The organism is Psychrobacter proteolyticus (assembly GCF_003350005.1).
GTDB lineage: Bacteria > Pseudomonadota > Gammaproteobacteria > Pseudomonadales > Moraxellaceae > Psychrobacter > Psychrobacter proteolyticus.
This window is the reverse complement of record NZ_QLKS01000002.1, coordinates 115,344-173,014: the sequence shown is the minus strand read 5'-3', so window position 1 is coordinate 173,014 and position 57,671 is coordinate 115,344. Positions and strand designations below refer to the sequence as shown.

Annotated in this window: 41 protein-coding genes and 1 tRNA gene (2 of these 42 cut by a window edge); 15 read left to right on the top strand and 27 right to left on the bottom strand. The window is 43.1% G+C overall.

Translation table 11 applies throughout. From position 1 onward, the window contains the following. Together DXK30_RS05265 and DXK30_RS05260 are read right to left on the bottom strand one after the other, a co-directional pair. Window positions 1-1,807, bottom strand: partial view of a translocation/assembly module TamB domain-containing protein gene (locus DXK30_RS05265; protein ID WP_114700812.1) — the 5' end (the start) only. It extends 3,188 nt beyond the left edge of the window; 1,807 of the gene's 4,995 nt are visible here — the first part of the coding sequence; the start codon lies at window positions 1,805-1,807; its stop codon lies beyond the left edge, outside the window. A gap of 102 nt (window positions 1,808-1,909) precedes the next feature. Next, window positions 1,910-5,449 (bottom strand): autotransporter assembly complex protein TamA, encoded by a 3,540-nt coding sequence (locus DXK30_RS05260; RefSeq protein ID WP_114700811.1) that lies wholly within the window; start codon window positions 5,447-5,449, stop codon window positions 1,910-1,912. 452 nt (window positions 5,450-5,901) lie between these two features. Between DXK30_RS05260 and DXK30_RS05255 the strand changes: the two genes are divergently transcribed. From DXK30_RS05255 to DXK30_RS05225, 7 genes are all read left to right on the top strand, one after another. Beyond that, window positions 5,902-7,233 carry an MFS transporter gene (locus DXK30_RS05255; protein ID WP_057759165.1) on the top strand — a complete coding sequence of 444 codons (1,332 nt, stop codon included), beginning with the start codon at window positions 5,902-5,904 and terminating at the stop codon, window positions 7,231-7,233. A 252-nt stretch (window positions 7,234-7,485) separates the two neighbouring features. Further along, entirely contained in the window at window positions 7,486-8,124 is a 639-nt protein-coding gene (gene coq7, locus DXK30_RS05250) for a 2-polyprenyl-3-methyl-6-methoxy-1,4-benzoquinone monooxygenase (RefSeq protein WP_201508130.1), read from the top strand. A 236-nt stretch (window positions 8,125-8,360) separates the two neighbouring features. Next, window positions 8,361-9,485: a tetratricopeptide repeat protein gene (locus tag DXK30_RS05245; protein WP_114700809.1), complete on the top strand. Its 1,125-nt coding sequence runs from the start codon at window positions 8,361-8,363 to the stop codon at window positions 9,483-9,485. A gap of 302 nt (window positions 9,486-9,787) precedes the next feature. Next, entirely contained in the window at window positions 9,788-12,265 is a 2,478-nt protein-coding gene (locus DXK30_RS05240) for an esterase/lipase family protein (protein WP_227670765.1), read from the top strand. Window positions 12,266-12,716: 451 nt separating this feature from the next. Next, window positions 12,717-14,213: a cytochrome ubiquinol oxidase subunit I gene (locus DXK30_RS05235; protein WP_114700808.1), complete on the top strand. Its 1,497-nt coding sequence runs from the start codon at window positions 12,717-12,719 to the stop codon at window positions 14,211-14,213. Beyond that, window positions 14,213-15,229, top strand: a complete 1,017-nt coding sequence (gene cydB / locus DXK30_RS05230) for a cytochrome d ubiquinol oxidase subunit II (RefSeq protein WP_114700807.1) — start codon at window positions 14,213-14,215, stop codon at window positions 15,227-15,229. Before DXK30_RS05235 ends, cydB begins: the two co-directional genes overlap by 1 nt. 95 nt (window positions 15,230-15,324) lie before the next feature. Then, the gene (locus DXK30_RS05225) at window positions 15,325-15,441 is read left to right on the top strand and encodes a DUF2474 domain-containing protein (protein WP_114700806.1); all 117 of its coding nucleotides are present in this window, start codon (window positions 15,325-15,327) and stop codon (window positions 15,439-15,441) included. Between the two features lie 178 nt (window positions 15,442-15,619). On the opposite strand, the gene murU is transcribed toward DXK30_RS05225, so the two are convergent. Next, the gene (gene murU / locus DXK30_RS05220) at window positions 15,620-16,357 is read right to left on the bottom strand and encodes an N-acetylmuramate alpha-1-phosphate uridylyltransferase MurU (RefSeq protein ID WP_114700805.1); all 738 of its coding nucleotides are present in this window, start codon (window positions 16,355-16,357) and stop codon (window positions 15,620-15,622) included. 46 nt (window positions 16,358-16,403) lie between these two features. Continuing rightward, window positions 16,404-17,507 carry an aminoglycoside phosphotransferase family protein gene (locus DXK30_RS05215; protein WP_227670766.1) on the bottom strand — a complete coding sequence of 368 codons (1,104 nt, stop codon included), beginning with the start codon at window positions 17,505-17,507 and terminating at the stop codon, window positions 16,404-16,406. 381 nt (window positions 17,508-17,888) lie between these two features. Here DXK30_RS05215 and lptD point away from each other — a divergent pair, with 381 nt between their 5' ends. Together lptD and DXK30_RS05205 are read left to right on the top strand one after the other, a co-directional pair. Further along, window positions 17,889-20,987 carry an LPS-assembly protein LptD gene (lptD, locus tag DXK30_RS05210; protein WP_114700803.1) on the top strand — a complete coding sequence of 1,033 codons (3,099 nt, stop codon included), beginning with the start codon at window positions 17,889-17,891 and terminating at the stop codon, window positions 20,985-20,987. A gap of 156 nt (window positions 20,988-21,143) precedes the next feature. Continuing rightward, on the top strand, window positions 21,144-22,535 hold the full coding sequence (locus tag DXK30_RS05205) for a peptidylprolyl isomerase (protein ID WP_114700802.1): 1,392 nt from the start codon (window positions 21,144-21,146) through the stop codon (window positions 22,533-22,535). 477 nt (window positions 22,536-23,012) lie between these two features. On the opposite strand, the gene DXK30_RS05200 is transcribed toward DXK30_RS05205, so the two are convergent. After that, window positions 23,013-24,143 carry an endonuclease/exonuclease/phosphatase family protein gene (locus tag DXK30_RS05200; protein WP_114700801.1) on the bottom strand — a complete coding sequence of 377 codons (1,131 nt, stop codon included), beginning with the start codon at window positions 24,141-24,143 and terminating at the stop codon, window positions 23,013-23,015. A gap of 439 nt (window positions 24,144-24,582) precedes the next feature. On the opposite strand from DXK30_RS05200, the gene asd reads away from it, so the two are divergent. Then, entirely contained in the window at window positions 24,583-25,716 is a 1,134-nt protein-coding gene (gene asd, locus DXK30_RS05195; RefSeq protein WP_114700800.1) for an aspartate-semialdehyde dehydrogenase, read from the top strand. 64 nt (window positions 25,717-25,780) lie between these two features. On the opposite strand, the gene DXK30_RS05190 is transcribed toward asd, so the two are convergent. Then, window positions 25,781-26,431 carry an SOUL family heme-binding protein gene (locus DXK30_RS05190; RefSeq protein ID WP_114700799.1) on the bottom strand — a complete coding sequence of 217 codons (651 nt, stop codon included), beginning with the start codon at window positions 26,429-26,431 and terminating at the stop codon, window positions 25,781-25,783. A gap of 360 nt (window positions 26,432-26,791) precedes the next feature. Between DXK30_RS05190 and tgt the strand changes: the two genes are divergently transcribed. Beyond that, window positions 26,792-27,943 (top strand): tRNA guanosine(34) transglycosylase Tgt, encoded by a 1,152-nt coding sequence (gene tgt / locus DXK30_RS05185; protein WP_114700798.1) that lies wholly within the window; start codon window positions 26,792-26,794, stop codon window positions 27,941-27,943. Between the two features lie 126 nt (window positions 27,944-28,069). Here tgt and DXK30_RS05180 read toward each other — a convergent pair whose 3' ends face one another. The 12 genes from DXK30_RS05180 to rimO form a co-directional block, all read right to left on the bottom strand. Further along, entirely contained in the window at window positions 28,070-29,422 is a 1,353-nt protein-coding gene (locus DXK30_RS05180) for a sodium-dependent transporter (protein WP_114700797.1), read from the bottom strand. A gap of 301 nt (window positions 29,423-29,723) precedes the next feature. Continuing rightward, a complete protein-coding gene (gene lpxA / locus DXK30_RS05175) occupies window positions 29,724-30,503 on the bottom strand; it encodes an acyl-ACP--UDP-N-acetylglucosamine O-acyltransferase (RefSeq protein WP_114700796.1) in 780 nt (259 codons plus the stop codon). A gap of 174 nt (window positions 30,504-30,677) precedes the next feature. Beyond that, on the bottom strand, window positions 30,678-31,214 hold the full coding sequence (fabZ, locus tag DXK30_RS05170) for a 3-hydroxyacyl-ACP dehydratase FabZ (RefSeq protein WP_057759133.1): 537 nt from the start codon (window positions 31,212-31,214) through the stop codon (window positions 30,678-30,680). A gap of 52 nt (window positions 31,215-31,266) precedes the next feature. Beyond that, window positions 31,267-32,283: a UDP-3-O-(3-hydroxymyristoyl)glucosamine N-acyltransferase gene (gene lpxD, locus DXK30_RS05165; RefSeq protein ID WP_114700795.1), complete on the bottom strand. Its 1,017-nt coding sequence runs from the start codon at window positions 32,281-32,283 to the stop codon at window positions 31,267-31,269. 146 nt (window positions 32,284-32,429) lie between these two features. Beyond that, window positions 32,430-34,844, bottom strand: a complete 2,415-nt coding sequence (gene bamA, locus DXK30_RS05160) for an outer membrane protein assembly factor BamA (protein WP_114700794.1) — start codon at window positions 34,842-34,844, stop codon at window positions 32,430-32,432. A 262-nt stretch (window positions 34,845-35,106) separates the two neighbouring features. Further along, on the bottom strand, window positions 35,107-36,483 hold the full coding sequence (gene rseP / locus DXK30_RS05155) for an RIP metalloprotease RseP (RefSeq protein ID WP_114700793.1): 1,377 nt from the start codon (window positions 36,481-36,483) through the stop codon (window positions 35,107-35,109). A gap of 96 nt (window positions 36,484-36,579) precedes the next feature. Then, a complete protein-coding gene (gene ispC / locus DXK30_RS05150; RefSeq protein ID WP_114700792.1) occupies window positions 36,580-37,788 on the bottom strand; it encodes a 1-deoxy-D-xylulose-5-phosphate reductoisomerase in 1,209 nt (402 codons plus the stop codon). Window positions 37,789-37,954: 166 nt separating this feature from the next. Beyond that, a complete protein-coding gene (locus DXK30_RS05145; protein ID WP_114700791.1) occupies window positions 37,955-38,764 on the bottom strand; it encodes a phosphatidate cytidylyltransferase in 810 nt (269 codons plus the stop codon). 181 nt (window positions 38,765-38,945) lie between these two features. Next, complete coding sequence (uppS, locus tag DXK30_RS05140; protein WP_114700790.1) at window positions 38,946-39,704, bottom strand: polyprenyl diphosphate synthase; 759 nt, start codon at window positions 39,702-39,704, stop codon at window positions 38,946-38,948. Window positions 39,705-40,093: 389 nt separating this feature from the next. Beyond that, window positions 40,094-40,648, bottom strand: a complete 555-nt coding sequence (gene frr / locus DXK30_RS05135; protein WP_057759123.1) for a ribosome recycling factor — start codon at window positions 40,646-40,648, stop codon at window positions 40,094-40,096. A 112-nt stretch (window positions 40,649-40,760) separates the two neighbouring features. Beyond that, window positions 40,761-41,486 carry a UMP kinase gene (gene pyrH, locus DXK30_RS05130; RefSeq protein WP_057759121.1) on the bottom strand — a complete coding sequence of 242 codons (726 nt, stop codon included), beginning with the start codon at window positions 41,484-41,486 and terminating at the stop codon, window positions 40,761-40,763. Window positions 41,487-41,658: 172 nt separating this feature from the next. Beyond that, window positions 41,659-43,245 (bottom strand): 30S ribosomal protein S12 methylthiotransferase RimO, encoded by a 1,587-nt coding sequence (gene rimO, locus DXK30_RS05125; RefSeq protein WP_114700789.1) that lies wholly within the window; start codon window positions 43,243-43,245, stop codon window positions 41,659-41,661. Window positions 43,246-43,381: 136 nt separating this feature from the next. On the opposite strand from rimO, the gene DXK30_RS05120 reads away from it, so the two are divergent. The 3 genes from DXK30_RS05120 to DXK30_RS05110 all read left to right on the top strand — a co-directional run bounded on the left by DXK30_RS05120 (window position 43,382) and on the right by DXK30_RS05110 (window position 46,911). Continuing rightward, window positions 43,382-44,746, top strand: a complete 1,365-nt coding sequence (locus DXK30_RS05120) for a two-component system sensor histidine kinase NtrB (RefSeq protein WP_114700788.1) — start codon at window positions 43,382-43,384, stop codon at window positions 44,744-44,746. A 90-nt stretch (window positions 44,747-44,836) separates the two neighbouring features. After that, window positions 44,837-46,618 (top strand): sigma 54-interacting transcriptional regulator, encoded by a 1,782-nt coding sequence (locus DXK30_RS05115; protein ID WP_114700787.1) that lies wholly within the window; start codon window positions 44,837-44,839, stop codon window positions 46,616-46,618. Window positions 46,619-46,826: 208 nt separating this feature from the next. Then, window positions 46,827-46,911 (top strand) — tRNA-Leu (locus DXK30_RS05110). 213 nt (window positions 46,912-47,124) lie between these two features. Here DXK30_RS05110 and DXK30_RS05105 read toward each other — a convergent pair. The 3 genes from DXK30_RS05105 to DXK30_RS05095 all read right to left on the bottom strand — a co-directional run bounded on the left by DXK30_RS05105 (window position 47,125) and on the right by DXK30_RS05095 (window position 49,349). Further along, window positions 47,125-47,418, bottom strand: coding sequence for a ribbon-helix-helix domain-containing protein (locus tag DXK30_RS05105; RefSeq protein ID WP_240314079.1), 294 nt, complete (start codon window positions 47,416-47,418; stop codon window positions 47,125-47,127). 163 nt (window positions 47,419-47,581) lie between these two features. Further along, on the bottom strand, window positions 47,582-48,142 hold the full coding sequence (locus DXK30_RS05100) for a DJ-1/PfpI family protein (RefSeq protein ID WP_275895609.1): 561 nt from the start codon (window positions 48,140-48,142) through the stop codon (window positions 47,582-47,584). A 166-nt stretch (window positions 48,143-48,308) separates the two neighbouring features. Next, window positions 48,309-49,349 carry a serine/threonine protein kinase gene (locus DXK30_RS05095; protein WP_114700785.1) on the bottom strand — a complete coding sequence of 347 codons (1,041 nt, stop codon included), beginning with the start codon at window positions 49,347-49,349 and terminating at the stop codon, window positions 48,309-48,311. Between the two features lie 216 nt (window positions 49,350-49,565). Between DXK30_RS05095 and DXK30_RS05090 the strand changes: the two genes are divergently transcribed. Then, complete coding sequence (locus DXK30_RS05090) at window positions 49,566-50,513, top strand: ATP-binding protein (protein WP_114701109.1); 948 nt, start codon at window positions 49,566-49,568, stop codon at window positions 50,511-50,513. 40 nt (window positions 50,514-50,553) lie between these two features. On the opposite strand, the gene DXK30_RS05085 is transcribed toward DXK30_RS05090, so the two are convergent. The 6 genes from DXK30_RS05085 to gyrA all read right to left on the bottom strand — a co-directional run. Beyond that, a complete protein-coding gene (locus DXK30_RS05085; protein ID WP_114700784.1) occupies window positions 50,554-51,690 on the bottom strand; it encodes a ribonuclease Z in 1,137 nt (378 codons plus the stop codon). A 102-nt stretch (window positions 51,691-51,792) separates the two neighbouring features. Then, window positions 51,793-52,104 (bottom strand): hypothetical protein, encoded by a 312-nt coding sequence (locus DXK30_RS05080; protein WP_114700783.1) that lies wholly within the window; start codon window positions 52,102-52,104, stop codon window positions 51,793-51,795. A gap of 94 nt (window positions 52,105-52,198) precedes the next feature. Then, window positions 52,199-52,867, bottom strand: coding sequence for a glutathione S-transferase (locus DXK30_RS05075; RefSeq protein WP_057759100.1), 669 nt, complete (start codon window positions 52,865-52,867; stop codon window positions 52,199-52,201). A 217-nt stretch (window positions 52,868-53,084) separates the two neighbouring features. Continuing rightward, window positions 53,085-54,155, bottom strand: a complete 1,071-nt coding sequence (rarD, locus tag DXK30_RS05070; protein WP_057759099.1) for an EamA family transporter RarD — start codon at window positions 54,153-54,155, stop codon at window positions 53,085-53,087. A 240-nt stretch (window positions 54,156-54,395) separates the two neighbouring features. After that, the gene (gene rarD, locus DXK30_RS05065) at window positions 54,396-55,466 is read right to left on the bottom strand and encodes an EamA family transporter RarD (RefSeq protein ID WP_114700782.1); all 1,071 of its coding nucleotides are present in this window, start codon (window positions 55,464-55,466) and stop codon (window positions 54,396-54,398) included. A 177-nt stretch (window positions 55,467-55,643) separates the two neighbouring features. Continuing rightward, window positions 55,644-57,671, bottom strand: partial view of a DNA gyrase subunit A gene (gyrA, locus tag DXK30_RS05060; RefSeq protein ID WP_114700781.1) — the 3' portion only. It continues 765 nt past the right edge of the window; the window shows 2,028 of its 2,793 coding nt (coding positions 766-2,793); its start codon lies beyond the right edge, outside the window; its stop codon occupies window positions 55,644-55,646.

Sequence of the window (57,671 nt, the reverse complement as noted above, 5' to 3'; positions counted from 1 at the left end):
CGGTATCGTTTACAGTAATCACGTGACGTTGACCGCTGACACCATTTTTGGTGATGTTTAGCAATCGACCACGCGCACTTATACTACCTGTTAGGCGCTCAAGCGGTAAATCGCTACGATATTTCTTAGGGAGTAAACCTTTGGTACTAGCGTCAATCTGCCATGTCAGTGGACGCTGTTTGTTCGCTAACTGAATCTGCCCTGTGCCGGATAAATCTCCTACGATGCCGTTATAATTAAGACGATTGATATCTATGACATCACCAGCCTTACGTATACGTAGATCGTAGTTGCCCTTGGGTGCAGCATTTAGCTCATTGATAACGGCATTGGCATCGACTGATAGGGTCGAACCTCGAACGATGACGTCCGCCTGCCCACTAGGACTGTCGATATTGCCAATATTGGGTACGTTACGGCGGGTTAAATTTTTCCAGTTAGCATCAATATACCAAGGCGCGACTTGCTTGGACTTGGCAGAAGTTTTACCACGAACCATATTGGCATTGATGTGCTCACCATCGCGCTGACGCAAATCTGCATCAATCTGCGTATTACCAGTAGGATTCTGCTGCTGATAACGCAATGACAGCCTACCGTTAAGGGTTTGCGGCGCATAAGCTTTGAAGTCGGTATACTCAACCGGAATAGCTTGGCGAATATTAAAGTTGCTACCCGTCGCACGCACTGTAGCCTCAAAGCTGTCTTTCCAATCTAAAATACCTTGTAATGCCAAACGGCCCGCTGGCACGTCAGCATCTAGGCGATCTATACGTAGCTGACTGTTGGCAATAACGGCACGGCCTTGGTAATGACCTGATGGAATGTCTTTGGCCGTCAATTCAGTATTGATACGCAGCCGTATCTCAGAGATGACACCAGAAGCTGTGGCTGTACCGCTTTGTAGACGAATGTTTTGGCTATCAGCGTAAGGGATAAGAATATCATCCCACTGTAGTTTTGCATCAAACGGTGCACCCGCATCTAACCCTTGTACTACAAAGTCGCCTTTCACATCGCTATCGTTATAACGACTGCGTACTTTACCGACAGTACGTTTGAGCGATCCCGTTGCAGAGATATTCAATGGGTCGATATAGGCTTTTTCAAGGGCGCTGACTTCCGCAATTGCACTCAAATCTAGTGGATAGTCGCCCTGTAGGTCGATCTCTCCTTGTAAGGCACTGACTTTTACGATATCAGCGTACTGCAGGTCACCACGACCAACGGTTACCGTACTACCTACCCACGTCAGGTCACGTGCCGTAATGTCTTGAATAATGATAGGGTCTTTGGTTACTTGCTTATAGGTGATTTTCTTAATTTTTGCTTGGTCAAAACGCAAGTTTACTGGCAAGTTTAAAGTTTTATAATCGAACGGTTCACCAGTAGGTGGTTTTTTATTGATAATTTCTATGGTCTGGATGTCTGCATCGCTTAAATGTACTTCTTTTGCAAATACTGCACGCCAACCTATTTTGACGTAGGCCTTATCTACCAATATCTCAAGATCTTCAGTCGCTTCAATATCGATATCAGTGACCCAAATACCATCGCGCAAGTTACCGCGTCCGTATTTGAAATCAATACCGGTTTCAACACTGATTTTTTCTAATATAAACTTCGTACCAGCGTCCGTCCCTGCCGCATAAAAGAATATGGCAAACATGATCGCCAGTACGATAAGCACCAATACCAGTAGTTTGAGCAGAAATGACAACGGATACCAACGCCTAACGGCACGGGCATCACGCTGTGCTGGATCTTCATCTGGAGCATTATTAGGCGGGGTATTTTCTGTCAGCATGACACTCAACTACGTTAAAAAATGAAGACCAGCAATCGGTACGATAAGTAATAATTAGAACATTTGGAGCTACTAAACATTTGGAATTACTACATTGAGCGATTATAACGGTGAACCAATAAAGAAGTGTAGTCGTACTGGAATGCTTTCCTCGGTCACACCAGCAGCCACATCGACACGTACCATTCCTACAGGCGATGCCCAGCGGATACCGACACCGACGCCGACTTTTGTCTCAGTGTCAAAATCTTTGTCGTAGGCATTACCGACATCAGTAAAGAATGCGCCACGGAAACCTGGTTTAAATTCATAGTTATACTCAGCACTACCGACCGCTAGCACCTGCCCGCCCGTTAGATAGCCTTTATCTAATGGTGACAAGCTCTCATAGTCATAACCGCGGATACTCTGATCGCCCCCTGCAAAGAAGCGCAATTTATAAGGTACGTCATAAAAATCATCCGCCCAGATATAACCGGCATTGGCACTACCTAACACTTGATGCTTTTTGTCTTCACCAAAGCTATAGATACCACTAATACCTGCACGAACGATTGCCAGGTCCGTATCACTCAAAGCTTTATCCGCACCTGCTTCGATCGAGTAATATTGACGCATACCGCGAGTTGGATTGGTTACACTATCTGTATCGGTTTTATTCATACCATAGCCAAACAGCAGTGCTTGCTGCTTTGGGCTTGAAGAAGTAAAGCGAATAGGAAGGTCATCTAGCTTCGCGCCGTCAACCCCTGTCTCAAGCTCATCTAAACGGTAGCGCACAGAGTAGCTACGGTTCCAGCCAGTGTCACTACGGATATTACGTGCCAAGGCAGCCTTTAGTGTTCTGGTCGACAGATCAAAATTGCCTTTTCCTTGGTCAATCACTTCTTCCTCATAAGTTAGGCGTGCGTCTAGCTTATCATTGAGCGGATGTTTCCACGGGCGGCTGGCATACACAGCCACGTTTTTGCTGATTCTCGACACTTCTGTCTCCACACCTGCTTGATAGCCTTGACGGTTGAGCAAATTATAGTCTATTTTTGCGGTTGCACGAACACCAGTATCTGTTCCATAACCCAGACCAACTTGAGCATCACGTGGTTTATCTGCGTATACAAAAACGTACAGCGGTACTTTCTTGCTCTCCGCAACGTCTTGAGGCGTTTTACGTCCTGCTAATGTTGGAGGTACAAAGTTCTCATCATTAATCAAAATCTTTTCATCAGGGAATATTTTTTGAGCAACATTACTGATTGAGTCACTGATTTTTCCCAGTAGACTATCAGCTTCCTGATCTTTTTCGTCTAATACCCGATCATTTGGCAAGCGGCTTAGGCGTTCTGCTTTTTGTCTAATAGCTTGCAGCTTATCCAAGGTTGCTTCATCAGCCTCAAACTCAATGGCAGCGATATCCGCTTCATTGACCGTTTCACCACTGTTAGCAATCAGAGTATTACTGCTTTCTCCACCACTATCGCTAATCGTATCTACTCTGACAGCAAACCCGTTAGAAGCACCTAGTCCCGCATCACTATTCAAATCGGTAATGCCGTCATTGTTGATATCATCATCTAATGCCCCGTTACTATCGGTAGGGGCATTATCGAACGCTAAGGTACTGGCTTCGCTACTATCGTTGGGCGGTAATATCGACTCGACGTTGACCGTATTAAAATAACGAGTTGCTGACAAATCATTGCTAAATTTTGTGACTGCTGGACGATAAAATGGATCGCCCGGCGTAAAGCCATAGAGCTGCTGTAATAGTGAAAGCTCTACTGGTAACTTGTCAGGATCTTGGGTCAGCGTGTTAGTTTCTTTGTCATACGTAAAGAACACCACATCATCAAATTCGTAACGATCACCCGTGTTATAAACCAACGAGACATCTGCCTTGTTATCCGGCAAGATGATATCGACAGATTTGTTCAGCCAATACTGGTCAAAATAGCCGTAGGTATTGCTCAAAGACTCTAAAGCCGCCTTACTACTCTTGTAGACACGGTGATTAAAAATATCGCCTTCTTGTGGCGGCAAATCTGTCTCAAGCGTTGCAAACTCTTCCTGCTCACTGCCCTCACCGCGAATCTCAATTATACGGCTATCTACCAATACAGGCTCGCCTAGCTCTTCAATCACAACATTGACTGTGTCACGATCAGGTTGGGTCAAACGCAGCTCAACCTCATAGTAACCAACCGCTTTAGCAGCATTCTGTGCCGTCTCACGCAAACGTGGCAATGCCGCAGTAAAGTCTATAACCGACTGAACGGAAGTATCATCAAGTGCTGCTTTGATATTTTTCATCGGCTGAATATCATTATCAGCCTCAATCAGCTGAGCCTTACCATCGGGAGCATTTTCAGCCGATACTTGCTCTAGATAAATAGCGGTTTCTACATTTGGTAGGGCCGCCACACCACCATTAAACAAGCGATTATAGAGGCGCGTAACGATATTACCTCTATTTCGCGCGCGTGGCCGTGGTCTATTGGCTTGTTCAATACTTTGATCGACGGCCTGAGTGTCATTCTGATAATCAGGTAGATAGTCATTAGGATTGATAATATCTGTTGTCGTACCTTCTACATTGGCAGGCCCATTCGTACCAGCTATCACCTCATCACTACTATCATCAGTCGTCAGGCCATTTTCATTCTTAACAGTAGCTTCACTGCTAACGACATCTTCATTGCTAACAGCGCCACTCACCTCAATCGGACGTGACATCCCTTCAGCTGTGCTCGCCTGTTCTTCCGTTGTTTCATTTCTACCCAACGTATCAAGATTGTTCGGAGCTGGCAAGTTTGTCGCATCTAGCTCTACATCGAGACCAATTGGCGATGTTGTATCATCTAACGTAGCGATTGGCGCATCAAAATCACTGTCGTTATTACTAATATTGATACTGTCAATATCTTGAGCTTTCTGCGCATCCATCGCAGCTAGCTCACGATCGATCTGCTCAGGCGTCATCATTTGATAACCCTGCTGCTGGATCGCAGTTGCTTGTTGCAACAGATCATCATTAGCATAGTTTGACTGAGCATTATTTGGATTATATGAATTGCTTGGACTATCAGTGAAAGTCTCTAGATCTTGAGAGTTATTGTTTTGAGAAGATAAGTTTTGAGCATTGGGATTTTGCTTCGTCGAGTTTTTAGATCCTAACTTTGTCGAGTTAGGTTTTTTAATTCCTAAGCTTTGTTCGCTATATTCGTCCAATACTGACTGATCAATGATGCCTTGTTCTACTGCTTTTTTTAGACGTAGCGCATCTAGAGCCATATCTAGCTGAGTATCGCCATCGGACAATGTAGCTGACTGCTTGATAGCCGCTTGATCATTAGCAGCTTGACTATTGTTATTCTGCTTACTAAGCGTTCGATTACTATCAGTTTGGTCAGCAGCAGATGAGTTGGTGATAGCGGTATTATTTACACTATTGGTAGTGTCTGCCATTGCCGCAGGTGCCATACCGAACAAACTGGTCGCAAGCGCAGTGCACAGTGCCGAACGTCTGAAATTTTTACGCGGCGCTACTGGGTAAGTACTCAAATTATTACTATCATTTTGGATTATGGCTGTGTCACGCTGCATCATTAGACCCTTGCATGCTCGAGTTGAAGGCTGCTTTATCATCTTTACGTCCTATCAGCTCACGCGGCACAATCTTATCAACGATAACAATCGTCAAGTCTGACCGGTGAATAAACTTATAGCAGTTATCTGGAATTAATGGTTTACTACTTTAATTTTATGACTGGTTATCTATAGTGTCGGCTTTAGCACTGTGTGTCTACTAGCTTATAGACAGTGTTGATGGGTAGTAGCAGCCTTTGTTTTCACTACTATTTATACCCTAAAACGCAATCACATAAAATTTATAAATCATAACTTAGTTAAATATCGAATCATAGCATTGACTGCATGTATTTTCACCGAAGCCTTGCTATTATACGGCTTAATATTGATAAAACCTATGCTATATCTTGATATAGTTTTTAATAAAATTGACGATTATTATCATAAAAAAATTGTCGTTCAGCGCCGATATTTTCTCTATCAGTCGCGATTTATCTGTAGGAATGTCCATGTCCAACCAGTTTCAGTTATTCAAGCGTCGTCGTTTTAGCGCTATGTTCTTCACCCAGTTTTTGGGCGCATTCAATGACAATATTTTTAAGCAGGCGCTCATACTGGTGCTGACTTATACTGCCGCCAGTAAATTAGGCGTAGAGGTCAGCATCCTTAATAACTTGGCCGCCATGTTATTCATCCTGCCCTACTTTTTGTTTTCTGCTTTGGCAGGACAGATTGCTGATAAGTATGAAAAATCAAAGCTTACGCAGTTTATTAAACTCCTTGAGCTGGTCATTATGGCGGTTGCTGCGGTAGGCTTTGTCTTTGAATGGTATGCACTGCTGTTTGTCGCGTTGTTTTTGATGGGTACACATTCGACCTTCTTTGGACCGATTAAATACGCTTATCTGCCGCAAGCAATGAAAGAAGATGAGCTGGTCGGCGCCAATGGCCTTTTTCAGATGGGTACTTCGCTGGCTATTTTGGTCGGTATGATTGTCGCTGGTATTTTGACTCAACTATCACAATCCCTGTATTGGATTAGTGCCACGGTGTTGGTTGTTGCTGTTTTAGGATATTTAGCTGCACGCTATATTCCTACTATGCCAGCGATGCAGCCTGACTTGAAGATTAACTGGAATATTATTACGACCAGCTTAGCCACGGTTCGTTACTTATACTCTCTGCCTTTTTTGTTCTTTATCATTCTTGGCAACAGCTGGTTTTGGTTTTATGGGGCTACGTTTTTGACCCAAGTGCCAGAGTTCAGCAAGGTGATTTTGCTTGGTGATGAGTCAGTCGTTATTTTCTTACTCACATTGTTTTCTGTTGGTGTGTCAATCGGTTCAGTGCTTTGTAAAACATTGACCAAAAACAAAGTCAGCTTGCGTCTATTACCATTCGGTATTGCTGGATTAAGTATCTTTGCTATTGATTTGTATTTTTCACTTTCAGGTTTAGATATAAATGTGAATAATGACACATTACTTGGCATCGGTGATTTGTTTAACATAAGTGGTAGCTGGCGGGTATTCGCGGATTTATTCTTATTAGGGTTCAGCGGTGGTTTGTATATCGTACCGCTATATGCTTCTATGCAAGCCTACGCACCTAAGAGTCATCGAGCACGTATTGTCGGCGCGAATAACATCTTTAACGCGATATTTATGGTTACCTCAGCAATCTTTGCGATTGTTATCTTAAACGTTTTAGGGTTTACGCTACCACAGCTATTCTTGGTGACAGGACTATTGAATATCGTGTTTGGTGCATTTTTATACATCAAACTCAATAAACATATTAAGCATGCCGTTATCCAAACTAACGATGGTATAGCACCGTAAATATGGTTAACGCCGTAAATAAGTTTGACTCCATAAATACAGTCTAATGTTGCGCTGATGGTTTCTTAGTTATGATAGCTATAGTAGTTTGCCCACTATCTATAGATTATTTATGGGCTACCTAGACAGTAATATTCGAGCCGATAATTTGGATTGTTTGCTATAGTAATACGCATCATGCCGTTGCTTTTGGACGGTAACATACTTTATTTTATTGACAGTTTTTAACACCATCAGGAGTGAGTTATGACCCTGCGTCCTTTATCTAAAATTGACCAGTTGTTACTTGGGGTCGATAAGGCATTACGAGCTGTCGTGCCCCATTCCAATCCAAGCACGCGTCCGTTGCCCGTCAGTAGCGATGAGATTCCTGAACTGACCATCACAGAGGCGCGGCACGTCTCAGGTCTTATGCGTATCAATCATACAGGTGAAGTATGTGCGCAGGGTCTATACCATGGCCAAGCGTTTGCCGCAAAAGATAGTGGTGTCAAACAAGCCATGCAACAATCGGCCGAAGAAGAAGTCGATCATTTGGTCTGGTGCGAGACTCGCTTAAGCGAACTTGGTAGCCATGCTAGCGTATTTACGCCGCTTTGGTACGGTATGTCTTTTGGACTCGGTGCAGTCGCAGGTGCGATCTCAAATGAGTTTAGTCTAGGGTTTGTAGCGGAGACAGAAGCGCAGGTCAGCGAGCATCTACAAGATCATATCAAGCAGCTACCTGAACATGATCAGCGCTCAAAAGAAATACTGGCACAAATGGATAAAGAGGAGCTGCATCATCGTGAGCTAGCACTTGCAAGTGGCGGCGCTGCTTTATCTCCGCCAGTACGTCGAATCATGCGATGGATGGCAAATCGTATGAAAGATACCGCTTATCACTTATAGCTTATGGTTACAGGTACTGTGGTTAGTTGCTGTTGTCAATTTTCTTACTAATTAATGGCTGCACAGATTTACGTAGGTTTGCTTAATTCTAGCGATTAACAATCCTACCACAGATAGCGTAAAGCTTAATTTGCTACGGTATTAAAAATTTGTACGATTTTGCAGCAATGCGCTATTTATATTACCGTCCAATCAATGAATAACAACCAGATAAATTAAACAAGGTAACGATTTTTATGAAAGCGATCCTCTCTAGTAGCCACTCTATTAAGTCACCAAAGTTTGCGACATTGACCGCCATGGCTGCAACCTGTGCCATGCTGTTATCTGCACCTGTGAACGCTGCAGAAACTGATGCCGCTGCAACAGCTGTACCTAGTGCGATGGACTCAAGCAAACGTGTGATTCGTCTTGCTCGTCCAAATGCAACTATCAGTCCTGCTCAAGCCAACACTGCTCAAACAAGCTTGCCAGCAACACCTGCGAGCAACAGCCAGCCGACTAATGCGCAAACAACTAACATGCAACTAAGCGGCACTCTGCAAAACAATGCATCTGTTAGTACTGCTCAGCCTCAAACACCGCAAATGATGTCGCCTGCTGCTGCACCTGTCATGAACGGCACTACTCGCGTTTACGAGCCTGGTCCAATGACAGCTACCGGTATCGACTTGCGTAGCGGACAACTTCCGAATATTCCTACACCGCAAGTACAGCTCTCAGACATGAGCTTTGTCAAAACTGTACTGATTCCGCAACAAAAAGGGCTAGGTACCGATAAACTTGATGTTAGCTTACTAGACGATTTCATCGCGGACGTATCCCCTAACGCGCGTCACTATCCACCAAACTTTCCTAACCGCTCGCAGCGTCATTACACGCGTGAAAAAATCAAAGTATTAGCGGATTGGATCGAACCTTATGCTAAGTCGCCAAATGCTTCTTATGATGTGTTGCTTCGTGCTGCTAAGCTGAACGGTATGGGTCGTAACCTAGACTTGGGTTCAGACTACACGGTACGTGGTGGTCAGTATGTCGATCGCGCTATCAAGCTGCAGCCTGATAGTGGTGAGGCTAACTTCTTATACGGTATGATGCTATCAGAAGGTGGCGGCTTCAAAGAAGGTCAAAAGTATCTAGACCGAGCTGTCGCTTTAGGGTACACCGAAGCAGAACAAAGCTTAGCACAGTCAGATCTACTTAGTGACCGCCGCGCTAATGCGTTAGAACGCCTACGTCGTCTTGAAGGGCAATACCCTAACAACACTGTTATTCCTCAACAAATCAAGCTCGTTGAAGAAGGTAAGTTCTATATTTGGGATATCCCTGCCCCTGACATCAGTGTAAAACCAGGTGCCTAGAAACGCTATACTTGTTGAGACTAGCTGCTATTGAAGATTTGATTCATAAGATATTTGTTTCATAAGACCTTCACTAGGTCAAATCTCTAATAAATAATCTAAGCTTTAAATACCAAGCGCTTTTGTTTTATCTCTATAAGACAAAAGCGCTTTTTTTCGATTATCAGAAACCCATTCGTTTTAAAACACATCTTTGTAGAACTGCAAATGAATAGTCTAACGCCAAAAGTTGCGCTACACTCATTATCAATTGCTACTTTCATTATTAATACTCTCATAACCACCGTTTATTGGACTGACTTATGACTTTCGCTGGCTTTAGCAAACAGACAGTAATGCATATGAATAAAAAAACCCTGCCCATTACGTCATTTATGCTTTTGGCGGCAACAGTATTGCTACCAGCGTGTAGTACGGTGACGGTAGATAAACAAGCCTCGGCCAAGACCATCTCAGCGCAGCGTGGCAATATCGTCACTGACAATGCGCTAAGTAGCGATACAGCATCTGCTTTGTTATCAGCAGGACTGAATGAGCAAGCCTGTATGCAGCAATTTGACTTATGCTTGACTCAGCTCTCTGACAGTATGCTTAACAGGAACTATCGCCCTGCTTTGGCTATTTTTGCAGAACTGCACTATGCAAAAGCGCGTCAACTATCTGATTCAAAAAACTGTCGTAATGCACTGGCACGCCCGCCACTTGATCCGTATTACGCCAATGCGCCTTTAAGTGATGATGACGCCAAAACGCAGCAAAAAGAAACCGACCTGTGTTTAACCGATTATCAAGCAAGGTTGTTTGATGCCGTCAAATACAGCTACACCTATCTGTTTTATGACAGTTTGACCCATGACTTTGAAGGTGCAGAGCAAAATAGCAATAGCCATCGTGCGCAAAACCGTATTCCGAATGACAATGACATCCAAACCCAGGACATTTATAACGCTGCCAGTAACGACGTTATTACTCAAATCTATCAATCGACTGAAAATGCCAATAAATTGATGGGTGATACGACAGTAGAATATCTGCCAATAACCTCTACCAAGCGTGACAACACGGATGAAGCAGCGATTGCCAATCGACCACCGCTAAAGGGCAAAGCAACAGACCAAGTTAAAGTCATGAAAGTTACCGTAGATGACTACAATCTTGATATTTACTTGCCAAACGAAAACAACTATCTGCAAAACGCTCATAAACAGACTTCCGCTTTGGCAGACTTATCATCCACTTATGAGCTGCGACTCTCAGGTCTCAATTCCGTGAGCAAACGCCCCGGTTTAGGCATCAGCTTGGTGGCGTCATTGGATGATCGCTACACCACCACGATCCGTCAGTTACTGGTCGCCTCCTTATCTGGTCGACTAACAAATGAGAATAAAAACACGGACGACAGCGAGCCAAGCTCACGTATTTTTCCCACTGGACACCTGTTATTAACGGGTCTGATTAAGCCAGATGGCAATAGCGTATTAGATGCGCTTAGCAGTCGTAAGCTTGATATTCATTTATATAACCCGTACCAAACCGAATCCGTTAATATTCTCAATGATGACTACCCACTGGCAGCCAACTTTTCGGCGGGATATGGCTTATGGTTATCAGAGAACCAGTTAGATGGTGTGGGTTATTTAAACTTGATTACGCGCCAGCCAGATGCTCAGCTACCCAAACTCTTTATGCTCGAGCCTTATGATCCTGATAAACGCGTGTTGATTATGTTGCACGGGCTAGCCTCTAGTCCGGCCACATGGGTCAATCTGACCAACGATATTCTTAATGATGACAAGCTGCGTGATAGTTACCAAGTTTGGCAGATATTCTATCCAACCAACCTGCCTATTTTAGAAAATCGCTACCAGATTCAGCAGTTAATCAACAGCACCTACCAGCAGACCGATCCCAATGGACAGAATCGTGCCAGTCGAAATAGTGTGATTATCAGTCATAGTATGGGTGCCATTATCGCTCGCATGATGCTGTCTGATGAAAATTTAGTCGATGATTTAGATAAGCTCAATGATAAAGACATACTCTCTAGTAATGAAAAGCAGCAAATCCGTAACGCGCTCAAAACGTCTTTTGGCGAAGATGAGTTAAAGGAACGATTTGAGCTACAGGCCCTGCCACAAGTAGACACTGCTGTTTTCCTATCTGCACCTTTTCGTGGTACAGATTATGCAGATCGTTGGTTTACCCGTGCGCTACGCCGCATCGTTTACTTACCTGTAGGTCTGGTCAAAACATTCACTGATAACTTGGCGACCATCGCCACACAAGGCGACTTGGCACAAAACCCACTGGGCGCGTTATATTTGCAAAATGGCGCTAGCCAGTTAAGTGATAAGTCGTCTTTTATAGAGTTAACCAAAGACATCACTATTAATGAGCGAATCACTTACCATTCGATCATTGCCAATAACGATGCCGATATCACTAAAGGACTGGCACAAACGCAACCAAACGGTGCCAAGATTGATTTGTCTCAAGCGGTAGAAGACAACTCTGGAAATGAAACGGCGAGCGTTGATGTGAGTAATAATACTGAGACATCACAGCTACCACCCGAGCCGCTTGTTGCCGCTGTGACAGTCAATGATGATATCAGTCAGGCACTGACCGAGCGTTTGTCAGATGGTATTGTTCCTTATAATAGTGCCCATCTCGATGGCGCCGCGTCTGAAACAATTATTAATGGCGGTCATAGTATTCAGACCAATCCGCAGACCATTTTGACATTGCGAAGAATTTTGCATAAGCAGCTACAAGAATGATGTAGATTTTTGTTATTTCACGAGGTTTTTGACGTATCAATCGTAACCTTTAAACATCAGTCATAGCTTTCAGATATGCAGTATGTTCACGCATACTGCTTTGTTTTTAATAATATTAATTTTATTTTTCAATGTTTGAATTATGTTATTTTGGTGACTCTGAGGTCTGTAACAGACAGACTAGGTTGCTTGCGTGTGTATCTAGGTGAGCGCATAATATATCTATAGCACATGACAGTAATATGTAAATTTATAAGGACATAAATTATTCAATTCAGCTAAACAGTGAATCGCAAACTTAGCCACAATTTATGTCTAATGGTGCTAAGCCCACGTCACTGAGCTATTGCCCGTAATGCTTGCCACTTTGATCGATGGATAGTTACGGACAGTTACTTGAGCGTTGTATGGAAGTCAGCGCTATTCAGCTAACAGATGAGAGTAACCGTTTATGTTCGCTACATTTATGATTGACCAGCTCGATGCGCTGATGCTTGCGCGTATCCAATTCGCTTTTGTTATCTCGTTCCATATCGTCTTTCCTGCCTTCTCTATCGGACTTGCCAGCTGGCTTGCGGTGCTTGAATTCCGCTGGTTGAGAACTGGTGAACCTATCTATGCTGAAGTCTACAAGCATTGGGTCAAAATATTTGCTGTTGTCTTTGGTTTAGGCGTGGTATCGGGCGTGGTAATGTCCTACCAGTTCGGTACTAACTGGGCCGTCTTCTCTGATAAGGCTGGTAACGTTCTAGGCCCATTACTTGCCTATGAAGTATTGACAGCGTTCTTCTTAGAAGCGTCCTTCTTGGGTATTATGCTATTTGGTTGGGGCCGCGTGAGCAAACGCATGCATTTTGCTGCAACCGCCATCGTTGCTATCGGTACATTGATTTCAGGTTTTTGGATATTAGCCGCTAACAGCTTCATGCAGACCCCTCAGGGTTTTATGATGGGTGCAGATGGCCTGCTCTATCCAACCAACTGGCTTGAAATTATTTTCAACCCCTCATTCCCTTACCGTTACGCTCATATGATGACAGCAGCCTTTCTGACGACTGCTTTTGTCGTCGGTGGTATCGGCGCATATTATATTCAATCCAAAAAGCATGTCGAGCACCGCGCGCATGGTCGTGTGATGCTAGGTATGGCGATGATTATGGCCATCTTTGTTGCGCCGGCGCAAGTGTTGATTGGTGATGAGCATGGTCTCAACACCCTTGAGCATCAACCTGCTAAAGTAGCTGCGATGGAAGGACTCTGGGAGGATGAGCGCGGTGCCGCATTGCGCTTATTTGCGATTCCTGATCAAGAAAACCAAACCAATAAGTACGAAGTAAAAATTCCTTATGTGACAGGTTTAATCTTAACCCATTCGTTAGATGGTGAAGTTAAAGGGCTCAAAAACTGGGCACCTGAAGATCAACCACCCGTCATTATCGTGTTTTGGGCGTTTCGTATTATGGTTGGTATCGGCATGCTTATGGTGCTGGTCGGCCTATTCAGTCTATACAAATACTTCAAAAAACAGCAGTTCAATACTGAAAGTGTGTGGTTCCACCGTGCTTGGATGATGATGACACCGCTTGGCTTTATCGCCTTATTATCGGGTTGGTTCGTAACTGAGACAGGACGCCAGCCTTATACTGTTTATGGTGTCATTCGTACCGCTGAAAGCATGTCTCCTCTCGCAGCACAGCAGGTAGCCACCACGTTGGTTGGCTTTATCGTACTGTACATATTTGTCTTTGGTGCAGGCAGTTTTTATATTTTGCGCTTGATTGCTCAAGGACCTAAGACTTATACAGATCCGGCAGAAGATAACTTTTACGAGCATTCAGTAACAGAGAGTCAAGGCCGCGCGTTAAGTGGTGATAGTAATCCTGATATAAGTACTGAAGAAGGTTTAGATGAGCCTGCAAATGATATCGATGATGGAGGATTACGCTAATGTTTAACTTCGGTGATGTATTAGATTTACCTCTCATTTGGGGCGGTTTGATTGCTTTGTCTGTCTTTGTCTATGTACTGCTTGATGGCTTTGATTTAGGCTGCGGTATTTTGTTCCCGTTTGCAGGCTCAGATAAAAACCGTAGCCGCATGATGAACTCTATCGCGCCATTTTGGGATGGTAACGAGACATGGCTAGTACTAGGCGGTGGTGGTCTATTCGCAGCATTCCCTGTTGCTTATGGCATCATCATGACAGGTCTTTATTTACCCGTGACTGCCATGTTGTTCGGTCTTATCATGCGCGGCGTGGCGTTTGAATTTCGCTTTAAATCGTCTTCGCGCCGGCATGTATGGGATACCTTTTTCTTTGTCGGCTCAGTTGTTGCCACTTTCTCTCAAGGCATTATGCTTGGGGCGTTAGTACAAGGGTTAGAAGCCAGTAATCGTCTCTATACTGGTGGCCCATTTGATTGGCTCACACCCTTCTCGATTGTGTGTGGATTTGCCATGATTATCGGCTATGCTTTGCTTGGTTCAACGTGGCTTATCATAAAAACAGAGCACACATTACAAGTATGGGCGCGCCAAGTTTCTAAATGGATGCTTACTGCGTTACTAGTAGCAATGGTTGTAGTCACAGCATTTATGTATTTCTCAGACATCGATGCATTAGAAGGATGGTTTAGTTTCCCAGATTTGTTATACCTTGCTCCTATGCCTATCATTGTCATGCTTTTATTCTTTATCATGCGTAAAGACTTAAAAACTGAGCGTGAATATCGTCCATTTTTACTAACAGTTGCCTTATTTTTAATGGGTTACATCGGCGTTTGTTTTGCCCTATTTCCTTATATCGTACCGTATCAAATGACGATTTATGAGGCTGCTGCTGCTGATACTTCTTTATCATTCATGTTGATTGGCGCATGTATCATGTTACCGATTATCTTGAGCTATACAGCATTTGCTTACTATACCTTCAAAGGTAAATCTGATCACAATCCGATGTACTAGTCGCTAATCACGGCGGACAACGGATCAGCTAAAAAGGATGGCTATCATCGTTTATAGATGGTAGTCACGCTTCAAACGCTAATCAGGAGATCTCTATGAAAAAGTTCAGTAAAAAACAATCGCAATGGGCATGGTTTGTAGGTCTATATTTGGCAGGGTTTTTAGTGGTGTTTACCATTGCTCAGATAATCAAGCTGGCCATGGGTGTTTAGCGTAATTGCCTAATCATACGATTGAGTGCTAGTTAGCTAATAAATAGCTTGCTAGATGTTAAATTTGCATTTCTGTCTTGCCAATATACCTTTTAGACATTTCGTAAAAAATAACTCTATATGCATAAAAAAAGCAGCGTTGAATAATCGACGCTGCTTTTTATTTATCTTAAATTTATCAGTTTGGTTTACCTGCATGCTTGATATCATGCTGTTCGATAAACTCATTAACCTGTGTTAGACGCTCAGGTGTCCCCACGTCTATCCAATTATCTGTCGTCACTTCAGCAGTAACCTGAAACTTTATCATTGCTTGCTTTAGTAGCGGTGCCAATGCAGCAGGCTGTCCTGATACCAGCCCCTCTACCAATTTGGGTGACATTACGCTAATACCAGCGAAGGTATACTTATCTGCATCGCCCACCGGTTGTTCACTAGCAAGACCGTTATTGATAGCGAAATCGCCGCCATTATTGTGCTCTGGATTATCAATCAGTAACAAATGCGCGCGCTGATCCGCTCCCAATGTATAATCTGTTAATTGAGAGAAGTCATAGGTAGTCCAGACATCAGAATTGACCAGAATAAACGGCTCATCTTTTAGTTTACCTGACTGTAATGCCTGAAAAATGCCGCCTGCGGTCTCAAGTGGTTCATCACCTTCTACTGACCAATGCAGCTTTACGCCATACTGTGAACCGTCACCTAAGGCGTCCATTAGCTTATCTGCCAACCATGATGCATTGACCGTGATATCGGTAATGCCTGCTGCTTGTAGTGCTCTAATATGCCAAACAATAAGCGGTTGACCTGCGACTTCAACCAAAGGCTTGGGCGTCTCAAGCGTTAATGGACGTAGGCGTGTGCCCTTGCCCGCTGCCAAAATCATGGCTTGTGTAATCGTAGAGGTAGACATCTGCGCTCCTATCTTTATTATTTAAATTAATTTAGCTGAGCGTCATCTACGCTGAAGCAAACTTCTCTTTATAAGCAGGTAGCACTGCCTCTTGTAGCCATTGATTAAACGGTGTAATTGATTGCTTTAGTTCATCGTTGCCATGTTCGGCAAGCCAGTTTAATTCAATAATCAAATCACGCATGACTTTAGGAATATCCGCCAAATAGCGATCTTTGCCATCACGCTCAGACAAACGAATAAAAATCCCTAATACCTTTAAGTGACGTTGTACGCCTATGACATTCACATCGTTTTCAAACTGCACCGCGCTATCAGCAGTGGTTAGTGATTTTTGTTTTTGTAGCTGCCAAAAGTCCTCAATCCATGCAGCTATTTGGTTCTCTGACCACTCAACATAAGCATCGCGGACTAACGACACTAAATCATAAGCATACGAGCCAATGACGGCATCTTGAAAATCAATCACGCCCAACTTTGATTTATCTGCTTGATCTTGCATGAGGTTGCGGCTGTGATAATCACGATGGACCACCACTTGTGGCTGTTGCAAAATCTCATTCATTAACGCTGTTTTTAGGTTTCCCCAAACCTGCTCATCTAGCGCGACACCAATATAAGGCATAAACCATTCGCTAAATAAATCCATCTCGCGGTCTAATAGTGCTATATCATAATCTGGCAATTGGTGTTGCGACTTTGCCGTTTCTACTGGTACCGTTTGTAGCGCCACTAATGTCTGCATTGCTAGTTGATAGTAGTCATTGATTTGGTCTGCGGTGGCATCGACAAGCAAATGAGCAAATTCTACTGTGCCAAAATCTTGTAATACCAAAAATCCTTTTTCTACATTTTGTGCAGTCAGAGTCGGCACGTTGACAGCAGGTGCCATCAGCTTAGCGACATTGATGAATTGCAGCATCGCATCTTGCTCGTCAGCGGAGTCCATGACGATATAATGCTTATTGGTACTATTGTCTGTCTCTGATAGTTCGATACGATGATATCGGCGGGCACTAGCGTCACCAGGTAAGCTGTCTAGACTAAATGTTTGATCTAAAAATACTTGCTGTAACCATTGTTCTAATTGCTGTTGGCGGTTGTTATTTTCATCGATCATATCAGTCTCTAAAGTCGTTTTGTCAGTCATATTGGGCATCGCTGGTTAAATATAAGTCATAAATAATTAAAGTAGTGATAAGTCGGACAAATACTTGCTAAAATAGCGATATGCGGCGGTGCTATATAAGCTGCCACAGACGTATTGCTATATCATTCAATACTTGATGTCGGATAGAATCGCTATCGCTACTTAAAAATCAGCATGGCTATATTATAAATTTTGGTAAATAGTGTAGCTGATTTGGTTTTTTTTGACTATGATTAGTCGTCATTATATATAAAACATCCAAATTTTTGAGAATACATTAGTCATATTTTAGTCGCTCGTTCACTGCTTTATGTCGTTCGGTGATACCGCTACTAAACTCAGTCATGCAATCCAATAAGCTCTGCAATCATAGGTGTGCCCTTGTTATATTCTCCGCTTTACCAAAGCATCCGCTTGATCTTATTTGGTGCCTTAGGCTTGTCTAGCCTAACTGTCAGTGCTGCCATTGGTGATGCCAATACGCAAAAAACTGAACCACTCACTACGGATAGTACAGGCAGCTATGCTTCTAATAGTGTGGCGACTGATGTCGATAATATTAGTCGTACTCAAAGTAATGATGGCTATCAAGACACAGACATTCTAAATTACAGCTATCAAGACAATGCTAGTTCTGCTAATACGAACAACACTACTTTCTCAAATGATACTACGTTAGATAGCAGGTTCTCTGAGAACAATGACCTAGATATTACAGATATTAATGAAGCTGCTGACCCTGAAGCTTTTAACAATGAAGTTTCTAATGCTGCTAATCTAAATACAGAAACTAGCAACCAACCAAGCAGTAATACACTAGATAGCAGTGCTTTTGTCCCTAAAGCGATAACAACTGACAATGGCAAGCTAAATCTTAATGACGAGAGTATTCAAGCCAGCCTAATGCGCTTAGCAGAGTTTTATGAGCTAACTCCAGATACCGATGCTTCGACATTAAACAAGGACGTTATCAGTACTGAAGCGAACAATGCTCATGATAATGCGATGCCTGCCGCACAGACGATTCCAAAGGTCGGTAGAGATTTACGTCTACTGCCAAATGCCGTGGACAGTGCCCAGCGCTGTGAAGGTCAATGGGTATCTCCGCAGAGTAATCCCAATTATCAACGCGCTGTGAATGAGGCTGGTACGGCAAACGGACAACCAGCACCAAATGTAGCTAGCGTTCCGAACAATCAAGCCCCTTTATTTACCGAGTCTGATTACGGTTATTACAATAACGTGAACTACGCTGAGCTATCAGGCAATGTAAAAATCGACCAAGGCACTCAGCATATTGAAGCAGAAAAAGTCATGATTGACTTGAGCAATGGCGTTGCGGCTGCTCAAGGCAAAGTCATGTTTACAGATAATGCGACTGGACAGCGTACAAGCAATAGCTCTACAAACAATGCCGCTACAAACAATGCCGCTACAAATAACGGCCAAGCTAGCTTTAATGATAGAGCGGCACAAGGTGGCCTAATTGGCGTTGCAGATAGCTTGAATTACAATACTGAGACTGGTCAATCAACGGCCAATGATGTGGCGTTTGCCAGTGTCGGTCTACAAGCGCACGGCTATGCCAAACGCTTAAACAAACCGAATGAGAGTGAATACGAGCTGGATCAGGTTATGTTTAGTACCTGTCCACCTACCAACCGCAAATGGCAGTTTGAAGCCAAAAGTATCGATCTAAATACCGATACAGGGCGCGGCGAAGCGTATAACACCACTTTCCGTGTGGCTGACATACCCGTATTTTATCTCCCCTACTTTAACTTCCCGATAGACAGTCGCCGTAGTAGTGGGTTTTTATTACCAAGTGCTAGCGTCAGTAGTGAAAGTGGTCTTGAAGTTGATATTCCTTATTATTTCAACTTAGCGCCTAACTATGATGCTACTCTTAACACGCATATTTATACTGACCGTAACCCTATGCTATCAGGCGAGTTCCGTTATCTGACTGAAAGCTATGGAGAAGGTATTTTAAACGGTTCATACTTACCAAATGATAAAGAGTATGACGACGAAGATCGTACCAGCTTGTTTTATGACCATACTTGGTCGTCGAAAAGCATTCCACGATTAAGCGCTGACGCCGAATATAACTATGTATCAGATGCCGACTACCTTAATGATTTTGATACGTTGGGATTATCAGACAGCACGATAAACTTGCCACGTCGTGCCCGCGTCAATTATTACAATGATTATGTCGATGGGGAATTAAAAATAGAAACTTTCCAGACTCTAGATGCTTTCACTGATAGCGGTGAGGCGTTAGAAGACAAAGACAAGCCATACTCACGTTTGCCACAGCTCAAATTAAATTATCGCCTGCCTTGGGCTGAGCGCTTCGATATCACTGGTATTAATGATTCTGCATACTTCAAAAAGTCTATCGATGATGGTTCTGAAAACGAAAAAAGTGGCGCACGCATTTATAATAAACTGAGCGCCGCCTATCCGATGGAAACCTCTTGGGGTTATATCAAACCTAAGCTTAGCTTGCAGCATCTATATACGTCATATGATGAAGATAGCTTAGCAGATAATCAGCTTAGTGAAGAAGATGGCAGTCAATCTGTATTTGTCCCGCAAGCCAGTATCGATGCTGGTCTAAATTTTTACCAAGCGGGCTCACCATTTGGTGCGTTTGACGATACGATGGGCGGCTATCGTTTACTTAGCCCACGCGTAAAATATACGTATTCACCGTATAAGAACCAAAACGACATTCCTAACTTTAATACGCGTATTGCCTCTATTAACTATGAACAGCTATTTTCAGACAGTTGGTTCTTAGGTCATGATCGTTTGCAGGATTTGCATTCTATTACGCCTGGTGTCAATTATCGTTACATCGATGCAACGGGTGTGACACGTTTTGATGGTAGCATTGCAGAACAGTTCTATCTAGATGATGGACGTGTAACACTTGATGACGATCAGCCCGTATTTACCTCGTCGTCTTCAGGTATGGTATGGGATACCAGCACTCAACCCTATAATAATTTTTGGGTTGATGTTAGCGGTGCCTTAACCAGTAATTATGATTTGAACTACATTACGACTGAACTGCGCTATCAGCCGTCAGACAATAGCTTATTTAATGTGGGTTATGTTAAGCGTCAGCGTGATGACAATACCGATCAGTTGCCGTTATCTGCGTTTACCGCCTCCGCTGTTTTCCCTATCAATAACAGCTGGCGCATATTGGCTCAAGGTCAATACGATTATAATCGTAACAAGATGCTTGATTCACTCATCGGTGTTGATTACGAAGATTGCTGTTTCGGCTTTGCTGTTTATGGTCGCCGCTATTACAATGACCTAAACGTAAAAGACGAGCCAACACAAGCTATTATGGCAGAAGTTAGATTAAATGGTCTTGGCAGCGGTAGTAGCCGTTTGACACGATTGCTTGCTGATAAGATTTTGGGCTTTGAACCTGTACAGACGGCATGGAAAGACTAACCAGTTTTTTGCTAGATTAGAGTTATTTACGTAAATATCTATAAGACACTATTTGAACCCCTATTATGGGAAACGCTGTCGAATATTTTATTATTAAGGGTATCGGATAGAGTTGATCAACTACCATCCGATGCAATGACATTGATGAGGAGCATCATGAGATTTTTTTCTTTACGTCAGACTAGCAGAGCAGTATTGCTATCTATGGCAGGCCTTACGCTTACGTTAAGTGCCAACGCTGCTACTGTCAAACCTGCAGCGGCTCAAGCTTCTACTTCTGCTACGCAAAGCTCAGTCAATCGCTTGACGCCAGCCAACAGTACAGACGGTATTATTGCCCTAGTTAATGAAAATGCTATCTTAAAAAGCGAATTGGTTGATGCTATTGAGCAAACTCAAGCACGTGCCAAAGCTGCTGGTGAGCCTATCGCAAACTCAGCACAACTACAGTCTGAAGTGTTAAACGCGCTTATTTTGCGTGAACTACAACTGTCTATGGTCAAACGCGCGGGACTGTCTGCCGATGAAGCAGAGATCAATCAACGTCTTGGTCAAATCGCTCAAGCTGAAGGCCTTAATAGCATTGCAGTATTGCAACAACGTCTAGATGCCGCAAAGCCTGGTAGTTATGCCAATCTACGCGCCAAACTGATCGAAGAGGCTTCTATCCAAGCGCTACAGCAGCGTCAAATTACTCGCCGAGTACGTATTAGCGAGCAAGACATTGATGCATTTTTGGCCTCACCTGAAGCCAAACGTCTGAATCAAAGCGAATATCAAACCATTCACGTACGTGTGCCTTATATAGATAACTATAGTCGCCTATCGGCCGCTCAACGTGAAGAAGCATTAAAAGTGGCGCAGGCATTACGTACGCGTTTGCTTGAGCCAAATGTCAACGTCGCTGAAGCCGTTGCTGCTAGCCAAGGTAGCTATCCGATTCCATTGCAAGGTGGAGATATGGGCTTTCATAAGGCAGCTTCTTTACCAACAGAGCTGTCTAGCAAAATTACCAAATTAGACGTTGGTACCGTAAGCGAGCCATTATTGACTCCTGAAGGTATTGATATCATCAAACTTGCTGATAAAAAAGCCAGTGACACGATGCTGATACCACAGTGGCATACTCGCCATATCTTAGTCAAAGTCGATGATCTACAAACTGACGCGCTTGCTGAACAAAAAATCAATGATCTATACGAGCAACTTCGTGGCGGCGCTGACTTTGCTAGCCTAGCCTCAACATATTCAGACGATCCAGGTTCTGCGGGACGTGGCGGTGATCTTGATTGGGTTAGCGAAGAAGATATGGTTGGTCCATTTGAAGCTACCATGAAAAATACAGCGGTTGGTGACTACTCTGCACCATTTAAGACAAAATTTGGTTGGCATATCCTAAAAGTCGACGGTAAGCGTGAGCAGGATATTAGCGAGCAATATCGTCGCAACATGGCACGTCAAGCATTGTATCAACGCCTAGCACCGCAAGCTCAAGAAGACTGGCTACAAGAGCTACGTGCTGGCGCTTATATTCAGATACTTGGCTAATATGTTATAATAAGCTAATAGTATTAAATTAGCTAGAATATTGAATCGATTTAAATAAAGAAGGGTATATGCCATTGCATATACCCTTCTTTTGTTTGCGCAGTTAGATATTTAACTGGAAGCTTTGATGAGAAAATTCCAAAGTTAAGTAGTTTAAATCTTGATAAACTAAAATCCATATAAAGAAAAACCCCGAACCTAGGGCGATTGGTTCAGGGTTTCAATACTTCGTATTATTGTTATTATCTCTCTTCCGTGCTGACTCATCCTAAGTCATTTAACAGTATTATATAAGACAGCGGGCTGACCTGTGCTTTTATTGATACTGTCTCAACACTACATCCATGCGTATCCTTGTGTTGATGGATGTATTATAGGCCAATGGATTTGGTGCCGATAGAAGCTAAAGACTCTATTTTGCGTAAGCATATGCTTACATTATCTCTATGTATTACAGCTAATAAACAGCCTATTTTATTAACCAAAGCTGCGCTGCTCTTGTCTGTGCTCTTCTGACACTTTTTCGCCTTCTTTCTTGCCTTCTTCGATTTTGTTGTCAGTCTCTTGGATATCTTCTGCTTGTGCAGTAGGCGCATTGCCTTCTTGCTTGCTTGCCTCTTCTGGCTCGTATTGCAAGGTAGTCATCACAGGAAAATGATCAGATCCTACGGATGGCATACGCTGAATATCAACTACTGTAAAGCAGGCACTATGAAAGATATGGTCTAAAGCCCAACGAAGAAACGGATATTTAACATGGAAGGTATTAATAAAATGTCGACCAATACGAGGGTCTAACAGGCCAGAGATACGTTGGAAACGTCGTGTGGTTTTTGACCATGCGACATCATTGAGATCACCTGCCAGTATCGCCGTTTGATCGTTTTCTTTTATATGTTTACCAACCATGAGCAGCTCAGCATCACGCGTGGTGGACTTATCAGCTTCAGTTGGGCTAGGCGGCATAGGATGCAAGCAATATAACCAAATGACGCGGCCTCCTTGCAAACGCAATTGAGTATGGATAGAAGGTATATCATCTATCATCAAATACTTAACTTCAGGATCGATAAGCTCAAGCTTAGAATACAAGTGCATACCATATAAATTATCTAGTGGCACTTTTACGGTATATGGATAATCAGACTCAACTTGGTGTAAGGCTTGCTCCCATTTCTTGTCACTCTCTAATGTAATTAAGATATCAGGCTGCTTTTGCTTAACTAAATCGACCAGCTTTTGCGTTTCGTCATTGGGCGTCAATACGTTTGATACCATGATTTTTATTTGATGCGCTTGCCCTTCTGGCTTGTCTTTTGCCTTTTGAACTTCTTTTTTCCACAGCTTAGTATATGGCAGTACCATTCTCAGCTGAAATGCTAACGTACCGCTCAGTACAACAAACAATATCCACTGCCCTAATTCCCACTCTGAGAAAAACACTATCATGCCAACCCAAGCGATAATACCAAGCACCATTATTTGAATGCGTGGAAACTCAACACCGCGCACCCACCAGTCATCCAGTGGCAACCAGCCCCAGATTGTGACAAAGGCGATGAATCCTGCTAGACCTTGTAAGGCGTAATATAATAGTGAAAGATCCATAAGTAGGTACTAACCGTTGATTAAAGTGTCGATAGAGCTGATGATGTATATTGGTTAAGCTTTCGTTTGATAAGAAATATCGTGGTTGTAAATCACCTGACATCAAATAACTAACGTCGAGTAATTGTGTTTGAGACTTACTTTAGCATTTCAGAAGATTCTCGCCTACTGGTGAGTCTCAATTATGCGACAACTATCATAAAACGTTACAATATTGGCTCATTCAATATAATGAGTGCTTTATTAAACACCATATTTTTGAGGTCGTCAGATAGCCAAGTATCTCTTTAATAGTAATAACTTAAAGTTATAGCCGACATAGTTAATAGTGTATGGAAAACGACCAAATAATAGCCAAAACGCCTTGCTTTTTCGCGCCATTCACGGCATTGTTATCGGTTGACGATGCAACAAATAATTGTAAATAGGATTGAACTTCATGAGTGATTTAACAGTAGGTTTGGTAGGCTGGCGCGGTATGGTAGGGTCAGTATTGATACAACGTATGCAGGAAGAAAATGACTTCAACGGTATTACACCCGTGTTTTTTTCTACCAGTAATGCTGGTGGCGATGCACCACAATTCGATGGTATTGAAACCGGCCAACTAAAAGATGCTCATGATATTGAAGCACTTGCTGCTTGTGATGTCGTTATTACTTGCCAAGGTGGTGACTATACGTCAAAAGTCCATCAACCATTGCGTGATAGCGGTTGGAACGGCTATTGGGTTGATGCAGCAAGTACTTTACGAATGAAAGATGACAGCATCATCATTCTTGATCCAGTCAACCGTAATGTCATTGATAGTGCCCTAGCCAACGGCAAAAAAGACTTTATCGGTGGTAACTGTACCGTATCATTGATGCTGATGGCTATCGGTGAGCTGTTTAATAAAGGCTGGGTCGAATGGGTCAGCGCGATGACATATCAGGCCGCTAGTGGCTCTGGCGCAAACAACATGCGTGAGCTCATCAATGGCATGGGCGTATTACATGATGCCGTCCAAGACGAATTGGCTGACCCTGCTAGTGCTATTCTTGAGATTGATAAAAAAATCGCTCAGACTCAGCGCTCAGCAGACTTTCCTACACAATACTTCGGTGTACCATTGGCTGGTAGCTTGATTCCTTATATTGATGCGCAGCTAGAAAACAAACAGTCGAAAGAGGAATGGAAAGGCGGCGTCGAGACCAATAAGATCTTGGGTAACGATGAAGCTAGTACGATTCCTATCGATGGTATGTGTGTACGCGTCGGTGCTATGCGTTGTCATGCGCAAGGCCTAACGATCAAACTGAAAAAAGACATTCCGCTAGAAGAAATCGAAGCTGCACTCAGAAACAGTGGCAACGAGTGGTTGGACTTGGTCGAAGATGATAAAGAAGCTACCATGAATCGCCTAACTCCAGTGGCAGTGACTGGCACCTTAACTGTTGCGCTAGGTCGCTTGCGTAAGTTGAATATGGGCCCTGAGTATCTAGGCGCATTTACCGTTGGCGATCAGTTGTTGTGGGGCGCAGCAGAACCATTACGTCGTATGCTTAATATCATCCGTGAGCAAAACGTCTAACTCAGATACCTTAAATTAAGCACAAAAAAGACAGCGATTGCTGTCTTTTTTTATGGATCGATTACTATTTAGATTGATACGCAATCATCACCTCATTACGACGTAAAAATGGTAGCGTCCAAGGCGGATTATAACGGGCCAATTCAGGCTCGCCTGTAGGTGTCAAATTCTGGCCTTGCATCCATGTTTGCAGCGCTTCGGTTTTTTCCGCTACTTTATCTTCTCCTGCGAGCCAAGAGAACTTAATCACACCGTAAGTTTGTGAGGGTACTTCTATAATCTCAACGTTTGGATTGTTCGGCTTAGGCAGTGTTTGCAGCGTATATTTACTAGGCATCGTAAATTGCACGCGCCACTTACCATCGTCTTGTTGCATACTGACTGGTGCTGTCATGGCAATTTTCTGTGACTTATTATCACTTTCTTTAATATCAGCTTGCATCGTGACAGGTGCCGTCATACTGATTTTACTACTGTCTCCACTTGGTGCTGTGTTATTACCAAAAATATAGTCCGCTAAAACCTTAAATCCTTCACGACTTGCTGAGTCTTGATCACCACTCACCCACGTTTGCGCCAATAGCTGCTCATCATAGCGACGCAGCTCAAAGTCATCTACTTGCGTCAATACTGTGTATTTCGGCTCTTCGGTAGCCATAGCCCCTCCTGATATCAATAATGAACCACTCAATAATAAATAAGCTGTCTTTTTCATATTATGTCTCCAGCATCTAAAAGCATGATGTGGCAATGATTATTACCTCACCTGTATAACTTCTACTGTATCAACAGACCTTTAGCATTGTCTGTGTCTTTTGGCGTGCTATCTGTGTTTTTTAGTTATGGTAAAGTGGTATTGACCAAAGTGTATATTGAGCATATATCGATGACATCTAGTATCTATAGTTAAAAAACGCTAAAACGGGTACAAGGCAGCTAACTAAAAATTTTACAAGTAGTATATTTAGGGAGAGTAACGCCGTAGTAGTTCAGTGATTCTCTGACTATATGTCCAAACAACCGCTAACAATGCTATAATTAGCGCCATTTTCATAGCTTAAATAGCGGTTATCATATGCAATTTGTCTTACATAAAACGGCCAGCGGTGCAACGCGTGCACGCCGTGGTACGGTTCATCTCAATCATGGCGACGTGCAAACGCCTGCTTTTATGCCTGTTGGTACTTATGGTACGGTCAAAGGCATGCTGCCACGTGATATTGAAGCCATTGGTGCTGATATTATTCTAGGCAATACCTTTCATCTATGGTTACGTCCGGGTACCGAAGTTATTGATAAATTTGGTGGCCTGCATAAGTTTATGCATTGGAACAAGCCTATCTTGACCGATTCGGGCGGTTTCCAAGTATTTAGCCTTGGTGCGATGCGTAAAATTACCGAAGAAGGCGTCAATTTTAAATCTCCTATCGATGGCGCTAAGGTATTTCTCTCACCAGAAAAATCTATGCAGATTCAGTACAGCTTGAACTCAGACATCGTCATGCAGTTCGATGAATGTACGCCGTATCCAGCCACTCATGATGAAGCGAAAAAGTCGTTAGAGCTATCGCTACGTTGGGGACAGCGCTGTATCGATGAGCACAACAGACTGGGCAGTACCAACGCATTATTCGGTATCGTACAAGGCAGCATGTATCCTGATTTGCGTCAGCAATCACTCGAAGGCCTGTTAGAGATTGGCTTCGATGGTTATGCTATTGGCGGTCTATCAGTTGGCGAACCTAAAGAAGAGATGATAGACGTCCTAGACTATCTGCCTGATGATATGCCAGCAGATAAGCCGCGCTATCTTATGGGTGTTGGTAAGCCCGAGGATTTAGTTGAAGGCGTACGCCGCGGTGTAGATATGTTCGACTGTGTGATGCCAACGCGTAACGCGCGTAACGGCCATTACTTTGTGACGGGCGATGCAGACAATGCTGGTGTGGTACGTATCCGTAATAGCCAATATCGCAATGATGAAGGCCCATTAGATCCTGAATGTGACTGCTATACTTGCCAAAACTTTAGCCGTGCTTATCTGTACCATCTTAATAAGTGTAAAGAGATGCTAGGTGCTCAGTTAGCGACTATTCATAATTTACGCTATTACCAACGTTTGATGCAAGGTATCAGAGATGCTATCGAACAAGATAAATTTGATGAGTTTGTAAACGAGTTTTATGCCAAACGCGGTCAAACGGTTCCTGAGTTAAACTTGCGTTAATCCTGTTTAATATTCACGAACGTATAACGATATCTGTTGAAATAAAAAAGGGCTTAAGAATAATCTTAAGCCCTTTTTCTGTGCTGCTTTTATCACTAATGATTTAAATAGAGTCTGTTTTGACTACTATCCCATCAATGACGTCACAAATACTACAATAACAGCGATTGGTGCGATGAATTTTGCAACAATTTGCCACAGCTGCCATGTACCATTAGATAAACCAAGCTCTTGCTGAATGTCACGTTGATCCATTTTCCAACCAACAAATACGATTGCAGCCAGACCTGTTAGAGGCAGTAGGAACTTACTAGTAAGCTTATCTAATGCATCAAAGATACCGTTACCCATGATAGTAAAGTCAGACCATAGATTGAACGATAGCAATGCTGCAATACCTAACAACCAGATTACTGTACTTGCCACGATAGTCGATACAGTACGACTCATCGACGTGCGCTCTTCTAACAACTCAACGGTTGGCTCAAGTAACGAGATAGATGAAGTGATAGCGGCAAAGGTAATAAGCAAGAAGAACAATGCACCAATGATAGTACCTGCACCCATGCTACCAAAAGCAATTGGTAAGCTTACAAAGATAAGACCAGGACCTGATGCCGGATCTAAACCATTGCTAAAGATAATTGGGAAGATGGCAAGACCAGCAGCCAACGCAATAACCGTATCCAAAATAACAACGGTACGTGCTGTTTTTAGCAAGTTCACTTCACGGCCCAAATACGAACCATAAGCAACCATGATACCCATACCAATTGATAGAGTGAAGAATGCATGACCTAATGCTGCAAGCATAACATCAGCCGTTAGTTTGCTAAGATCTGGGGTAAATAAGTAAGCAACTGCTTCACCAAATCCACCGTTCATCACGTTATAACCAACGATAACGAACAGAATTACACCCAATAATGGCATTAAAATCTTAGCTGTTTTTTCGATACCACTTGTCACACCAATACCAACGATGACAGCGGTTAAAATCATAAATACCGTATGCCAAATCGTCAATGTACCAGCTGATGCAAGCATAGCATCAAAGGTTGCAGCAACAGAATCACTGTCTTGACCAGCAAAGCTACCTGTTGCAACTTTAGTGATATAGTTAAGCGCCCAACCACCGATCACACTATAGAACGATAGAATTAAAAAGCCACCTAAAATACCAGTAGCACCAACGATACCCCAACTACGCGACTTACCTTCAGTCGCTGCCACGTCTGAAAAAGTATTAACTGGGTTTTTTTGACCACGTCGACCAATTAACCATTCAGCAACTAATATCGGAAAACCGACCAGCGCGATACAGAACAAATAAGCAATAACGAAAGCTGAACCACCGCTTTCGCCAACCATGTATGGAAATTTCCATATGTTTCCTAAACCCACTGCTGAGCCTACTGCTGCCAATACGAAGCCAAAGCTTGAGCTCCATTGGGCATGTTCTTGTTTATTGATAGCCATTTTTTCCGTCCTCGTGCTTCAATTAACGTTACTGATAATCTTCCTTGATCAACATAAATAGTCGGCCTTACCGTTGAACTATTTAGTAAACGCTTCGATGTGAAGCGCCCAGCAACATTAAGAAAGAATTGATTACAATATCGTAAACGCTCAGTTTCTGCTAAGCGACCAAAAAAGTCAAGTGCTCATAAATATAAAAAGCCATAACAAATAGTTATGGCTTTCATCTAATTCGCCTTCATTCCATAAGAATTTAGCTGATTAAAAGTATCAAACTCATCATTAATCGAGTTGTATTTTTTTAGCGGACAACACCGCGGCTGCTATTTTGTAATGAATCAATAAGTAGCTGAATTTTTGGCTCTTTAGCCAACAGCTCATTATGTAAGACTTCCAACGCTTGTGCAGTAGTCAAACCTGATCTGAAAATCGTACGATACGCTTGACGTAATACATTAATGGTTTCTTTTGACCAACCTTTACGGCGCATACCTTCGATATTGAGTCCATGAGCCTTTGCTGGATTGCCAGATACCATCGTAAATGCAGCCACATCTTTTAGAATGAGGCTGGCTCCGCCAATCAAGCTATAGTCATCTACTGTACAAAACTGATGTATGCCTGAGTTGCCACCGATGATGGTATGGTCGCCGATAGTCACATGCCCTGCCACACCAACATTGTTAGCCAGTACGTTATGATCGCCAATGACACAATCGTGTGCGACATGGGTGTTTACCATCAGTAGATTATGACTGCCGATTTTAGTCAGCTCGCCATCTTGCGCTGTACCGCGATGTAAGCTACAGGCTTCACGAATCGTATTATGATCGCCGATTTCAAGCCAAGTACGCTCACCTGCATATTTCAAATCTTGAGGATCTTCACCAATACTAGAAAATTGATAAAACTCATTGTGTTGGCCAATACGAGTTAGCTTAGTCACTACGACATGTCTATGCAAAACCGTATGCGCACCAATTGATACTTCATCACCAACGATACAATAGGGCCCGATGATAGCAGTCTCGTCAATCTGCGCGGACGGTGAGATGAGTGCTGTAGGATGAATCTGACTCATAAGATGGGCCCTTGTATCATTTGATGCGAGTAAATAATAAAAAAAGTATCGCTATTTCAGTGTTACTAACGAAGCTAATACCAGTTGCGTTGTTGAGTTTGCATATAGCTGTTTATTGCAAATTATACTGAGCGAATTAATATCGCTCTTCGTACAGCATGGCTTCTTAAAAACTTAAGCACCCTTCGTATTAGCAGGTTTTTGCTGCTCTTGACGTGCAATCATAATTTGCGCACTAGCAGCCAGTTCATCTTCGACATGAACAGTACAATCAAATTTATAGATACCATGTCTTTGCATCACAGTTTTTGCACGAATAATAAGCTGATCACCAGGAATCACACGACGTTTAAAACGGACTTTATCCACACCTGCAAACAGGTAAAGGTAACCGTCTTCTGCTGTCAGTCCTGCACTGATAAAACCGAGAACCCCTGACACCTGCGCCATTGACTCTACCATCAATACACCTGGCATAATCGGCTCATCAGGAAAATGACCGTTAAAAAACTCTTCATTAATAGTCACGTTTTTGATACCAGTAATACACTCACCTGGCGTACAAGCTACAATACGATCTACCAGCATAAAAGGATAACGATGCGGTAAATAATGCTTAATCGTATGATACGTCAATGGTAGCGTAAGACCTTGCTCAGCCAAGCTTTTAACGTCTTCATCAGTTGGGATATCTATATTGTTATTGCTCATAATGACGCTTCCTTGCTGTGTTTTGAATATCTATTATTTGTTTGTGTTTGCATTAGTTATTGCCTAGCTGACGAAAACGTACAGCAGCACGTCGCCAATTAGCAGTCGGCATTGCAGCAGTACCAGATGAATATGAACCAGCAGTTTTAATGGATTTGGTTACCATGGTCATGCCAGACAAAATAACATCGTCTGTAATCTCGATATGCCCTGTGATACCGACAGCGCCGCCTATTATACAGCGCTTACCTATCGTAGTACTACCCGCAATGGCCGTTTGAGCAGCGATAGCAGTACCATCACCGATACGGACGTTATGAGCAACTTGTACCAAATTATCAATAATAACGTGATTACCAATAACGGTATCATCGATAGCGCCACGATCGATACACGTCTGGCTACCAACTCGTACATGATCACCAATAATGACACGGCCTAACTGGGCAATGCGCTCCCAACCTGTGTTACTAGGATCTTTAGTAGGCGCAAACCCGAACCCTTCAGATCCGATACTGACCCCTGCATGCAATCTAACGTGATTGCCAATAACACAATCAGGCCCGACAACGACTTGCGACTTAATCACACAATCGGTGCCAATACTGGTATTGGCCTCAACCACGACATGAGCATCAAGTGAGCTACGCGACCCTATTTGTACATTGTCACCAATCACGCAAAAAGGGCCGATATTGACTTGCTCGCCAATAACAGCACTGTCTGCAATCACAGCACTAGGATGAATCCCGTTAGATAAAGAATGACGTGCAAACAGCTGACTGGCACTGGCATAAGCCAAATATGGATTTGAGACGACTAGCGCTATCGCTGAGGTAGGCACTTGGTCACGATATGCTTCCGTCACCAACACCGCGCCTGCGTCACTGCTAGCCAAGCTAGAGATATAGTGAGGATCTGCCAAAAAGCTTAACTGCTGCTGACTGGCCGTCGTCAAACTACCGACGCTACTGAATGGTTGACACAATTGCTCAGTATCAATCTCAGCCTTATTAATAATGGGCTGACGCTGCTCAATTTGAGTGATGAGTTGCTCAATCGTTATCATAATGATTATTAATAAAATATGGTTATAAATGAAACGGTCGCCAAAATGACAATGCGTTTTGACGACCTACTAAGTTCTAATGATATTTCCGTCTATTTGGAACAATCTTCGAAACTGCTCAAATAGATGAGAATAATGTCACTAATTTAGAATGTATTACCAATCTGGAACTGGACTTTTTCAGTCTCATCACCTTCTTTGTCACCAAATGGTATCGCGTAACTGAGTGAAATTGGACCAATCGGAGTATACCAAGTGACCCCCGCACCCGCACTGTACCGGAAGGCATTATCTTGAGTCAGTAGGGGCACGCCTGTATCATTTCCATTACTAGGATTGATAAAAGTACGATCCTCTTTATCAGAAGTATCAAAAACCTGACCACCTTCAGCAAATAAAACTGGACGTACTTGGTCTGCCCAATCGCCCTTGAAAGGCATCGGTAAGATCAGTTCAGCGCCAACCGTTGCTAGTGCATTACCGCCGACTTCCTCGTCCAAATTCTCAGTATTACCATTAATAGCATTATAGTAACTTTCTGACTTAGGTCCTAGTGTAGAAGATTCATAGCCACGTACTGAGCCATAACCACCAGCATAGAAGTTTTCATAAAATGGTAAGTCGTTACCATATCCAAGTTTGGTATAACCACGTGCTATCCAGTCTTTATAAAGCGGATAGTATATATTACCGCGATACACAAGTTTTTGGTAATTATTATCACCAAGTCCAATAGTCGCGTCAACTGTATGGCTCATACCTTTAGTCGGAAAAACTGGGCGATCTAAAGTGCTGTAGTCCCAACCAAATAACAAATTATAAGTCTGATAGTCGTTTTTAAAACCTGTACGACCTTCAAAATCTCCAGTAAAGTCTTCAACTGTCCCACCATCATCAATTATTTCTTGAACATTTGATATGCCAAGGAAGCGACCACCACGAACAGACGTTTTATCAACATTTAGACCGGCACTAATTCGTTTCGTTTCATCTACAGGATAACTATAGTTCAGTGTCGCACCATATGCATCAGTCACATAGTTGCTAACGTTTCTATCATCATATTTAGTTTCACGATAATAACCACTGATACCTTGTGAGACACCATTTTCTGTGAAATATGGATCAGTATAACCTAAACTGTATGAGTCACGAGTCTCTGAACGTGAAAGCGCAGCTTTAACACGGTTACCTGTTCCCATAAAGTTATTTTGAGTCAGATCCAACTGAAAGGTTACACCGCCGCTCTGTGAGTAACCAGCTGCAATCGTTGAGCTACCAGAAGGCTGCTCTTCAACCACATAGTTTACATCAACTTGGTCTGGCTGATTAGGAACTGGTTTTACGTCGACAGTGACATTTTTAAAGAAGCCAGTACGCATCAAACGCGTGCGTGACAGCTGAATTTTGTCATTAGAAGACAGCGTACCTTCCAACTGACGCATTTCACGACGTAATACTTCGTCTTGCGTTTTGATATTACCTGTAAAGTTTATACGGCGAACGTAGATAGGACGTGCAGGGTCGATATAGTAATCGACATCGACCATTTTCGTATCGTCATTGATACGTGGTACTGGTCTGATTTGTGCTAGATAATAGCCTTCATTACCATAACGTCTTTTAAGAGAAGCAGTGGTTTCGTCTAGTTTTGCTTGCGAGTATTTCTCATTAGATGCAAAGCTAACCAGCTCTTTTAGCTCACTATTTTCAAAGGTAGGTTTACCTAAAAAGTTCACTTCGCCAAACTGGTATTGCTCGCCTTCGCTTAGGCTAACTTCGATAAACACGCTGCTCTTGTCTTCACTGATGTTTAGTACGGCATTATCGACTGAAAAACGCACATAACCATCGTTCTGATATAGCGCCTTTAAACTCTCTAAACTGGCGGCCAGTTTTTCTTGAGCGTAACGATCAGACTTAGATAACAGACGCGTCCATGAAGATTCTTTTACCGCGAAAACGTCTTTGATCTCTTCATCACTAAAGTGTTTGTTACCAATAATGTTGATATCGACAACTTTAGCAGGCTTGCCTTCTACGAAGCGCACGTCAAGTTTCACACGGTTACCATCAAGGACTGTTTGATCTACTTCGATATTGCTATTGTAGTAACCTTGGCTAATATATTGCTGTTGTAGCTCATTGGCCACGCCTTGCAAAGTAGACTGCTTGAGCACGTCACCAGCAGACAGTCCAGCATTCTTCAATCCCTGCTCAAGCCCTTCTTTTGGAATAAGCTTGTTACCTTCAAAGGTAACTTCAGCGATCGTTGGACGCTCAATGACGTCAAACCTTAGCTTGCCACCTTCGACACGGCTTTGAATATCAGCAAAGTTCTCAGTTGCATATAGCGCCTTAATACTGGCAGCTAAGCTACTATCATTCACCGTATCGCCTACCGTAACAGGTAAGACCGGATAGAGGCTATCAGGGGTTAGGCGTTGTAAGCCATTAAAACCGATGTCAGTTACTACAAATTCTGCAGCCTGTACTGGCATACTCATCATCGCTACAACTAACGGCAACCCAGCCGCGCTCATAATTAAAGGCGTACGCATAAACACTATCCGTCAATAAAAAAATTGCTTAAGTTAAGTTAAAAGGCACGTATTGTCTAACCCATTCACGCAAGGTTATAAACCCATGCAAGGGTAACTCAGAACACTTTATATAAATTGCATCACAAAATAAACTAAAAATTACGATTAGTACAGAGGCTAAGACACAGAGTAGCATGCCTATCATAACAATAATCAGCCTATAATAGGCGTAAAACCATTAGTATATCGTGCTTTATCAGCCATATTGCTTATCAGCCGATCAAAATAGCCGGCTGATGTCATTACCAATTGCTAACACCATGAAACCTGCCAGCAAGAGTAAACCGATATTTAGACCGACCATTTGCACACCTTCAGACAGTGGCTTACCGCGAATCAGCTCGATAAAATGATAGACAATATGACCACCGTCTAATACTGGAATCGGCAAAAGGTTTAAGACGGCAAGACTCAGGCTAATAAGCGCCGCTGTCGACAATACCATCTGCCAACTGATATCAAAGCTTTGCTTGGCGACTTTGGCAATGGTAATTGGCCCTGATAAATTGTCTAAGCCAATCATACCTGACAACATTTTTCCCATCGAGCTTACGGTCATTACCGCGAGCTGCTCAGTCTTTTCAAACGACTTAACTAACGACTCACTAGGACCGTAGACCACGGTAGTCTTGTAATCATCAGGAATCACAATCTCAGTCCGATCCACCATCGCACCAATCTGTCCGTAATCATTACCCAAGTTGTCTTTTTTGCCTTGGGGCATAATTTGCAACTGTACAGACTTATCATCACGCAACACCGTAAAGTTCAATAGCGTCTCAGGATTATCACGAATGATACGTGTAGCAGTAATCCAATCTTCGATTGCTGTATCATCAATAGCAGTAATACGGTCGCCAACCTTCAGACCTTGGCGGCTAGCGGCACCTTCGGGAGCCAAACCGCCTACAATCGGCGCAATCTGCGGCTGCCACGGCAACATACCAAAGCTGGTCAATGCGTCTTTGCCTTGAGCCTCACCTTGCATAAACTGTGTGACGGGTGCTTGATAGGCTTTAGTCGACTGATTGGTTTGGGCGTTTGACTGCAAGGTAATGCTAACATTATCTGTCTCACCCATACGTCCTGCAAGGCGATAGTTAATACCTTCCCATGTCTGCACATCATGTCCATCAATCGCAACGATTTTGTCACCGACTGGCAGCTGTGCCATCGCAGCAGGCGTATCTGGTAGTACCTGTCCAATCTTAGTCGCCAACTGCTCAGATGGGGTCATAAACAGTACCCAAAATAGCGCGATAGCGATAACAAAATTCATGATAGGGCCAGCTGCAACGATAGCAATTTTCTTGAGCGGATGCTGTCGATTAAACGCAAGGTGCTGCTCATCTTTTGCGACATTACCTTCACGCTCATCCAGCATTTTTACATAGCCACCAAGTGGCAACGCTGAGATACGATAATCGATACCGCTCTTTTTGCTGGTCCAACCAAAAACTTTAGGACCAAAACCGATAGAGTACGTTAGTACTTTGACACCGCAAAGCCGCGCCACAATATAATGCCCCCACTCGTGTAAGGCAATAAGCGGACCTAAGACAAATATGGCGGCAAGAAGTGTTAGTAAAAACGTCATGATTTTCTCTCAGTATTGTCACTCAGCATTTTTATTAACATCTTCGCTAATATCGTTTATCAATGTCATATATCAGCTAAGAGACGCTTGCTACGATTATGTCAGCTTTGCTACCAACTTATCGGTCAGATGGCGTGCAATCTTATCGATCGCCAAGATATCTTCTATGTCAGCAGTTTCGTTCAATGGTGGCAGCTGTATGTCATTTAAGGCTTGTTCGTTAATATTAGCAATGTCCGTCAAACGAATCTTCCCATCTAGGAACGCTGCTACTGCAATTTCGTTTGACGCATTAAGCACAATCGTGGCTTGTGTTCCGGCTTGCATTGCTTGGCGAGCCAAACGCAGGCAGGCAAATTTTTGCAAGTCAGGCTCAATAAACTCCAAACCACTAAGCGCAAATAAGTCTAACGGCTGCGAGCCACTATCCATCCGATCAGGGTAGCTCAGCGCGTGCGCAATGGGCGTTTTCATGTCTGGACTACCCAACTGTGCTAAAAAGCTGCCATCGCTATACTCTACCATTGAGTGAATGATACTTTGTGGATGAATAACCACATTTATCTTATCTTCAGGCAAATCAAATAAGTGACAGGCTTCTATCAGCTCAAGTCCCTTATTCATCATCGTGGCCGAATCGACAGATATTTTTTGACCCATTGACCAATTAGGGTGTTTGACCGCTTCTGCGACGCTTGCTTGCTGCATTTGCTCGAACGATTGCTGCAAAAATGGCCCACCAGAGGCTGTCAACCATAGTTTGCGGACACCATGATTTGGCTGATGGATTTGCGTATTATCTTGCTGAATAGCGAGTGGCAAGCATTGGAAAATGGCATTGTGTTCAGAGTCGAGTGGCAGCAAAGTAGCTTTGTGCGTCTTCACCGCATCGATCATGACTTTACCTGCCATGACTAAGGCTTCTTTGTTGGCCAACAAGATACGTTTGCCTGCACGTGCTGCTGCCAACGTGGATGGCAACCCTGCCGCCCCTACAATCGCCGCTACCACCGTATCAGTCTGTGAGTCAGTGGCAATATCTACCAATCCTGCCTCGCCCCCTACGACATCACTATCAATCCCTGCTGCTTTAAGCCTGTTAGCAAAATCATCTACGGCTGACGTCGGCACACTGACGCGTTTCGGCAAAAACTGCTGGCAAAGCGCAAATAGCTTGTCTAAGCGATGATAGCCTGATAACGCATAGACTTCATAAGTGTGCGGTTGCGCCGCCAATATTGCTAAGGTGCTATCGCCAATCGAGCCTGTCGCGCCTAGTACGGCGATGCGTTGCGTCATAACCATCAATGCCCATGATACTTAAAAATAATAAAATAGAATATTGTCTGTTAACTATAAAATTGTCATGCTTATCATACTAATGTATCGCTCACACTCAGCTCACTTATACCAATATTATTGTGGACTAGCTACAGAACAGGTTCAAATAGAAAAATGCTGCTATATAACCTTATACCACTATCAAACCAAACTGCTGTAACGCCCAAAAACCAAGGGCAAATATCGGTGTTGCAGACAATAGTGAATCGATACGGTCAAGGATACCACCGTGACCTGGCAAGATAGTGCCTGAATCTTTGACATCCGCACGGCGTTTGAGCATCGACTCAAACAAATCTCCAAGTACAGAAACAAGAATAGTGATGGCCGATAACGCTACAAATGCGATTAACGGTATACCGGTCAGCTGTAATTTGAAGACGCTGATAGCTATCACAACTAACAGCCCTGTGACGAGGCCACCAGCCAACCCTTCCATGCTCTTATTGGGTGAGACATTGGGTGCCATTTTTCGGCGACCAAGCTTGCGTCCAACGAAATATGCGCCACTATCTGCACACCATACTAATAAAAACACATACAGCAGCCACCATGCGGATAGCTGCCAGAGATAGAACATCGCCGTAATAGATGCCGTCAAAATAACCGCGCCCATCATTGCCAATTGGTTGCCGTACCATCTTGTTTGTGTTGGGAAGACTCGAACCCAAGACAGCGCCATCAGCCATATAACGAGTGACGCCACCCACCAAAACAACCAAGTCACTTTAAACATCAGTGAGAATATAGTGAGCGCTAAAATCAATAGAACAAATACAGCAGGTTGGCGCCACTTAGGCATCAATTTGGCCCACTCATGAGCGGCAATGATGACCCCAATGACCAATAGTGGTGCAAATAAAATAGGCGTTTGGCTCGCAAACATTGCAATACCAACGATAATAACGAGAATAATTGCCGTTTTAATTCGTTGCCACATACTTATCGAGCCTTATAATAATAAAGAACAGATGGTCAAAAAATGCATTATAGCAGCTAACTAACGATGGCCTAGTGATAGTACTAATCCAACGGTTTATCATTGCATAAACCAGCAGGATTGACCAGTTATACAATACTAACTGAACTGAACCGACTGAACTTACCTATCCACTAGCTGCTCATTGATCTTGCTGCTCTGTTACTATCTGCTCGCTGGTTTTGCCAAAGCGGCGTTGACGTTTAGCAAACTCTGCGACCATCATTGCCAGCTCTTCTGCCGTAAAATCCGGCCATAGTGTCGGAGTGAAAAACAGCTCAGCATAGGCAGATTGCCACAATAAGAAATTAGAAATACGATACTCGCCGCCCGTACGCACTAGCATATCCACTGCTGGCGTGTCGGCAAGTTGTACATAATTACCTAGTAGCTCTTTGTTGATATCTTCAGCTTTTAACTTACCAGCTTGCACTTGCTGAGCCAGATGCTTTGCTGCATTTGCAATATCCCACTGTCCACCGTAGCTAATCGCAATCACCAGCGTCATCGCCTCAAACTCTGCTGTCTTTTCTTCTGCATCAGCCATTAGTGTTTGCAAGGAATCACTGAGTTGACTGCGATCACCAATAAAACGCAAGCGAATGCGATACTCATTCATGCGCGGCATTTGCTCGTGAATCGTCGACGTGAGTAGCTGCATCAATAATGCTACCTCACTAGGCGGTCTCTGCCAATTTTCGCTAGAAAATGCAAAGACTGTCAGCACCTTAATGCCTGTATTGACACAGTAGTCAACGAGGGGATCTAGCGCATTTTTACCCGCTACATGACCTTGGCCTTGGCCTAAATTATTGGCCTTACCGTAGCGATTGTTACCATCCATAATAATGGCAATATGACGAGGAAGAATAGCGGACGCCAAAACGGCTGAAGTGGACATAGGCGGACTTGCTTATTGTTAAGGTAAAATAATAATAACGTGTGCAACGGCGAATAAAAAGTGCCATTTATATAATTCACTAACTTATCATAATTATATTGTGAATTTTTAATGCTCAGAATGCGATGAACAAAGTCTAATCAATCATATCTTTGGCATGTTCTAGATATGGCTGCATATAGTTGATTCAGTTTAAAAGAGAGACCAGGCACCCGAGTTCAGATGTATATGCGATACTTCAATCGAGGTTAACGCTGCGACTCTTTTATAGAGGATTAACTATATCAGTCTACACAATAATAAACAGCCAATAGCTACAAAGTATTGGCTGCTCAATTACAGATAGTCTACCGAACTGATTCTTGCTATAAATGACAAGTATATTAGTCTTAAACTTCCATCAAATCGCTTTCTTTTTTACTCAAGCGAGCATCGATCGTTTCGATATATTTGTCAGTGATTTTTTGAATGTCATCACTCGCGCGGCGCTCATCATCTTCTGAGATTTCTTTTTCTTTTGCCAAGTCTTTGATATCATTCATCATGTCACGGCGAATATTACGGATAGACACTCGGCTGCTCTCAGCTTCACCACGTGCAAGCTTTTGCATATCGCGACGAGTATCTTCTGTTAATGCTGGCATCGGCACACGAATCACATCAGCAGACATTGGGTTTAGACCCAAATCTGCTTCACGAATGGCCTTGTCTACTGCTTGTACCATCGTACGGTCAAACGGTTGAACCAGTAAGGTACGCGAGTCCTCAACGTTTACGCTTGCCACTTGGTTCAATGGTGTATCAGAACCGTAGTAGCTGACCATCACACCTGACAACATACCTGGATGCGCACGGCCAGTACGAACTTTACTGAAAGTGCTTTCAAGCGCTTCCAATGTTTTTTGCATGCGTGCTTCGCCGTCTTGCTTAATCTCTTTAATCATTGTGTATCCTTATTTGTCGTTACCGACAAATCTTTTATTTGCTATTGGGATATTAAATATTCGTTGCTAATCGTTAGCTGTTTACTGATATTATTTACTAATACCGCATCAATTAATGGAAAACTCGTGTGCCTTCATTTTCACCCATGATGACATTCAATAATGCATTAGGTTTTGTCATATCAAACACTTGTAGCGGTACGTTATGCTCACGGCATAATGCGATAGCGGTTAAATCCATGACGCCTAGTTTTTGCTCTAGCACTTCGTCAAAAGTCAGACCGTCATATTTGACTGCATCGTCGTGTAGACTTGGATCTTTGTCATAGACGCCATCGACCTTAGTCGCTTTTAAAATTAAACCAGCTTCGATTTCGATACCGCGCAAACAAGCAGCGGTGTCAGTGGTGAAGAATGGGTTACCCGTACCTGCCACAAAGATACAAACTTCGCCATTTTTAAGGTAACGAATGGCATTACGACTGCTATAGCTTTCGGTGACTTCACCAATCGGTAACGCTGACATCAAACGCGTTTTGATATTGCGGCGCTCAAGCGCATCACGCATTGCCAGTCCGTTCATAACGGTCGCTAGCATGCCCATCTGATCACCAGTGACACGGCCAACGAGACCTTCTTTTTGTAACTGTGCACCGCGATATAAGTTACCACCGCCAACTACGATACCAACTTGGACACCAAGTCCACGCAAGTGAGCAATAGACAAGCTCATTTTATCAAGCACTTCGGTATCAATACCCATGTCTTTACTACCAGCTAAGGCTTCACCGGAGAGTTTCAGCAAGATACGAGCGTAACGCGGGTTTTTGTCAGACATGAGGTCACCTTGTTATCATGAAATTATAAAGAAAATTATCGGTAAAATACAAATCGAGTTTGCCCACAACGCTACACTTACAGCTAAGCGTATTAAAAAGGCTAAATTGCGCTAATTGTAGCAAAAACTGCCCGCCATTGGGCAATTTTCACTCGCATATCTTATTGGATATCTAGCCTTGATAACTGGCGAACAGATCATATTCGCTAGCATCATCGATAGTCACTGTTAAGAACTGCCCTACTTTAACTTGAGTGTTGATGTCATCAACATAGACATGACCATCAATTTCAGGTGCATCAGCATAGCTACGGCAAATAGCAATATTTTCATCGCTATCAATTTCATCGACTAATACCGTTAAGGTCTTGCCTACTTTTTCCTGTAGCTTTTGCGCTGAAATATCTTGCTGTAGCGCCATTAAACGCTCATAACGAGACTGCTTGATGTCTTCAGGGACATGGTCAGGCAAGTCGTTGGCCACTGCGCCTTCTACTTCTGAATAAGTGAATGCGCCCACGCGATCAAGACGTGCTTCAACCAGCCAATCAAGCAAGCACTGAAAATCTTCTTCGGTCTCGCCAGGGAAGCCAACCACAAAGGTCGAGCGAATCACGATATCAGGACAGATATCACGCCACGCTTTGATACGAGCCAAGGTGTTTTCGCTATGCGCAGGACGTTTCATCGCCTTTAGAATGCGATGGCTAGCATGCTGGAACGGAATGTCCAGATAAGGCAGCAGTTTCTTCTCACCCATTAGCTCAACAACTTTGTCTACGTGTGGATACGGATAGACATAATGCAGGCGTACCCAAATGCCTAAATCGTTCAATGCTTGGCATAAGTCATAAAACTTAGACTTGAGCGGCATGCCATTCCAAAAGCTGGTCTTGTACTTTAGGTCAAGACCATATGCCGAGGTATCTTGCGAGATGATAAGTAATTCTTTCACGCCAGCTTTTTTGAGTGCCAGTGCTTCGTTCATTACATTATCAATCGGGCGCGATACCAAATCACCGCGCAAGCTTGGGATAATGCAGAACGTACAACGGTGATTACAGCCTTCTGATATTTTTAGATAAGCATAATGGCTTGGGGTCAGTTTGATACCCGCTTCATTAATCAAATCTATTTTTGGATCATAGTTGGCGTCCTGACTGCGATTTGGCTTAGGCACATGCTGCGCCACTGCCGTAATCACTTCGTCATAGGCATGCGCGCCCGTCACTGCTAATACAGCTGGATGCATCTCACGGATTTTGTCTGCTTCTTTGCCCAAACAGCCAGTGACAATCACTTTACCGTTTTTGCTAATGGCCTCGCCGATCGCATCGAGCGACTCTTGTACCGCTGATTCAATAAAGCCGCAAGTGTTTACCACGACCAAGTCAGCACCGTCGTAATCACTGGCCACTTGGTAGCCATCACGGCTTAGCTCAGTGATAATACGCTCACTATCTACCAATGCTTTTGGACAACCTAGTGACACAAAACCAATCTTTGGCGCTGCACTAACTGGCATCGTAGCAGTCGCATTGGCAGTCGTAACATCACTGCTTTGGGCTACACTACGGTTCTGGTTGTGGTTGGCTTTATGATGGTACGGTTGTTTGGTATCTGTTTGACTGACATCTGCCTGACTCTGCGCTTGTACTATGGTAGGCGCGGCAGGATTGAAGATAGTGGCAGTGTCTTTTACGGCAGATAGAGGAGCTGTTGCTGTCGTATTCACTGACTCGGTAGAAGTTTTGGACATGGCTGACCTTGCTAGAGATAAATTGGCTGAGCGCATTGTACGTTTTTTTTGCAAAAATCACCAGTTTTGCCGCTCTATAGTCTTGATTTGTGGTTAAATATTATCTCAAGCATCTGACTTTTTTTGGGCACTACTGATGAACGCTGATTTTATAACCGCCAAAACAACCCCTGACCTCGCATTTATATCTCAGCATTTATTCACCGCTATTTTATGGGTCAACGATGAGCTATCAATCACACGGTTGAATGCTCAAGCCGAGCAGCTACTCGCCATTAGTAGCGGCAGATTAATCAATCAATCCATTTTAACCCTGCTCGCACCTGATGAATTGAAGACCAAAGATACTCCATCTATAGCTAATGATAGTAATGATACAAATGAAAATGAGCCTTCGAGCGAGCCAGCATACTCTTTGACCGAGCGCTTTGTGCAAGCGCAAAACTATCAGCAGCCTTTTATCGATCATGACCACATTATAAAAACACCGCTAAATGGTAGTTTATCATTGTCAGTCGACTATAGCGTCACGCCAGTCATCTATGAACAGCAGCCTTATTTTATTATCGAGATGTGGGGTAAAGATCGTCAAAGTCGTATCTCTGAGGAGCAGCGTCAACAGCAGCAATATACAGTTGCCCGTCATATGCTACGCTCGGTGGCACACGAAATAAAAAACCCTCTTGCTGGTATTCGCGGGGCAGCCCAGCTGTTGCAACGGCAGTTTATTAAATTCAGCGACGCATCTACTACTAGCGCCTCTAGTGTTGATAATGCTTTGACAACTACCAACGCTGACACGCAGCATGATTTGCAAAAAATGAATCAAAAACTGCGTAACTATACGGACATTATTATTTCAGAAACTGATCGATTGACCCATCTTATTGGGCAGCTTCTGGGTTCCAATCAACTGCCAAACTGGCAAACGCTTAATATCCATGAGCCTCTAGAGCATGTCTTAACCTTAGTGACCAATCAGTATCCACAGGTAGTGTTACAGCGTGATTATGATTTATCATTGCCAGAGTTGTGTGCAGATAAGGATCAGCTGATTCAAGTGTTTTTAAACCTTATTAATAATGCTTGTGAGTCGATGACTGAGTTCGAACAAACACTACAACAGAATAAAATCTCAGAGTCTCAAGAATCACCACAAGCTGCCATACAAACTGAGAGCAGTTCTGACTATCAACCGACATTGCATATCCAAACACGGGTTGCCTTTCAGCATACGATCGTCGGACAGCAGCACAAGCAAGTGATGCAAATTACTATTACTGATAACGGATCAGGTATTGATCCAGCATTGATCGGTCAGATATTTTTCCCAATGGTCACTAGCCGTGCGGCCGGTACAGGTCTTGGATTATCCATCGTCCAAGATATTATTAGTCATCATCATGGTATGATTGATGTGAGCTCAACAAAAGAGCAAGAGTATAAGCAAACCCGATTTACGCTATATCTACCATTTACTCAACCCATCACTGAGACATAAAACAAATTATGAATTAAAGGCTGCTAAGTTTCCTAACGCCAACTCCCAATCCCCAACTTACCATCAATAATTGCTGATTAGGCCCAATACATGACTGAATATAGCGACGACCTCCAACCTAAAAGCGATGATCAATCACCACAATCACAAATAGTAACTGTGAATAATGCACCCAGCGACCACCCTGCAACATTGTGGTTAATCGATGACGATGCAGCCCTACGTATGGTGTTGGCCGACACGTTTGAAGATGCTGGATTGACCGTTATCAGTTTTACTCAAGCACAAGCAGCATGGACTCGCCTTAATGATGTGTTAAAGCAGCAAGAATCAGTTGAGCAACTACCAGACGTCATATTGACCGATATTCGTATGCCAATGATGGATGGATTGTCTTTTAGCGACTGGGTCCATCGGCATTTCCCCAAAATGCCAATCGTAATTATGACGGCACATTCAGACCTGACCTCTGCTATCAATAGCTATCAGACTGGTGCTTTTGAATACCTACCCAAGCCTTTTGACTTAGATGATGCAGTTGCAACGATTTATAAAGCCATCAATTATCAGCCTAATTTAGAAACAACTTCTGTCCCCCTTTCAGATGAATCCAATACCAATACAACATCTGACATTTCCACTGAAAGCTTGATAAAACCTAAAGTAGCACCTATCAGTAAGACAACTAAAGAAAATAAGAACAAAGGTGCCAGCGTAACCAAAGATAACGGGAACCCTAGCGGCATCATTGGACAATCTCCAGCCATGCAAACGGTGTTTCGTGCTATTGGCAGACTGGCTCAATCCCCCATTTCCGTCTTAATCACTGGTGAGTCTGGAACAGGTAAAGAGTTGGTAGCCAGTGCTCTACATCAGCACTCCCCGCGTAAGCAACAACCATTTATTGCGCTTAATATGGCAGCCATACCGCATGACTTGATCGAGTCTGAGCTATTCGGTCACGAAAAAGGCGCGTTCACTGGTGCAACAACGATGCGTCAAGGCCGTTTTGAGCAGGCAGACGGTGGCACTCTATTTTTAGATGAAATCGGTGACATGCCTTTTAGCACTCAGACACGGCTGTTACGCGTATTGGCCAATGGTGAGTTTTATCGTGTTGGTGGTCAACAGCCAATAAAGGTCGATGTACGTATCATCGCAGCCACTCACCAAAACTTAGAAGAGCTGGTAAAACAAAGCCGATTCCGCGAAGATTTGTTTTATCGCCTCAATGTCATTCGATTACCCCTACCACCACTACGTACACGACCTGAAGACATTCCTGCATTGGCCCTCTACTTTATGCAGTCTGCCGCAGAACAAATGAATACCACTCCGAAGCATCTACATCCTGCCGCATTGCAAATTATGCAGACGTTTGACTGGCGTGGTAACGTGCGTCAATTAGAAAACGTCTGTTTATGGCTCACGGTTATGGCCACTGGTGATACGGTGATGGCGACAGATCTGCCACCAGAGCTACTTGAAAATATCTCACCTAATACGGTGCTTTATGAAGAGCACGGCGCAGCAGAAGAAGAGGCTCAAAAGCATTTGGTACAAAATGGCGATGTGTTAAATGGCAGTTCATTAAACAGTCATCAAAATGATAGAAGTAGCCCGTTGCCTAAAAGCCAAAGTTGGCAACAAGCATTGGCTGATTGGGCTGAGCAGTCGTTAAGCACGGGTGAAACTGATATTTTGCAAACAGCAACCCCTGAGTTTGAGCGCGTTTTATTAACAGCAGCACTCAATCATAGTGGCGGTAAAAAGATAGAAGCCGCGAGCTTACTTGGTTGGGGACGCAATACTCTGACACGAAAATTACAGCAGTTGGATATCTCTGCCCCAAGAGTACCAACGAAAGAATAAATAAACGCATAAAACACGATAATAAATTATTATTAATATCAATTACTTAAAGTAAATATCGAAAATTAATGATAAATAATTAAAAATAGGGGTTGCCAAACAATTAAAACTCTATATAATAGCCAACCACTGAGACGCACTACCGAATCAGTTAACTATCTAGATAGCGTTTGAGTTTAATCGCTTTTGATGATAGAGTAACGAAAATGGGGCTGTGGCGGAATTGGTAGACGCACCAGATTTAGGTTCTGGCGCCGCAAGGTGTGAGAGTTCGAGTCTCTCCAGCCCCACCATTTTCGGATAGTACATCTTAGACCAAATATCAAAACCTGCTTTTTAGCAGGTTTTTTTGTGTCTGGAATTTGGTGTTAGAACTATAGAATGAATCATCAAAAGTATTAATCTGTTTTTTTAACCTTTCTAAATCCTTTAACACCTCTTCCGTACTCTAATAGCTCCTCTCTACCTGCTTTGCCAATGCTTGCATATACCTGCCATAGGCATAATTAATTAATAGAAAGATTTCCCTCACTATCATTGAATAATGCACTACGTTGATTTTTACGGATGTTTTCACGTTGAATAATATTTCTTGCATCGACTTTTTCTAAAGGCAATCTTGTTTCGCGAGAAAGATCGCCATCTGCTATTAAGGATAAATAACGAGAACAACAAACTCTTAAAAAAGAGGTGAAATTGCCAATATCATGATCAGCATCGAGAGATTCAAGGTATAGCTTAGTGATCAGTTGATTAACCGTCATTTGATCACGAAATGACAACTCTTCTAATATATCCAAAAAAAAACTTCTAAACGAATTGAGGTGACAACTCCCTGAATTCGAAGTGATTTGGTTTTAGAGCTCCATAAGCTGTCGTCAGCACTAATAAAAAGTTGGCACATATATATATTCTCTCTCGATACTGGGGTCTATTGAACGTTCAACAGACCCGAATTAATACTTATAGCAAAGCAACAAACTGCTTTAGCATCGCTGGGTGGGCAGGCCATGCAGGTGCTGTTACCAGTTGACCATCTGTAATAGCGCCATCCATAGGTAACGTGACATACTCAGCGCCAGCCATTTCTATTTCTGGCTGACACGCAGGATAAGCAGATACTTTTTTACCCTTCAATACGCCAGCAGCCGTCAGCATTTGTGGCCCATGGCAAACTGAGGCAATCGGTTTATCAGTATTTGCGAAATGCTGAATCATTGCAATGACCTTAGCATTCAAGCGCAAGTATTCTGGCGCACGTCCACCCGGCAAATACAAAGCATCGTACTCTTCTACATTGATATCAGCAAAAGACGCATTAAGGACAAAATTATGGCCGCGTTTTTCGGTATAAGTTTGATCACCTTCAAAATCATGTATTGAGGTAGCGATGCTATCGCCTGCCACTTTATCTGGGCATACCGCATCAACCTCATGCCCCATTGCTAGTAGTGCTTGGAACGGAACCATGTTTTCATAATCTTCAACAAAATCACCGGTAATGATAAGTACTTTAGCCATGATATTCTCACTGTATTGTAATGAAACATTGTAATGAAATATGGTAACCCAAATTAGTTTATAGCGACTGAACTTAAAATGAGCCTGAATATCCATTCAAACATAAAAAACAACGACTAGGTAATATGTGAATACTACAAACAATCACTTTTTAAAATAAATAATAAATTCAGCTATTTTCTAATAACTTTAAATCTATCAATATCTTATCCATGTCCTGATACCGTCTCTCTTCCCGCTTCGCCAATGCTTTATCGACAATACATTGATAATGACTGTATTCTGCTGACAACGTTGGAATGAGTTGTTGGCAATGCTGAATCGCCCACGCTTTTGATTTATCATGGCTGTCGGCATTTATCTGAAACGGGCGTTTTCCTGTTAGTATCTCAACCATCATTGCACCAAACGCGTAGATATCACTTTGTATAGTTGCCTTCTGTCCTTGCCAGCGCTCAGGTGCGAGATAGGCGGGTGTGCCAGCAGGATTTGGTTGGCTATTAGCCATCGTCATACATTGTGCTAAAGCAAAATCAGTGAGTAACAATCTAGGGGTCAGACTATTACTCATGGTATCTGCTGGCCATTCATCGTCAGAACCCTCAAGCATAATATTGCTGGGCTTGATATCATTGTGTAGCCAGCCAGCCTGATGCAAATTGGCTATCAAGTATGCGGATTGTACTAAGAAATGATGCTTTTGTTGCACCGTCAATGAATGCTGATTTCGATCACTCAACTGTCCTGCCAAGCTAGCATTAGGATAATAAGGCATAACTACTATCACGAGCTTTTGAGGCTGCTCTAGTTTTTGAACGTTTACACAATGATGAGCCAATAGTGGAGGTGCGATAGCGTTATTTTTGATTTTCGATGAAGCATTTACAGCAGCTAAAATATCCGCTTCGTGAGTTAAATCGGAAGCAATAGGATAAGCGCCATCACTCAACTGCCATTTAATCATCACGCTACCAAATTGCGGATGCTGGGCACGTGTTAGTCCTTGGAAGTAAGTCTTGTCGATATCTTGTGTTTTAACAACTTGCGCATGCTCATCTTGCGTTTGTTCTGTGCTTTGCTGAGCAATACGTTGATGCACTATCTCACTAAAATGCTGTACGTCCAGTTCTTGGGTAATAATGGACAATAGCTGCACCGCCTGCGCTTGCAAAGCTTGCGTAATAGATGGATTACTGGCACTATTTTCCATGGTATTGTTTCTCATAATATAGTGAGATTATTGCCTTCCCATTCGTATCATTTCCAAAGATAATAATAGCGCGAATAATGGTTACAAGTACTACGCTTAGTAGGCACTAAGATTGTAGGTACTGAAATTTTAGCAACGTTAATTGTGTTTTTGGGTATGGTATTAAAGACAACCTTAATTGCTAGAGCCACTATGTCACAACCAACTATCCAGACCATGCCATCTGATCAACCTACTTATGCCCTACCCGCACCTTTGTTAGACTTACTCAGTCAGTACTTACAAGAGCGGGTTACACCAACTATTGAAATCGATCCGAGCCAGCTTGCTTATCGCTGGGTTGGTGGACGCACTGGTCATCTGCAAGCTTTATCGGTCAATTTGTTTTTGAGCTTAGATGACTTGCATGGTATCGATACGCAAAAATCGAAACTGGTACAGAATACCCGTCAGTTTATTAAAGGTTACCCTGCCAATCACGTATTAATGTCAGGCACACGCGGTGCCGGTAAGTCATCATTGATTCGCGCTTTGCTACAAGCTCATTATAGTGAAGGCTTGCGTATTATTGAGGTTGCGCGCGATGATCTGCAAGTATTGGATAAGATTCGTGCTGCTATTAATGTCCTACCAGCAGATTGTCATTGCCGCTATATCGTATACTGTGACGACCTCGCTTTTAATGGTCAAGACGAGAGCTATCGTGCGCTAAAGAGCGTGCTCGATGGCTCGCTAGACTCTGAGCAAGACAAACTACTGGTCTACGCCACCAGTAATCGCCGTCGCTTGCTACCGCAGATGATGAAAGACAATGTCGATATTTATAATGGGCAGACGGATGAAGTCAATCCCTATGAGGCCATTGATGAGACCGTGTCATTATCAGATCGGTTCGGTTTGTCCCTCACCTTCCATCCTATGGATCAGCAGACTTATCTGCATATCGTTCAGCATTATCTGAATTTAGAGCAGCAAAAAATCTCAGCTGATATAGATAATGATGCTAAGGACATTTTAGCAAGTCAGTCTATGCCTGATAAGATCAGAAAGGATGCGCTACGTTGGGCCTCTGAACGTGGTGGTCGCTCAGGACGAGTTGCTTACCAGTTCAGCCGCTTTTGGAGTGGTGAAACACAATTGGCTATCGAAGACAGTAAGCGCTAGGTCATATTTAACGCTAAATCACATCTAAGCTTAGCCATGTCTAATCACTGCGTGCAGAGCCTATATATTGCACGCGATTCTCTTCTTGACTGCCCTCTTGATTATCTGCCAATTCAACTGCACCATCGACCATATATTGGTCAAAATCTACTGCTAACCAAAGATTACCTTTGTAGACGCTCTCAGCATCTAAACGAATATATGCCATGTTTGGTGTCTTGCTATTAGGATTATCAAAACCCTGATAACGCGCGCTAAAGTGGGTTAAAATTAGATTTTTGAGTCCAGCCGCTTGCGCAAATTCGCCAAGCAATTGGGCGCTACTATGCATCGGATCATAGTCTGGGTTTTTGGCTCGAATCTTAGTGAGCACCTCGTGCGTATAAGTAGCTTCATGCACCAATAAATCCGCATTGATAACGGCTTTGCTTAACAAACTTGGCGCATCATTGTCTCCTGCCACCACCACTCGCGTCCGCTGTATCTCATTGTCAACATAATCTACTGAGCGCAATTGTCTATTACCCTCAGTCGTGACATCTTCGCCTTGCTGTAACTTGCCCCATAGTGCACTGGCTAGAATACTATCTGCCACAAGCTTATCTGTATTAAGGATGCGGCGGCTAATAGTCTGAGTAATACCAAAGGCATGAGAAGCAACTCGATGTGATAGCCGCGTGATATCAATATCAAGCTGATGTTGGTCGCTTAAGCTAATGTTAACCTTGTTCGTATCACCTTGCTCAGCCAACACCTCTTCAATCGCTATAAAGTCGAGAGCGAAAGGTAGATACAGCTCTGTAGTGGCGGTAATCGCTTCAAGCAAAGTAGCAATCGCTTTTGGGGCAATCAAAGTTAATGGTTCACGGCGTCCTGACATAGCAGCGCTTGCTAGCAACCCTGGTAGACCATAGCAATGATCACCATGCACATGAGTAATGCAGATAGCAGCTAATTGATGTAGGGAGAGCTTAGTATGTAGCAACTGCTGCTGCGTGCCTTCACCGCAATCAATCAGCACCCATGGACGCGATTTCTTACTCTGATTGTTCTGTTGACGACTCCCTTGCTGTACGCCAGAGCTATGCGGATTCAGACACTCTATTGCCAGTGCAGTCACATTACGCTGTTTGGTCGGTACACCTGCAGAGGTACCCAAAAAGGTTAGCTTTAGCATAGTGATGCCTTTTATTTATCAGGAGTACTAGCTCAGACTTACGAGAGTACCTCTTCATTCTAAAACGATAACAGAAATGAGATAAACAAAGAATATGCCTAGCTATGACAATTGGCATATCATGGTTTTTTGACCTTCAATCATTTGCCCACCATTGGCAGTACACTCATTGACCATATTTGATTCGTAAGATTTCCAGCCACCATAAAAGCTCGCTGCACACAGAATTACCACCAGAATTTTCTGTGACCACGACTTGATAGAGACTTGTTGGCTATTAATCTGTTGTCTATTATTTTCTTGCATACTGGTATCTTGCTTATTAAGTGATGTTTGAGTTGCTGACTGATTATTATCTTTGTCTAGACTATCTTGCTTCAGATTACCTTTATTCGAAGTATTTAGATCTGTCATAGTATTATCCTAAAAAAGGCTTTGTTTATTCATAAACAAAGCCTTTGGTCTACATGGCTACTTAAGCGTTGAGAGAGGATTATACCAGTATCCTCTAAAAATTCAGACGGCCACCCTTTTTTTCTGCTCGCTTAAAGGCATCTCGTTCTTCGCAGCGTTTGAGCCAGTTCAAAAGATTGGTATATTTACTCTGATCTAAACCTGCACCAGCATTGGCACCCAAGACTGCAAGATGCATTTGAATATCAGCGGCGCTAAATTCACTACCTGCAAACCAGTGGTTTTCATGTAGATGACGCTCCATCATATCTAGCATTTTCTCCAAACCGCTACTGATCATGTTTTTTTCAATCTGACCTTGGATTTTTTTGCTGATAGGTTTGATTAGCATTGGCGACTGAGACACTACTTTTGTGAATACCAAACGCATCACCAACAGCGGCATCAATGAAGCTTCTGCAAAGTGTAGCCAAAACGTATAGGCTTCCCATGCTGCTTCGTTATTATCATCAGGTTTGAACTGCTTTTCTTTGTCATAGTGCTTAATCAAATACTCAATGATAAACCCTGACTCAATTAGCACACGATCGTCCGCTTCTAGTATCGGTGCATTACCAATCGGATGCACTTGTTTGAGGCTATCAGGAGCACGGTATGCCTTGTTGCGCTCATAGCAAGTCAGTTTATAATCGGCGCCGAGCTCTTCCAACAGCCAGATAATACGAAACGAGCGCGAGTTTGCTAAATGATGAAGATGTAACATAAACCGTCCTAGTTATATATTGTAGTAAATCAGCCATAATATCTCAGATATAGCGCCATACGTTTGCTCGATCGTGGCCCTACTGCTCTCGATAATAGCGTAATTTGTACTTCTTTAATACTGCGAGTTGGCAGACATACTGGAAAACAATGTCTACCAAGTCAGTTCAGTTTAATTTTCATCTCAACCTACGCCTAAGACACTGTACTCTTTGACATCAATCTAAATGTAATGCTTCAATCTTACGCGTCATTTTATCTATCTTTTGCTGATATTTTTTGATCTGACGGAATCGATGCGCGATTAGCACGCCTTTGATACGGCGATTTTTCAGGCGACGACGTGGTGGAAAACTGCCCACTTGTGGCTCATTGTAGCCATGTAAGCGGTCTTCACGTTTACGCGCCATATAACCCAATGCGCTATCAGCAATCATAATCAGCAATGCGATAAAAATCATGCTGTACATCAGCATGGAACCACCATCATGTAAGTTACGATCTAAAATTGCGATTGAGAATATGAACAAGAATATTGGCTCAAGGTAGCACAAAGTCCCAAACAGTGAGACAGGCAACTTCTGACTGGCTACCATCGTCAATGACATTGCAGCGGTACTGATAATGCCTAATAATGGCAGCAAATACCAAAGCTTGTGGTTGGTTATTGCTACTTCAAAACCGCCATTCATATACAGTGCAACCAGTACCACTGGTAACAACAATACAAGGTCTGAAATCAGACCAGTAATAGGCGGCACTGCCAACTTGCGACGTAGTAGATAGTAAGGAGGATAACCCAAGCAAACAAACAAAGTCGCCCAAGAGATCGCACCATACTCAAAAATATCGTAAGCGATACCAAGACCTGCACATACGATAGCAGCCCACTGAAGTAAGCTCATGTCTTCGTTATAAAAGAACCTGCCGACAACAATCATAATCATCGGATATAGGAAATAACCCAACGTTACCTCAAGTCCCAAGCCATTGACTGGCGCCCACATAAATATCCAAATTTGCGCGCCCAAAATCGGTGTGGGTAATATAAATAAAAACCACTCTTTTGCGTTCTTTAGTGTTTTTAGATAATCAAAAATGTGCTGCCACTGCTTTAGTACACTGACTAGCAGTACTAGACTAAAAAACATCGTCAGCACGCGCCACGAAGCGACTTGCGTACCTGATAATGGTTGCAGCAGTAGACCAAATAAGAACAGCAATGAGTATAAAAAATTTGCAGCGACAGCGGTGATTGTACCTTGCGAGGTTTGGTTAGTAGTCAGCATCACAACAGCCTTTAAAGATTGGGGCACATCCATGGCAATTTTTAAAAAAAACAAAAGCCTCAGACGAGAACGTCTGAGGCTTTTGCATATAAGGTCGTCGCGCAATCTAAGTTGAACGCTTTTGATGTGTTAGGCTTACATCATGGTCGGCATTATGTCAAAGTCAGAATGAATAAGCAATGCCACTTTTCATCTAGTGTCTAAACTTCTGAATTGAGTAAATTTAATGCAGGTAAGTGCTTATTTTGCATCAAGTTGTTCTATTTTTTTCTGTATCTTATCCATCTTCTTTTGGTAACGACGAATCTTACGAAAACGATGGGCTTTTAGCACGCCATCGATACGCTGATTGATAAAATGACGACGCGGTGGGAAGCCGCCAATTTGAAGCTCTCTATAACCATGCAAGCGATCATTACGCTGACGAACGAGATAGCCTTTTATGCTATCAGCCATCATAACCAGTAGCGCAAGCGTAATCATGCCATACATAAAGAGCGAACCACCTTCTTCAAGGCTTTGACTCAGAACTGTGATAGACAATACGAATAACAGCATTGGCTCGATATAACTTAACGCTCCAAACAGTGAAACAGGCAGCTTGCTACTGGCAATCATCGTCAGCGACATCGCAAGCGCACTAAAAGCACCAAGCAGCGGTAACAGATACCAGAACTTCATGTCTTGCGCCGCAACATCAAAACCGCCTGTCATGTAGAGCACGATGAGCACAACTGGTGTCAACAGCGTCAAATCAAACAGTAACCCTGTAATGGGCGGTACAGAAAGGGTGCGCCGTAGCAGATAATACGGTGGATAACCCAAGCATACAAACAGTGTCACCCAAGATACTGATCCATACTGAACAATATCGTAGCCGATGCCGAGCGCTGCAAATATTGCGGCAGCCCACTGCAAGATGCTCATATACTCATGGTAAAAGAATCGACCAAGCACAATCATCACTAGCGGCAGTAAAAAATAGCCCAACGTAACATCGAGACCAAACCCATTGACCGGCGCCCACATAAACAACCAAATCTGTCCACCTAGGATTGGTGCAGGTAGTATAAATATTAGCCACTCCTTCGGTGTCTTTAGCGTCGTTATATAATCAAAAACACGTTGCCACTGCTTAGTCAAACTGACCAATATCACCAAACTGAGCAACATCATGAGCACACGCCATGATGCCACCTGCGTCCCCGTTAAGGGCAGCATAAACAGTCCAAACAAAAACATCATCGAGAATAAAAAGCTCGATAATACCGAAGCAACCGTTCCCTGAAAAGTTTGATTGGTCGTAAGCATAACAACAGCCTTAAAAAATAGAACCTTATTTACAGTATTGAAAAAATGAGAATTAAAAAAACAAAAGCCTCCGACGATAACGTCAGAGGCTTTTTTCTAGAAAAATGCTAAGAGACTAGACTCAAAAGCTAATTACCAAGACTATTACTCGTCATCGTCTTATGCATAGTTAGTCTATTATAGATTGTCACTTGGTTTATGGTCGTTTGCAATATCAATCGCATCATCGACGTCAGTAGTTGCGGTATTGTCAGTTGTCGCATCAATATCTATCTGCTCTTGACCTTCTACCTCAAACGTACCATCTTCTCTCATGGCATCAATAAGCTCGTCATCGCTCTCTTCGTGCTCAACACGCGCCATGGCAACCAGTTTTTCATCTTTTGACAGACGAATCAATGTTACGCCTTGCGTATTACGACCAGAGCTAGCAACATGCTCAACTGGGGTACGAACCAATGTGCCTTTATCAGAGATTAGAATAATATCATCAGTAGAGTCAACCTTGGTCGCTCGTACTAACGCACCATTACGCTCGCTAGTCTTGATAGCGATCACACCGCCGCCACCACGATTTTGCGTATTGAACTCATCGATGAAGGTACGTTTACCAAAGCCGTTTTCACAAGCAATCAAGATTTCACGTACATCATCTTCGATAACGACCAATGATTTGATAAATTCATCAGTAGCCAGACGCATACCGCGGACGCCTTTAGCCGTACGGCCCATCGCACGCGCATCATTCTCATCAAAACGAATGGCTTTACCACTTGAAGCAAACAACATCACTTCTTGGCTACCGTTAGTGATACGAGCGCTGACCAATTTATCACCGTCTTCTAGTCCAACCGCAATCAAACCGTTCGAGCGAATATTGGCAAACTGCTTCAGCTCTACCCGCTTCACTGTACCGTTGGCCGTGGCAAAGAATACAAAAGGCGGCTCTGCTTGGTTGCTATCTTCTACCGAATCGTCATCATTGCTTACTTCTGATACTTCACTTACTACTGATGTATCTTCCACAACTTTTGGAATTGGTAGTATGGTTGTAACGGTTTCGTCGCTATTTAGGCCAATTAGATTGACCAATGGACGACCACGAGCACCGCGACTGGCAATCGGCACTTCAAAACCACGTAGACTAAAGACACGTCCACTATCAGTGAAACACAGTACCGTAGAATGCGTTGATGTCACGACTAAATGATCGATTACATCGTCTTCTTTCATTGCTGTAGCAGACTTACCTTTACCGCCGCGCTTTTGTGCGACATAGTCATCAATCGGCTGAGTCTTAGCATAGCCAGTACGCGACACCGTCATAACGACCGTTTGCTCAGGGATAAGGTCTTCGCGACTAAAGTCCATACGTGAATCGATGATATCAGTACGGCGCTCATCACCAAAGTTATCGCGAATCTCAATCATCTCATTAGAGATAATCGCCATTAACTTGTCAAAATCGCCAAGAATAGACTCTAAGTGTGCGATTTCACGCAGTAAGTCTTGGTATTCTTCGGTCAATTTATCTTGCTCAAGACCCGTCAAACGATGCAATTGCATATCTAAAATCGCATTGACCTGCTCAAGTGACAAGCGATAGCGCTCTTCGCCTTCGATCAGACCAAACGGCGCTTTAGGATCTTCGCCATCGATAAACTCAGGACGCACTGACTGACTACCAGCAGCTGTAAGCATCGCAACGACGCTACCTGAACCCCATGTATTATTTAATAGACTTTCACGAGCCAATCCACGGTTTGCTGACGCTTTAATCGTCGCAATAATCTCATCGATATTGGCTAGAGCGACCGTTAGACCTTCTAACAAATGCCCACGAACACGGGCTTTGTTCAATTCATAAATCGTACGACGTGTTACCACTTCTTGACGATGACGAACAAATGCAGCGATAAGCTGACGCAAGGTCAATAGTTTTGGCTGACCATTATCGAGTGCCACCATATTGATACTAAAGCTAGACTCTAGTGGCGTTTGTAGAAATAGGTTATTAACAATAACTTCAGCCGTCTCACCGCGACGCAAATCAATAGCGATACGCATACCGTCTTTATCAGACTCATCACGAATTTCGCTAATGCCTTCGATTTTTTTATCACGAACAAGCTCTGCGATACGCTCAATCAGTTTGGCTTTGTTGGCCTGATAAGGTACTTCGGTAAATACGATGCGTTCACGATC

Coding starts and splice junctions, on each gene's coding strand:
- DXK30_RS05255 (WP_057759165.1), top strand. CDS start 5,902: ATGTCCAACCAGTTTCAGTTATTCAAGCGTCGTCGTTTTAGCGCTATG.
- fabZ (WP_057759133.1), bottom strand. CDS start 31,214: ATGAGCAATAACAATATAGATATCCCAACTGATGAAGACGTTAAAAGC.
- DXK30_RS05145 (WP_114700791.1), bottom strand. CDS start 38,764: ATGTGGCAACGAATTAAAACGGCAATTATTCTCGTTATTATCGTTGGT.
- pyrH (WP_057759121.1), bottom strand. CDS start 41,486: ATGTCTGACAAAAACCCGCGTTACGCTCGTATCTTGCTGAAACTCTCC.
- rarD (WP_114700782.1), bottom strand. CDS start 55,466: ATGCTTACGACCAATCAAACTTTTCAGGGAACGGTTGCTTCGGTATTA.
- DXK30_RS05075 (WP_057759100.1), bottom strand. CDS start 52,867: ATGTTACATCTTCATCATTTAGCAAACTCGCGCTCGTTTCGTATTATC.
- DXK30_RS05120 (WP_114700788.1), top strand. CDS start 43,382: ATGAACGCTGATTTTATAACCGCCAAAACAACCCCTGACCTCGCATTT.
- bamA (WP_114700794.1), bottom strand. CDS start 34,844: ATGCGTACGCCTTTAATTATGAGCGCGGCTGGGTTGCCGTTAGTTGTA.
- DXK30_RS05115 (WP_114700787.1), top strand. CDS start 44,837: ATGACTGAATATAGCGACGACCTCCAACCTAAAAGCGATGATCAATCA.
- DXK30_RS05085 (WP_114700784.1), bottom strand. CDS start 51,690: ATGCTAAAGCTAACCTTTTTGGGTACCTCTGCAGGTGTACCGACCAAA.
- tgt (WP_114700798.1), top strand. CDS start 26,792: ATGCAATTTGTCTTACATAAAACGGCCAGCGGTGCAACGCGTGCACGC.
- DXK30_RS05200 (WP_114700801.1), bottom strand. CDS start 24,143: ATGGATCTTTCACTATTATATTACGCCTTACAAGGTCTAGCAGGATTC.
- asd (WP_114700800.1), top strand. CDS start 24,583: ATGAGTGATTTAACAGTAGGTTTGGTAGGCTGGCGCGGTATGGTAGGG.
- DXK30_RS05215 (WP_227670766.1), bottom strand. CDS start 17,507: ATGACTGACAAAACGACTTTAGAGACTGATATGATCGATGAAAATAAC.
- DXK30_RS05235 (WP_114700808.1), top strand. CDS start 12,717: ATGTTCGCTACATTTATGATTGACCAGCTCGATGCGCTGATGCTTGCG.
- DXK30_RS05090 (WP_114701109.1), top strand. CDS start 49,566: ATGCCATCTGATCAACCTACTTATGCCCTACCCGCACCTTTGTTAGAC.
- ispC (WP_114700792.1), bottom strand. CDS start 37,788: ATGGTTATGACGCAACGCATCGCCGTACTAGGCGCGACAGGCTCGATT.
- frr (WP_057759123.1), bottom strand. CDS start 40,648: ATGATTAAAGAGATTAAGCAAGACGGCGAAGCACGCATGCAAAAAACA.
- rarD (WP_057759099.1), bottom strand. CDS start 54,155: ATGCTGACTACTAACCAAACCTCGCAAGGTACAATCACCGCTGTCGCT.
- murU (WP_114700805.1), bottom strand. CDS start 16,357: ATGTCTACCTCTACGATTACACAAGCCATGATTTTGGCAGCGGGCAAG.
- DXK30_RS05190 (WP_114700799.1), bottom strand. CDS start 26,431: ATGAAAAAGACAGCTTATTTATTATTGAGTGGTTCATTATTGATATCA.
- lpxA (WP_114700796.1), bottom strand. CDS start 30,503: ATGAGTCAGATTCATCCTACAGCACTCATCTCACCGTCCGCGCAGATT.
- DXK30_RS05225 (WP_114700806.1), top strand. CDS start 15,325: ATGAAAAAGTTCAGTAAAAAACAATCGCAATGGGCATGGTTTGTAGGT.
- DXK30_RS05260 (WP_114700811.1), bottom strand. CDS start 5,449: ATGATAAAGCAGCCTTCAACTCGAGCATGCAAGGGTCTAATGATGCAG.
- lpxD (WP_114700795.1), bottom strand. CDS start 32,283: ATGATAACGATTGAGCAACTCATCACTCAAATTGAGCAGCGTCAGCCC.
- DXK30_RS05080 (WP_114700783.1), bottom strand. CDS start 52,104: ATGACAGATCTAAATACTTCGAATAAAGGTAATCTGAAGCAAGATAGT.
- uppS (WP_114700790.1), bottom strand. CDS start 39,704: ATGTCCACTTCAGCCGTTTTGGCGTCCGCTATTCTTCCTCGTCATATT.
- DXK30_RS05240 (WP_227670765.1), top strand. CDS start 9,788: ATGACTTTCGCTGGCTTTAGCAAACAGACAGTAATGCATATGAATAAA.
- DXK30_RS05095 (WP_114700785.1), bottom strand. CDS start 49,349: ATGGAAAATAGTGCCAGTAATCCATCTATTACGCAAGCTTTGCAAGCG.
- rimO (WP_114700789.1), bottom strand. CDS start 43,245: ATGTCCAAAACTTCTACCGAGTCAGTGAATACGACAGCAACAGCTCCT.
- DXK30_RS05180 (WP_114700797.1), bottom strand. CDS start 29,422: ATGGCTATCAATAAACAAGAACATGCCCAATGGAGCTCAAGCTTTGGC.
- cydB (WP_114700807.1), top strand. CDS start 14,213: ATGTTTAACTTCGGTGATGTATTAGATTTACCTCTCATTTGGGGCGGT.
- DXK30_RS05205 (WP_114700802.1), top strand. CDS start 21,144: ATGAGATTTTTTTCTTTACGTCAGACTAGCAGAGCAGTATTGCTATCT.
- DXK30_RS05245 (WP_114700809.1), top strand. CDS start 8,361: ATGAAAGCGATCCTCTCTAGTAGCCACTCTATTAAGTCACCAAAGTTT.
- rseP (WP_114700793.1), bottom strand. CDS start 36,483: ATGACGTTTTTACTAACACTTCTTGCCGCCATATTTGTCTTAGGTCCG.